Source organism: Stenotrophomonas sp. YJH_SMC_36, from assembly GCF_059369935.1.
In genome coordinates, this window is the sequence record NZ_JCAFTD010000003.1 from 168,125 (window position 1) to 225,075 (window position 56,951).

Below are 56,951 nucleotides of genomic sequence, written 5' to 3' on the forward strand. Positions count from 1 at the left end.
CGTACAGCAGGCCGCCGAGGCCTCCGATGAAGAGCAGATAGCGTACGGGCCAGCGCGGAGCGGTGCTTGCAGTCATCGGCAGTTCCTGTGGTAGCGCCGGACCCTGCCCGGCGGCGGTTCTTCGCAGATTGCGTTCTGTGGCGCCGCGCCATGCGTGGCTCTACGGCAGGGACGTTGCTCAGTGCAGCTCGACCACCCGGCCACCCACCACCACCTGCTGCAGGCGCAGTCCAGCGTCCAGCACCACCAGATCGGCGCGGGCGTCGGGCGCGATGCGACCGCGATCGCCCAGGCCCAGGTAGTCGGCCGGGAACGTGGAAACGCGCTGCGAGGCGTCGGCCAGATCCAGGCCGACACGCACCAGGTTGCGCAGTGCCTGGTCCATGGTCAGCGCGCTGCCGGCCAGCGAACCGGTCGCCAGCCGCACGCAACCGCCACACTTGTGCACGCGCTGTTCGCCCAGCGCGTACTCGCCATCCGGCATGCCGGTGGCGGCCGTAGCGTCGGTCACCGCGTACAGGCGGGGAATCGCGCGCGCGGCCAGGCGGATCACGCCGGGATGGATGTGCTGCAGGTCGGGAATGATCTCGGCGTAACGTGCATGGGCGAGCGCCGCCGCCGCGATGCCCGGGCGATAGTGATCGACGCCGGTCATGCCGTTGAACAGATGGGTGAAGCCGGATGCACCCGCCTGCAGAGCGGCTACACCTTCTTCGTAAGTACCCGCGCTGTGGCCGAGCTGCACACGGATGCCCATCGCCGAAAGCGCAGGAATCAGCGCCGTGTGTTCGCCGATCTCCGGCGCCAGCGTCATCACCCGGATCGGTGCCAGCGCATGCAGCTGCTGCACCAGCGCCAGCGTCGCCTCGATCGTACGGTTGGGCTGTGCGCCCAGGCGCTGAGGGCTGATGAACGGCCCTTCCAGATGCACGCCGGCGATGCATGCGGCCTCGTCGTCCGGTGCTGCCATGGTGGCGGCCACGCCCTGCAGGGCGTACTCGATCTCGTCCAGGCCGGCGGTCATGGTGGTCGCCAGCAGGGTGGTGGTACCAAAGCGCAGGTGGGTGCGGGCGATGGTGCGGGCGACGTCGCCGCCCTGCATCAGGTCCACACCGGCAGCGCCGTGCACATGCAGATCGATGAAACCGGGAAGGATCACCTGCAGCTGCGGGTCATCACCGCCGCTGTGGTCGTCCACCTGCAGCAGGCGCACATGCGAGTCGAAGTGGACATGGCCACGTCGCCACCCCAGCGGGGTGAGGATGCGGCCATGCAGGGAACGGGTGTCGGTCATGCGGGCGGCTCGGCGATGATCACTTCGATGCCCAGCCGCTGCAGGCCCTCGCGGGTTGCGTCGTCGATGCCGGCGTCGGTGATGACGGTATGGATCTGATCCAGGCGGGCGATGCGATGCAGGCTGACACGGCCGAACTTGGAGGCGTCGGTCAGCACGACGATGCGCCGCGCGCGCTCGACCATGCGGTGGTTGAGGCGCGCTTCCGCCTCATCGTGGGTGGTCAGGCCGAACTGCAGGTCCAATCCGTCCACGCCCAGGAACAGGGTGTCGAAGCTGTAGGAATTGAGGCTGGCCTCGGCCTGGCTGCCCTGCAGCGACAGCGACTGCTGACGCAGCAGCCCGCCCGTCAGCAGCACATTGATGCCGGCAGCATTGGCCAGTTCCCACGCGATGTTCAGGCCATTGGTCATCACCGTCACATCGCGGCGGCCACGCAGATGGCGGGCCAGCGTCATGGTGGTCGAACCGGAGTCGATGATGATGTTGTCACCGGCCTGCACCAGGTTCGCCGCGCAGGCGCCGATGGACTCCTTCAGGGGCAGATTCAGCGCATCCTTTTCATGGATGTCCTGCTCCTGCGGAGGCGTGCGCACCAGATTGGCGCCACCGTGGGTGCGGTTGGCCAGGCCCTGCGACTCGAAGTGGGTCAGGTCGGCGCGGATCGTCACCGCGGACACGCCGAAGCGCTCGACCAGATCGGCCACCTGCACCGAGCCGTGCTCGATCAGCAGCTGCAGGATCTGTTGCCGGCGGGAGCGGGTGTTGCGCATGGCGGAGTCTCGGGTCTGCTGTGAGGGGTAGAGATTAGCCGTTCGCAGCAATGCCGGCAGCGGATCGTGTGTCCTGACCGCGTTTGCCTGCCTGGTTGGCGCTGCAGGCGCGGGCATACTCGCCCAGGCACTGGCCGATGCGGTGCTGCACCAGGGCCGTCGGCGTGTTGGCCAGGCGGCCGTCACGCACGGCGCGGTACTGCTCCGGCAGGTACTGGCTCAGCAGCACCAACGGTGGCGTGTGCTGCTCCAGGTTGGAGAACAGCGTCTGCACGGCGCGCAGCAGTGCCGGTTCGCCCCAGTAGTAGCGGCAGCGGTCACTGAAGGAATAACTGCGCAACAGGCGCAGTGTCGCCTGGTCACCCTGGTAGTAGGGTTGCCAGTACTTCGGCTGCGCCACCATCACCTCCTCCAGCACCTGTGGCAGGCGCGAGCACTGCGCAGCCGGCAGCAGCGCCTGTTCGATCGCTGCCAACGCGAACAGCGCCTCACGATAGGCGAAGGTGGCGGCGGGGCCGACCTTGAGGATCGCGAAATGATCGCGGACCAGCGCATGCAGTCCGCTTTCGCGCTGGTAGTCGGTGGAGTGCGCCTCGAACACGATGCGCGGCTGCTGCTCGAGGAAGTCGGCCAGCGCGTTGGCGGCGACCGGGTCGTACTCGTGCACGCTGCTGTGATCGAAATCCACGCCCGGCTGCACCACCATCGCGATGACGCGCTGCCAGGCATCGCGCAGTTCGGGGGTATCGAATGCCTGCTGGTGGATGGCCAGGGTCTGCGCGGCGGCTGCCGGTGTGGTCACCTGCAGGCCGCCGGCCAGCGAGGCTTCGCCGCCGGGAACGGGCACTTCGGTGCCGATCACGTACACCGGCGCCGGCAGGCCGAGCCGGGCAGCCGTGCGCTCGGCGATCGTCGCCAGTTCCGACGAACGCGCGGCCACGGTGGCATCAGGCAGCGGCACCGGATCGTCGGCGCAGGACATGCTGCAGTCCAGATGGATCTTGTGGAAGCCGGCGGCCACGTAGGCTTCGATCAGCACGCGCGCGTGGGCCATCGCCTCGGCGGCGGGGCGCTTCTGCCAGGCGTTCGGACCGAGATGATCGCCGCCCAGGATCAGCCGCGTGCGCGGAAAGCCTTCCTCATCCGCAAGCGTGCCGACATAGTCGCGGTACTGCGGCGGGGTCATGCCGGTGTAGCCGCCGAACTGGTCGACCTGGTTGGAGGTGGCTTCGACCAGCAGCACCGTGTCGTGTGCCAGTGCCACATGCATGGCCGCGCGCAGCACCTGTTCGTTGCTGCAGCAGACGCTGTACAGGCCCACATTGTGGCCGGCGCGGTGGGAGGCAAGCAGGGTCTGCAACGGGGACATGGTCATGCTCCGGACAATCAGGAAAACGAGGGTTGGCAGGCAAGCAGCGCGGCACCGCGCGCGCCACCGGCATCGCCGAAGCGCGGGGGCACGATCGGCGGCACCTGCACGCCGTTGAACAGATGGGCAGCGATTGCCGCCGGCAGCTGCTGGTACAGCGGGGTGTACTGCGAGAGGCCGCCACCGAGCACGATCACATGCGGGTCCAGGGCCAGCACCAGCGCAGCGAGGCTGTGGCCGAGCAGGTCGCGGTGGATGTCCAGCGCGCTGCGTGCACGCGCATCGCCGCCTTCGGCCAGTGCGATCACCGCACTGGCATCGACGGCCGCGCCGCCCAGGTGGCGTTCGATCATCGCCAGGCCGCTGCCGGATACATAGCGCTCAACGCAGCCCTGCAGGCCGCACGCGCAGTCGATCAACGGCAGGCCGTGACGCTGCAGCAGGTGGCCCGGCACGCTCCAGTGGCCCCACTCCCCGGCCAGGCCGTTGAAGCCGGACAGCAGGCGGCCCTGCAGGCAGAAGCCGCCACCGGCGCCGGTGCCGAGGATCGCGCCGAACATGCTGGGGTAGCCGTCGGCTGCGCCGCCATGGGCTTCGGACAAGGCGAAGCACTGCAGGTCGTTGCCGAAATGGAGCGGACGCTGCAGGCGTGCCTGCAGGTCGGCCGCCACACTGTGGCCGGTCAGCGCCGGCACGTTGGCACTCAGCTGGCGGCCCGTGCGGCGGTCACGCACGCCGGGCAGCGCGATGCCGATGGCCGCATCGTTGCGGCCCAGTGCGGCGTCGGCGTCGGCGACCAGCGCCACCACCGACCGCAGAAAGCCATCGTAGTCACCCTGCGGAGTGGCCACCCGGCGGCGCCAGGTGACCTGCATCGCCGCATCGCACGCCACCAGCTCGATCTTGGTGCCGCCGATATCGATGCCGTAGCAGGCATGGGCGATCAACTCAGCCATGGTGGATGGTGACACCCTTGACCACGCGGTTCACCGTGCCGTCGGGGAACGGATTGTCCGGGGTCAGCCCCAGCGCGGCCGATCGCTGCAGTGCGAACAGCTGGCCGAAGGCCAGCCACACCGGCGCCAGCCAGGGATCATCCAGAACCGGCTCCAGGACGGGTACGGCGAGGGTGTAGTCATCGTCGGCACCGATGTCCGAATGCGGGCCGATGGCCAGCACCTGGCCTGCCACACCGTCGCGGCGCAGCTCGTCCAGCAGATCCTGCTCGTAGCGGCGTGCAAGCGGCTGCACGCTGCGCAGCACGATCACCAGGGTGCTGCCATCCAGCGTGGATTTCGGGCCGTGGCGGAAACCGAGCGGCGTGTTGGCCAGCGCCAGCACGCGGCCGGCGGTCAGCTCCAGCACCTTCAGCGCGCACTCGCGCGCCAGCGCTTCCAGCGGACCGCTGCCCAGGTAGATGACGCGGTTGAAGGGGCGCTGTGCCAGCGCGGCCACCGGTGCATCCCACTGCGCCTGGCCTTCGCGGGCCAGCGCAGCGAGCTGCGTCAGGCGCGCCACCCGCGTCTGCCACGGTGAACGGTCGAACACGGTCAGCGCGGCCAGCAGCATGCAGGTCAGGCTGCTGGTCATCGCAAAGGCACGGTCGCAGCTGGCCGACGGCATCAACAGGGTGCAGGTATCGGCACGGCCGGCACCGCGCCGGGCCAGTTCGCCATCAGCGTTGCAGGTGATGTCGAGGAAGCGTGCGTCATCCACGTCGCTGCGCACACGGTCCACCGCTGCCACGCTTTCCGGGCTGGAGCCACTGCGGCCGAACGAAACCAGCAGGGTGGGGCGGTCGCGTTGCAGATACAGCGCCGGATGGGTCAGCAGGCTGGTGGTATGCACCACACGGACGTCAGCGGCCCACTGCGCGTTGATCGCATCGGCCACCATCTCGGCGATGAAGCCGGAACTACCGGCGCCAGTGAACAACACGCGCTGATCGGGATTGTCGAGGCGGTCGCCCAGGAAGGCCTGCAGGCGTTCGCGGGCCTGCAGCAGATCCTGTGCAAGCGCGTCCCACAGTGCTGGCTGCTGGGCGATTTCAGTAGCGGTATCGGCTCCGCCCCGGCGCTGCCAGGCGGACACATCGGAAAGCAGGGTGACGTCCATTCGGAGGTTCCAGTTGGGCCATCGCACGATCTGTGTTTTCTTTCGAAATGTCAAATACCGAAAGCAAAAAGAAAGATAAAGAGCGCTTGGCGTTTCTGACAGACCGCAATCGTCCCAAACGAAAGGAATCGAAAAATGCCGTATCGCACCAAGCTTAACAGGGGAGTGCAAGCGATTACACAAAGTACTGCGCCGCATCACCTTTCGTTTCAGTCGAACTTATCTTACTTTTTGCTTTCCATTTGTTGACATCTTTCGAATCCCTGCCCTAGAGTCGGCCCAACCGCTTTCGAAACGCCCGGTGAACGGGTTGGGAGTCCGCGTGGAAATCTGCATTCGTCGCTCGCCGCTGATGCTGGCCCTGTTGCCGGTGCTGCTGCTGGCGTCCATGTCGGCCCACGCCGAACCCATCGGCAACCTGCGCTCGGTCACCGCCAGCAAGGCGGGCACGCCCGCCTGGGACCTGCAGACCGACACCGGCGCGCGTGTGCGCATCGAACTGCCGGCTGCCGACATTGTCCGTGTACAGGCGGGGCGCAAGGGGGTACTGACCGGAGCCGGCGACAAGGCCGCGCCGATCGTGCTGCCCCAGCCCAGTGCCGACGTGCAGGCACAGCTGGAAGAAGATGCGCAGGAGATCCGTCTGCGCACCGGCGCACTCGTGCTGCACGTACAGCGCCAGCCGCTGCGCCTGCGGTTGGAGCGTCTGGACAATGGCCAGCCCACTGCGTTGTGGCAGGAGCTGCAGCCGCTGGACCTGGATGCTGCACAGAGCGTGCAGGTACTCTCGTCGCAGCCCGACGAAGGATTCTTCGGCGGCGGCCAGCAGAATGGCCGTTACCAGTTCAAGGGACGCGAGCTTGAGGTGTCCTACTCCGGCGGCTGGGAAGAGGGTGATCGACCGAGCCCGGCGCCGATGCTGCTGAGCAGCCGCGGCTGGGGCATGCTGCGCAATACGTGGAGCGACGGCAGCTACGACCTGCGCCAGCCCGATCAGTCCACCCTGCTGCATCGCGAAGATCGTTTCGACGCCTACTACTTCGTCGGTGCCGATCTGCCGGCATTGATCGAGCGCTACACGCAGCTGACCGGCCGCCCCAACATGGTCGCGCGCTGGGCGCTGTCCTATGGCGATGCCGATTGCTACAACGACGGCGACAACGCGAAGAAGCCGGGCACCGTGCCCGAAGGCTGGAGCGATGGCCCGACCGGCACCACGCCTGACGTGGTCGACAGCGTGGCCAAGCAGTACCGGGCACACGACATGCCCGGTGGCTGGATCCTGCCCAACGACGGCTATGGCTGCGGCTACAAGCAGTTGCCCGAGACGGTGAAGGGTCTGGCCGGATACGGCTTCCGCACCGGCCTGTGGACGGAGAACGGTGTCGACAAGATCGCCTGGGAAGTCGGCAAGGCCGGCAGCCGTGTACAGAAGCTGGATGTGGCCTGGACCGGCAAGGGCTATCAGTTCGCGATGGACGCCAACCGCCAGGCGTTCAATGGCATCGTCGACAATTCCGATTCGCGTCCCTTCCTGTGGACGGTGATGGGCTGGGCCGGCATCCAGCGCTACGCGGTTGCCTGGACCGGTGACCAGAGCAGCAGTTGGGATTACATCCGCTGGCACGTGCCGACCCTGGTCGGCTCGGGATTGTCCGGCATGGCCTATGCCAGTGGCGATGTCGATGCGATCTTCGGCGGCAGCGCCGAGACCTACACCCGCGACCTGCAGTGGAAGGCCTTCACTCCGGTACTGATGGGCATGAGTGGCTGGTCGTCGAACGCGCGCAAGCACCCGTGGTGGTACGACGAACCCTACCGCAGCATCAACCGCGACTATCTGAAACTGAAGATGCGGCTGACGCCGTACATGTACGGGCTGGTGCACGACGCCGCGCAGACCGGCGCGCCGCCGGTGCGTGGGTTGATGTGGGATTACCCGCGCGATCCGCATGCGCAGGACGAAACCTACAAGTATCAGTTCCTGCTGGGCCGCGATCTGCTGATCGCACCGGTCTACCGCAGCCAGGCGGCCAGCCGCGGCTGGCGGCGTGACATCCATCTGCCGGCCGGTGGATGGATCGACTACTGGGATGGCCGCCGCGTGCAGGCCGGCGCCGAGGGCCGTCAGCTCGACCGCCAGGTCGACCTTGCCACGCTGCCGGTGTTCGTGCGCGCCGGGGCCATCCTGCCGATGTATCCGTCGATGCTGTTCGATGGCGAGAAGCCACTGGACGAGGTCACCTTCGATCTCTATCCGCAGGGCGATTCGCAGTACACCCTGTACGAAGACGACGGCAACACCCGCCGCTACCAGCAGGGCGAATCGAGCACGCAGCAGATCCGCGTGCAGGCGCCGGCACAGGGCAGTGGCCCGGTCCAGGTGCAGATCGCGGCCGTGCAGGGCACCTACCAGGGCCAGCTGGCGCAGCGTCGCTACGGCCTGCGCGTGTTGAGCCGGCAGGCCCCGCGCGCAGTGCAGGCCGGCGCCCGTGTGCTGCCCGCGCTGGCCGACGCGGCAGCCTTCAACGGTGCCGACGAAGGCTGGTATTTCGATGCCCGTGAGCGTGGCGGCACCGTCCATGTGCGTACCGCCACGCAGGATATCCGCCAGCCGCTGCAGGTGCAGCTGGACTTCGCCGTGACCGCCGCCGCTGCGGACGATGCTTATCCGGCCGCGCCGGTGCTCGGCCGCGAGCTGCCGGCCGACAGCCTGCTGGTGGTCAACCGCCCGGCGGAAGAGCCTGGCCATCCGCTGGAGAACGCGTTCGACGATGACCCGGCCACCTGGTTCCGCAGCGTGCGCAACCAGGCCGTGCGCACCGGCGCCCACGAATGGGTGGTCGGCTTCGGTGAGCGCCGGATGATCGACGGCATCGAGTTGGCGCCACGCAACGACAAGAACTGGAAGCATGGCCAGGTCCGCGACTACGAGGTGTACCTGGGCGACAGCAATGGCGAATGGGGCGAGCCGATCGCCCGGGGCCGGCTGCAGTTGAAGGAAGGGATGCAGCGCATCGACTTCCCCGCACACGCCGGTCGCCTGCTGCGTTTCCGGGTGCTGAGCGTGCAGAACCCCGAAGGTGACGGCGCCAGCAGCACCGACCCGATGGTCACTGCGGCACAGGGCAGCGCCCGCGCGTTCGACGCGTTGCAGCCACGCGATGTCGGCCCGATCGCGCTGTCCACCTTCCACATCCTCGAGCACCAGGAACCGGAGCGACCGGCCCGGCAGCGCTATCTCTCCGAGCTGCCGGTGCCGGCCGCGCTGGCCAGCCAGGTGCGCGCCGACCAGGCGTTCCGTGGCGAGGCCGGCATGCGCATGAACGGCCTGCAGTTCCGCCGTGGCCTGGGAGTGGGCGCGAACAGCCGCATCGACCTGCGTCTGCAGGGCGGCTGGCGCCTGCTGCGTGCGGATCTGGGCATTGATGATGCCTGCCGCAGCGCAGGCGGCCTGCAGTTCCAGGTCTGGGGCGACAACCGCCTGCTCTACGACAGCGGCCTGGTGAAGGCGCCCGGCGTGGTCAAGCCGGAGCTGGACATCCGTGGCCTTACCACCCTGAGCCTGCGCACGCTGGGTGCGCAGGGCAGTCAACCCGCCCAGGTCTGTGCCAACTGGGCCAACGCCGTGCTGATCGGCCAGGAGGGCGACTCCGCCAGCATCGTCGCCCCATGACCCCTTCGTAACACCGCTCCTCCCCCGCCCATACCGACTGCGGCCTGCTGGCCGTGGCCCGGGAGCGTTTTGCCCGCTGATCCACATTCGCGCCGCACCCCTGCCAGGAGAGAACCCCGATGTTGCCCGCACGCTACCGCCGCCCCCCCTGTCGCACGATCGCTCCGCTGACGCTGGCCATTGCCGGCGCGCTGCTGTCGGTCGCCCTGCCTGCCGCTGCGCAGGACAGCAAGGACAACGCCACCGACCTGGCCCGCATCGAGGTCACCGGCTCCAACATCCGCCGTACCGATGTGGAAACCGCCTCGCCGGTCCAGGTCATCAGCAAGCAGGACATCCAGAACATGGGTGCGCGTACGCTGCTGCAGGTGCTCGACAACCTGCCGGCTGCCCGCCCGGCGCAGCAGGATTCGCGCTCGCTGTTCACCGGCTCCGACGGTGCCTCGCAGGCCAATCTGCGTGGGTTGGGCGCACAGGGCACGCTGGTGCTGCTGAACGGTCGTCGCCTGTCGTACTACGGCGCGCCCGCCGGCTTCCAGACCCAGTTCGTCAACATCGATGCGATCCCGGCTGCCGCCATCGAACGCATGGAAGTGCTCACCGATGGTGCTTCGGCGGTGTACGGCACCGACGCCGTGGCCGGTGTGATCAACGTGATCACCAAACGCAACTTCCAGGGCGCGGAGATCAACTTCACCAACGATACGTCATCGCGCATCGACTCCTACGGTGAGCGCCAGGCCAGCATCACCGCCGGCTTCGGCGACCTGGCCGAGAACCGCTTCAACATCTACGGTGCGGTCAACATGTACCGCCGTGACGCGATCCCGTTGCGTGATTTCTACGACAAGCGTCCCGAGCAGTACTACGTCAACAATCCCAATTACCTGACGAACCTGCGCCTGGGCGTGGGCAGCAAGCCGGGTGAGTTCAACCCGGGCAGTTACTTCGCCTTCGATCCGGTCACCGGCCGCCGCGTGCAGGAGGCCGCACCCGGGTGCAAGAACGTGCTGCAGGGCGAGGCCGCCGGTCCGCGTTGTGTCTGGGAGACCTGGATGAACAACGAGATCGACGCCGGCGCCAAGTCCGAGCGCAACACCGCCTACCTCAATGGCACCTTCCTGGTGGGCGACTCGACCGAAATCTTCGCCGAGGCGACCTACACCGACATCGATCTGCGTGCCAATGGCGGTACACCCCGCAGCTATGGCACCACCACCGGTAATCCGACCAGCTGGTTCTCCCGCGATACCGGCACTACGGTCAACCAGTTCCTGTATCCCTACCTGGGGCCGAACAACGAGTACAACCACGCCAGCCCTGAACTGAAGGCGATGATGGGCGGCGTAGTCGGCCTGCAGTACCTGCTGCAGGATGCCGGCGCCAACTACTTCGGCCAGCGCAACACCGACAAGAGCTACCGCGTGCTGACCGGTGCACGTGGCAACATGGGTGACTGGAACTGGGAAACTGCTTTCGCCACCGCCGGCACGCACTCCACCACCTACCAGACCATCAACGTCAACCTGAAGGGCTTCGAGAAGGCCTTCGGCCCCTACTCGGTGGATCCGGGTACCGGGCGGGTGATCATTTCCGACCATCCGGCATACAAGTTCGGTGAGATCAGCGAAGCCAACGCAGCGCTGATCCGCGAGGCGTTCCCGACCTTCGACATCCAGTCCTGGACGCGCCTGCACACCCTGGACGGCAAGATCGAAGGCCCGCTGTTCCAGCTGCCGGCCGGTGAGATGCGCGCCGCGTTCGGCTTCAATGCCAGCCGCGAAACCTTCTACACGCCGGGCAATGCCGACGCAGCCGCCGGCCTGATCACCCAGCAGGGCGGCTCGTGGTTCGACGGTGCGCGCAACACCTATGCACTGTTCGCCGAAACGGTGGCGCCGATCACCGACAAGCTGGAACTGGATGCCGCGGTCCGCGTGGACAAATACCCGAACTTCAGCGCCAACGTCGCACCGAAGATCGGCTTCAAGTACCAGGCATTCGATCAACTGATGCTGCGCGGCACCTATTCGACCGGCTTCCGTGCGCCGAGCCTGGCCGAGTCCGGCAGCGGTGGCGTGTTCGCCCAGCTCGGTGGCTACCGCGATGAGGTGCGCTGCGCCGAGACCAACGCGATCGCCGACCTGTTGCGGCAGTCGCAGCGCGCCGGTGACGTGGACCTGGGCAAGAGCCTGGCCAACGTCGATTGCAGCCGCACCGTGGCCCGCATGACCCAGCCCAACCAGGACCTGAAGCCGGAGAAGGCCAAGATCGCCACCCTGGGCTTCGTCTACGAGCCGGCCAGCTGGCTGTCGGTGTCGGCCGACTACTGGTTCATCTACCGCAACAACGAGATCGTCGCCCCGGATTTCAGCCGTGATACCGACATCATCTCCTCCACCCGTTCGCCGATCACTGATGCCGATCGCGCAAACCTGGCCCAGCTGGCGGCGATGTGCGCCGACCCGGCCAGCGGTGTGAGCTGCCCCTCGGTCCTGCCCGGCTACAGCGTGGGCAACGTGGCCAGCGTGGTCGGCCAGTACAAGAACCGCGGCAAGACCCTGGTCGACGGCTTCGACGTGGACGCACGCAGCCGCTTCTCGCTGGGCGAGTGGGGCGGGCTGAACGTGGGCCTGGCCGCCACCATCGCCAATCGCAACCGCTACTACATGGATGAGGAAAGCGGCTGGTACTACGGCGACGTGGTGGGCTACTACAACAACCCGCGCCTGCGCGCCACGCTCAACGCCGACTGGACCTACAAGCAGGTGACCACCAGCATGTTCGTCAACTATGTGGGCGGTACCAAGTGGGCCCGTGACCGCGTGGATGAAGTGGATAACAACAAGGAGACCTGCACCGCCGGCTACCTGGCGCTGCAGGCCAGCAAGTGCGACGGCGCGCCGTCCTGGTGGACCGCCAACCTGAGCGTCACCTGGCGCCCCGATGACGCCTGGAACCTGAGCTTCACCGTCAAGAACCTGTTCGACCGGCTGCCGTTCTACGATCCGAACAGCTTCCTGGGTGACTCCAGCGACTACGCGACGATCTTCGGCCGTGGTTACAGTGTGACCGTCGGTTATCGATTCAAGTAAGCAGGTTCGAGTGATCCAGCGCGCCGGTTGCGGCCGGCGCGCTTCCAAGAGGAGAGATGTTTGCCATGAAACGCAGGGAGTTCATCGCGGCCAGTGCCGCCGTCGCCGCCAGCAGCCTGTTGCCACAGACCCCGGCCTGGGCGCGCGGGCGCACGCTCCGCCTGGCCATGATCGGTACCGGCATGCGCGGCCAGGTGCTGTTGAAGGAGCTGGTGCGCCGCGACGATGTCGAGGTCATTGCACTGTGCGACATCGAGCCGATCATGCTGGGTCGTGCCGTGGACATGGTGACCAAGGCCGGCAAGCCTGCGCCGAAAACCTATGGCCAGGATCGCGACAGCAACGCCTGGAAGCGCCTTCTGGAACAGAAGGGCATCGATGGCGTGATCATCGCTACGCCGTGGGAATACCACGCGCCGATGGCGATCGCCGCCATGCAGGCGGGCGTGGCCGTAGGCTGCGAGGTGGTGGCCGGCATCACCCTGCAGGACCACTGGGATGTGCTGAAGACCCAGCTCACGACCGGCACGCCGTACATGCTGCTGGAGAACGTCTGCTACCGCCGCGATGTGATGGCCGCCCTGCAGATGGTGCGACAGGGCCTGTTCGGCGAGCTGGTGCATCTGCAGGCCGGCTACCAGCACGACCTGCGCGGGGTGAAGTTCAACTCCGGTGATCCCAGCCAGCCTTACGACAGCGGCGTGGAGTTCGGTCCCAAAGGCTGGAGCGAGGCACGTTGGCGCACCGAGCATTCGGTGGAGCGCAACGGCGAGCTCTACCCCAGCCACAGCATCGGCCCGTGCGCGATGTACACCGGCATCAACCGCGGCAACCGCTTCACCCATATCAACGCTTTCGCGACCAAGGCACGCGGCCTGCACGAGTACACCGTGGCCAAGAGCGGTGGCACCACCCACCCCAGCACCCAAGTGAAGTTCAAGCTGGGTGACATCGTGACCACCACGCTTGCCTGCGAGAACGGTGAGACCATCCTGCTGCAGCACGACACCTCGCTGCCTCGACCGTACTCGATGGGCTTCCGCGTGCAGGGCACCAAGGGTCTGTGGATGGACGTCAACCACTCGATCCACATTGAAGGCCGCAGCCCGCCGCACCAGTGGGAAGAGTTCAAGACCTACCAGGATCAGTACGAGCACCCGCTGTGGAAGCAGCATGCCGACACCGCGGCCAGCGCCGGTCACGGCGGCATGGACTGGTTCGTCATCCATGCGTTCGTCGAGGCACTGAAGGCCAAGGCGCCGATGCCGATCGACATCTACGATGCGGTGACCTGGAGCGCGATCACCCCGCTGTCCGAGCAGTCCATTGCCAATGGCTTCCAGACGCTGGAGTTCCCTGACTTCACCGCTGGCGCGTGGAAGCAGCGCCAGCCGATCTTCGCCTTCGACGGCACGTACTGATCCGTACACCCACGGTAGCGCCGGGCCATGCCCGGCGTTGCTGTGTGGACCGGTGTGCTCGCCCCTGTGGCGCTGGGCCTGCGCTCGGCGGCTGCCGGCTTCCAGTTCTTAGCGTGGAAGATCAGCGGCCTGCTGATTCCGGGGCCGTGCCGGTGGGCCAACAATCGATGGCCTGAGCAGGGAAAGATGGCGCGCCCGGAGGGATTCGAACCCCCGACCAATGGCTTCGGAAGCCACTACTCTATCCGGCTGAGCTACGGGCGCGTTGGCCGCATAGTGTATGCCTACTTTTGCGTTTTCGGAAGTCCAGCAAAGCAGGGGCCGACCCGCCAGGGCTGCGAGGGCGGCACTACCCGGCTTCCCTTGCCCGCAAACGCTGCCTGCTCTTCTCAAGCGCCGACTCGAAGCGCTTCACGCTTCCGCCCAGGAAGAAGAAGTGGTCGGACTGCTTCGCGATGATTGCCTGATAGGCGTTCCTCAGTTCCGGGTCGTTCGACAGGTAGTTCGCCAACAGAGGAAGGCCAGGCAGCGATTCGCTCGGAAGCTGCGGGCCTGCGACCTTCGCTATGGGCCCGCCAGTGCCATCGCGGAGATCGAGAAGGAGCGTACGGGTCAGGCGCGAGAGCGGCGCGACCTGTTCACTGTTCCCCGCGACCTGCTGCATGGCTGCGAGCGGGATGGCCGCAAAGAGATGGTAATGGGTTGCGCGCTTGCCCCGGGCAACCTCGGCAGGGAGCAGGCCCTGCTGGGTCACCTGTGCAAGCCCACGTGAGAGCACCCGCTGGCCGGCTTCTTCAATGGATCGATCCTTCAGCACGGCCGCTGAAAGTACAAGGGAGAGACCGCTCCAGTAATAGTGGTTATCGACTGGCTGGGATTGAAAGAATGCGTTTGATGCATCCGCCGCTTGTTTGATCCACGCCCTGGTCGGTGAATCGAGGACACCCTCCAGCTGTGCTTCATCAAGGCCCAGCAGGTTGGCCAGCACGGCGACCATCAGCCAGTCACGGAAGTATCTGTCTTCCCGGCTGCGCGGTTCTCCCAGATAGTCTGTGCGAGCCATTTCATGGACCAGGTTTGCGATGCACTCTCCGACCTGGGCACGACCCGCAGACTCAGCCTCCGCATACTGGGCCGCCAATCGGTTCAGCGCCACCACGGGCCCGCCGATTCGCGTACGGACCGGCTTCTGCTCCGCCACCGCTTTGGGGTTCATCGTGGAGAACGTCGCGTCAACCGACGGGCCGTAGTAGCGCGAGATGATTCCCATCTCCGGGGACATCTGGGGCATCTTCGGACACGCGGATCCTGCGGCATGTCCCTCGCCCACGCTGGCGAGCAGCAGCAGTGCAAACAGCATTGAACAGAGCCGGGTCCAGAGGGTGTTCGACCTGCGTGCCTTGGCAAGGGCAGGAATGTTGGCGGAAATCATCATCGACGTAACCTCATTCTGAGTTTCTCCAGCAGAGCGCGCATTCCGGCCAGGTCATCACGGTTGATGATCAGGAAGCGGTGAATGGGAACGGAGAAAGCGACCCGGTATACGAGAAGGAAGGAGAGCGTTAGTACAACGTTCGAGATCAACATGGAAATCGCCGCACCGTTCAGGCCATAGGCCTCCGTCAGCGGCTTGGCGGTAACGATGTTGAGCATAACTCCCGGAAGCATCAGCAGGAAAACACGGAATGGGGACAGAACCACCGAGAGACTGGGGAACAGGATGGTCCAGGGTGCACCACTGAGCGTTGCAGCGACCAGGAGCACGAACAGCCAGCCATCTGCGGAGAACTGTGAACCCAGCAGCAGCGGGACCGACACATCCGCCGTTGCGATCATGGCCACGGATACTACGGTGAACAGCAGCATGGAGGTGCGAAGCATGGCTGCGCTGCTGTCGACGGCCTCCTTGGTGCTGGATGAGCGGACGCTGTATGAGAATGCCACTACCGCAATGGCCATGCCCACTTCGGTGATGATCTCGGTCAACCGCTGCAGGGCGAAGAACGTACCTGCATCATCACTTGCGGAGGTGTGGCTGACAACCAGGAACGAGACCCGCTTGGCCGCGTTCATCAGCAGCACTGAGAGCATGAACAGGAAGCCCCGGCTGACCAGTTTCCAAGCCAGCGCGGTCGCAGTGCTCTTGCCGGATGGAACGCGGATTGCTGGCAGCTGCTTTGCGAAGAGATAGAGTGCAGCGGCAACCTGGGATATTGCCAGGGCCCATACTGCGCCAAGGAGCGTGAATGCACCGGGGATGACGAGGAGCAGGACAGTGCCGATCAGCAACGCTATTCTGGATGCCAGCTCCGACCGATTGAACAACTTGATGTCGCCGGTTCCGAGGGGGGTTCCCTGCATCATGCGCAAATAGAGCATGGCCGCCAGAAGGATCGAGAACGGAGCGGCAAGTTGGGCCGGGGCCATCCCCAGATCGGATGCGCGCAGGGTCAGATACGCCGCCGGTACACCCAGCACTGAAAGGACCAGCCACAGGAAGAATCCGCTGCGGGTATAGTCGTGCGTGAGCGCAGGTTCCTTGCCGATGAACACGGCAAGAGAATTGCGGGTGCCCAGGTCGAGAATGGTCGAGTATATGAGCGTCGTCGAGAAAATGAATCCGTAGGCAGCCATCTCCGCCAGGGAGAGCTGCCTGGCGACGATCAGAAAAACCAGAAGATTGACCGATTTCGCTCCAAAACGCGTGACGATCGTCGCAAGTGTATCGAGCGCTCGCTTAGCCATGAGCGCGGGTAATCTGTCGGGTGTCGGCAATCAGGACCTGTCGGAATCCGTCCACGATCCCGTTGAAGGCAATGCGGGTGCCATCGCTGGACCACACCGGATGCGGATCTATACGCCGAGGACCGTTGAGGTTCTTGGTATGAATCCAGCAGAGCGCCTGTTCCTTGTTTGTTTCAAGGTCAATGAGGCGCAGCGGTATATCGTTCTGGGAGTTTCTGAATCCCTCCGACACGTAAGAGTCGGTCACCAGGAACCGCCCGGAAGGGTCCAGGCTTGGGTGCCCGCTGCCCTTGTGGCCCGGTGCGACGGTTTCCAGGCAGGTGCCATCGGCCTTGAAGCGCACGAACGCCATCGGCTTACCTTTCGGGCGAAGGTTCATCAGGATGTGCTCGCCGTCCGGAGTCCAGTTGGGGTGATGGCCCCCGACCCGCCATAGCGCATCCGGCATGGCGAGCTTGATGTTGGAGCCATCCAGATTCATGGTCACCAGCTGAACCGGCGTTCCGCCGCGGAGGCGTACGCCGGTGCAGAAGAGCACGGCAAAGAGTTTCGTGTTGGTGGGATTGACCTTGACGTTAAACACATAGTACGTGCTGCCTGCCAGCTCTGATTGATCCGGCAGGCATTCAACGATGTCCCTCAAGCTCACCAGAAGCTTCCGTTCCCCGGTCACAAGGTCGGTCCGCCAGATGCCTTCCGTCGAACTCAGGGGCGTTGTCTGCCGCTTCTTTCCGGTCAGCGGATCGGCTACGCCATAGCCAGGGATGATCGCGTTCACATATTCGATGTCGGGAGCATAGGAGTACCGTCGGTCTGGGGAGAGACCATAGACGGGTCCATCCAGAGGGACGACCTTCCGTTGGGCGCGTTCGATGCGCACGCCCGTGGCCCGTCCTTCGACGACGTCGTTGCAGTACAGGATGTCATCGCTGCTGCCCCACTGCACGTTCGCGCCGAGCTGCGCCCCCCAGCCCAAGGTCTCGTGCACGACCTCGCACCCGCCTTCGACCAGGTCAATCACGCAAACACGTGCCTTATCGCCCGGAATGGGGATGCGCTCGATGAACGGAACCTGTGTGACGGCAAGGAAGCGGCCGCTCGGAGAGAACGGGTCAACGTCAAAGAAGGTGGTCATGTAGTGACCGGAGCCAGGACTAACCGTCGACACCGGTACCGCACTCTCCTGCGGTCGGTAGGGCCTGGAAGGGCTGTCGACCCTGAGGGGGGCCTTGCTCCAGTCACGCATCGGGCCGCGGGCGTGCGCGAGAGCCTGTCGCGCCAACTCCGGCGCTTCCTTCAGCCTTCGCTTGAGGTACTTCAGGTTGTTAATGAAGATCTGAGTGTTCATCGAATGAGGTCCAGGCCGGTCCGCGCCTATCAATTGCCACGAAGATAGAAGCGCCAGGCTTCCTGCATGAATGAGAGTGGGAAGATGACCGCATCCTTGGCGTAGCGCCGGAAAAGCCGGCGCGGATCCGATGCCAGCCGGTAAAGCCATTCCAGGCCCGACTTCGACATCCATGCTGGCGCCCGTTTCACATTGCCCGCCATGAAGTCGACCGTAGCGCCGGCGCAGATTGCCATGCCCGGGCGCAGCAGGCTGGCATGCCGATGGATCCACTTCTCCTGCTTTGGTGAACCAAGGCCAAGCACGACGAAGTTGGCGCCGGACTCATTGATCATGGCGACGATCCGATCAGATTGCACAGCATCCTTCTCGAATCCAAACGGAGGGCTGTACGCACCTACCACGCTCAAGGTCGGGTAGTTGTGGCGGATATGCTCGGCGGCCCGCTGGGGTACATCGTTCATACCGCCCAGAATGAAAACGGACAGCGGCAGTGCCGCGCTATCTGCGTGGGCCAGGACTGCAGGAACCAGATCGCTGCCGGCGACCCGCTCGGGAACAGGATGGCGGAGCAGACGGCTGGCCATCACCACCGGCCAACCGTCAGCGAGCACGTGGGCTGCTCCTTCGTAGGCGTCGCCGAACTCGTGGTCGGTCCGCAGGATCACGACATGGTCGATGTTCGGGGTTACGACGTACTTCATTTCATCTGTTGACAGGCATTCGGACGCGATCGTCGAAGCCGCCTGCTCCAGGGTCATGAGGTCTATCGGGATGTTGAACACGCGCCGCGGCTTCATTTGGGTATTCACTTCAGAACTGATCTCTCGCGCGAATTGATGGCCATCGAGATCATCAGCGTGACAAGGCAATACAGCGTGACCGGCTTGGACGCGTAGTTGGCGCCGGTAAGACTGCCCAGGACCATGGTGACGACCATGAAGAAAGTGTAGGAGTAGGGACGTACCGGATCCCGGCGACCCGAGACAACCAGATGGCTCAGCGCCAGGAGGATCACGAGTGCCATGCCGATGTATCCGGTTTCAAAGAACGCCTGCAGAAAGCTGTTGTGGGGGTGCGGCGGTCGATAGAAGCCAGGCCACATGTAGTCAAAGGCTGCGTTGTCGAACGAGCCGAAGCCGTAACCCTTCCACGGGGATAGGAGCGCTTCGTTGATGCTCTTCATCCAGATCGTCGTGCGTCCGGTCAGGCTGGTGTCAACGCCGGCATCAGCCAGTGTGGATTCGATGTTCGCCTGGAACGTGAGTGCCAGCGCGATGGCGCCCAGCGCCGTTGCGGTCACCAGCCAGCGCATCGGCTTGCGCATGGAGAAGGACACAGTCAGCAGCAGTGACGCAACGACGAATACGGAATACAGGCGGGCGTACGCGAGGTAGAAGACGCCGAGCATCAGTGGTGCTGCGAGGAACAGCAACCAGCGCTGCGGGAGAACCTTGCGCATATCGCCGTTCAGCCAGGCCAGTACGGCCAGTCCCAGCGCACACCCCATGAACAGGCCCAGGCGGAGTTGGTGCTCGAAAACTCCGCGGAGCTCTGGCCGCTCGCCTGACGTGAATGGCTGGAAGGCGAGGCTACGATCGACGGGGATTATCAGCAGCGATAGAACGGCTGTGATCGAACCGAGCATAACCACGTGACGGACAACGAGTTCAACTGGCGCCGCAGCGATGATGCTAGTCGTGAGGAAGATGATCGAAAGCAGCGTGAGCTGGAAGATCGTATCGGTAGCCGAGGGCGACCATGCAGCACTTGCGGCAACGAGTATGAGATAGACAAGGAGCAGCCGGTTGGATGATCTGATGGACGGACTGGGGATGCGCCAGCCGTTGGCCAGTGCCGTTGCGAAGATCGACAGCCCCATCAGAACAATCATCGCCAGGTTGCCGGTTTTGATGCCCTCGAAACGCGGAAGGTTCAGGTCAAGACACAACGCGCCCAGGACGAAAAAGAACACCGAGATGTTGGGGACCCGTATGTCTGCGGTCGCCCGGAATTGATGCTGAGCGCTATTCATGCGTGCAGTGCGGTTCCGTGGGAAGCCGTCGGCCGGCTCACCCGTTCCAGAAGAAGACGATCAAAGTAGGAATCAAGTCGTTCGCGTTCCGCAAGGCCCTGTGCCCAGGAAAGATCATGCGCGGACTCGATCGTGCCCCCCTGCATGTCGACCACATTGGTTGAAAGGCCAAGGTCGGCAAACAGCGCGCTCACCTTGCCGTGGTTCCCGCCGGGTAGTACCGCGACCGGGCGGGCTCCGGCATTCGCGGCGAGAAGCAGGACGTGCAAGCGATTGGAATAGACACGCTCCGTCATGGAATACCAGTGACAGGCTGTCTCCAGGCTGGAATCGGTTTCGATCAGCGAAATACGCTCTTCGCCGAAGCGCTTGCACAGCCGGGAATGGAGCTCCCGCATGCCGCGCGAGTCACGCCCGACCTGTGAGATCACCGCATGGTGACTGTCCGAGGCGCCTTCGGCGATGATGCGTTCTGCCCACTCCGCAAGCCGTGCAGTGGAAAGGCCGCGATCAGTGCGAAAGCTGAAGGCGCTGGCGATCTGCTTCGAGGTCGCCTCCGTCGCTGGCTGCTGGTAAAGATTGAATGAGAGGTCGGGAACAACGTCGTCAGCTGGAATTCCGATTCGCTCAAGGTAGCGTGCGCTGACCTCATCCCGAACCACGAACGCATGGCAGATCCTGCGCCTCATGCGTGTCACCAGCCGCTCACGCCACGTCATCGGCTCGAACGAGACGCCAACCAGACATACGCGCACGCCAAGACAGCGCAGGGCCAACAGTATGCAGTTGTAGACCAGAGAGGATACGAACGCCCTCGTGTTGTCGCCAACGCCGCCGCCAAGGCCGCCGGGGTTGAGGAAAAAGTAGCACCGATTTCCTGCGATCGCCTGCTTCGCCATGTCCAGCAGCATCCTGCCACGACCAGAAGTGATCAGCCGTGTATTGGAAAGCTGCTCGACGCCCATGGTTGCGTGGAAGCTCTTCGGTGAACGTGTGAGGTCGATCGTCAAGGGCACCCGTGCAGCGACCAGCGCAGCCAGTTCCTTGTTGATCAAGGCATCTCCGAGGTTGTCGAACTGCGTCTTGACGCTCATGAATCCCAAGGTTCTGGGCATCATCGCTGCTCCGCCGGGGATGTCGCCTGCTCAGTCAGGGCATGGATGTACGCATAGTTGTGTGCGTGGCGAGCACCATCGCCGCGCGCGGCGACGGCCAGGGCAGTTTTCTTGAACAGCCACTCCGGGGCTACGGTCCTGTAGATACTCTTGAGTACGGTTTTCGGATGGACCGCGCCGCAGTTGCGGAGAATGATGGAAAGAGCACGTATCTTGCTCCGCTTGGCAACTTCGTGGGACAGCGCATAGAGCACGAAGCCTGAGCGGGCCCTGGGAGTCAGCGGGCACATTGGAGAGCCAAGCCAGGCTCGGATGTTCTCTTCGGCGCTCGAACTGGAGATCCGGGCATCTGCCTGGTCATCGAAGAGCACGGCGAGCGGGCGGTCGATGAACAGCAATGTGCCGGACGCGCGACGCGCGCGAATGAAGAAATCCGGATCCTGCACCTTGCGCAGTGCATCATTCCACTTCGTCGCCAGCGCCACATCGCGTCGCACGACGATGCTGGAGGACTGGATGCGCTCATCGTGAACGAAGTAAAACTCGCTGATCTCTTCGTCATCGCCGGGAGCGCGGCTCGGTCGCAGCTGCATGCGGTCATCGCCACGATATACCAGCAGCCGTGAGGCGATGACGCCGGGCTGGCTGACCGCTATTTGATCTGCGATCGTCTGCAGCTTGTCGGGAAGGAAGATGTCATCGCTGTCCAGATATGCGATGTAACTGCCTTGAGCGAGAGAGCCTCCAAGGTTCCGGGCTGCACATGCTCCCTTCCTGTCGCTGGTCTGCCTGACAAGCTGCAGGCGAACATCGGTGAAGCGCGCTGCCACGGCGGCAATGTCCTCATCGGAATGATCGTCGACGACAATGACCTCGAAGTTGTCGAAGGTCTGATTGCGAAGCGATATCAGAGCACGTGTCAGCAGTTCCGACCGGTTCTTGACCGGAATGACGACCGAGAACAGCGGCGCAGGGGTGTCAGGCTTCATAGGTTTATTTCAGTTGTTACCAGGCAGGTCACGGGTATCGCCTCTTTCAGCATCTTAGAGGACCGTGGTCGATTGGGTCTGCGGCGGGCTCCCCGTGACTGAACGGCTCCGTCATACTTGACCCGCATAGGGGGCCTGAACCTTGGGCGAAGGTTCGATCGATCCGGGGCCCGCCCGATGCAGGGCAGGCGGGTGAGGCTTGTTCTCGGCTGGAATCAGCCCACTGCCAGACTTCAGCGGAGTCGCGGAATGGTTCATGTCTGCATCCTTGCAAGTGTCGAGGGCGATGCCCTTCCAAGGCCCCTTACCAGGGCAACCCAGCATGCTACCCGGAGTTCGTGACCTGATCCAAGGCCTGCGGAGCGCTTGCAGCTGAACAGGAGCCGCTTTCGTCCCTGTCGAGGCACCATGCGGCAGTTTGATGACCGTTTCTGGTATGCTAATCCGCTGTTTGTCAACTTCGCCAATTCAGTTTGTGCGGCAAAAGCTGCACTGGTTTGCGCGATGGCCGGGCGATGGTGCCCGGCGTCTTGACGCCCACAGCCTGTTCTTCGAATTTCACGATGGAAGCGATGAGAAAGCAATCAGAGTCACGAGTGGTCAAGGATGACGAGATCGATCTTCGGGAGATCGTGGGTCTGCTCATCGACCGCAAATGGTGGATTCTGGGGCCTACAGCGCTGTTCCTGGCCATAGGCGTGGCGTGCGCAATGCTTATGGCGCCGGTGTATCAGGCACAGGCGCTGGTGCAGGTCGAGTCAAAGATGCCGACCATTCCCGGACTGTCCGATCTGGCTTCCCTCGGCGGTGGCGGCAGCACTGCGGCGACCACCGAAGTTGCGCTGCTCACCTCCCGGACCGTGATTGGTTCCGCTGTCGATCAGCTGCAGCTGGACATCCAGGTCAAGCCGGTTCGATTCCCGTTGATCGGTGGCTTCATCTCCAGGCGCTTCACCCCGGAGTCGGATGGGCAGGTCGCCTCTCCTTGGCTGGGCATGTCCCGCTACGGATGGGGGGGGGAAAGCCTGGACGTTCATCGCCTGCAGGTTCCCGCTGCTCTTCTGGACACCACGCTGCTTCTGGAGGCTGGGGAGTCGACTGGCAGTTACGCACTGTACGACGAGGACGGCGAGGAACTGCTGAAGGGAGTTGTGGGCAAGCCCGCTTCCGGCAAGGGCATTGAGCTGGAAGTAGCTGCGCTGCATGCCAACCCCGGCATGCGCTTTGAGATCACCAAGCAGCGTAGATTCGATGTCGTCGCCGCATTGCAGGAGGATGTCAGGGCCACTGAGCAGGGCAAGGATTCCGGCATTCTCCAGCTGGTCTATGAGTCCGAAGATCCTCGTGTCGCTGAGAATCTGGTTCAGCAGATCGCCGACGCCTATGTACGTCAGAACGTGGATCGTAGTTCGGCGGAAGCGGCCTCCCAGCTTCAATTCGTGAAAGATCAGCTGCCGACGATCCGCCGCCAGGTGGAGCAGGCGCAGTCGGCGATGAGCGAGTATCAGTCGCGCTCCAATGCGGTCGACATCACCATGCAGACCAAGGGCCTGCTGGAGCAGGAAGTGGCGGTGGAGGCCAGCATCCAGCAGCTTCGTCTGAAGCAGGCCGAGATGGACCGCAGCTTCACGCGCGAGCATCCTGCATATCGCGCGCTGTTGAAGCAGCTTGGAGAACTCGAGGGTCGCAAGTCCGGCTTCCAGCGCCAGGTCGGGCAGTTGCCGGATACGCAGCAGGAGCTGCTGCGGCTTACGCGTGATCTGCAGGTCAGCAACGAGCTTTACACGGCGCTGCTGAACCAAGCGCAGCAGCTGGACGTTGCCCGTGCGGGGGCCGTCGGTAATGTCCGGATCGTGGATCCGGCCGCGGTGGACATCGCTAATCCCGTGAAGCCGCGCAAGGCGCTCATCGTTGCGATCGCCACGCTTCTTGGCGCCTTCCTGGCGACGGCGTTCGTGTTTCTTCAGCGCATGCTGAACCCGGGAATCGAGGATCCCTCCGACATCGAAGCGCTCGGCCTGCCGGTGTACGCAGCCATTCCGCTGAGCGTATCCAGTACGCTGCCGAAGCTTCGCAAGGGCAAGCATGGCACCCGCATGATCGCGGATGGCCGTCAGCACCTGCTTGCGGTGACCGCACCGGCCGACCCCACGGTCGAAGCCCTGCGCAGCCTGCGTACCAGCCTGCACTTTGCAATGCTGGAGGCGAAGAACAACATTCTTGCCATCTCTGGTCCTCGTCCTGGCGTAGGCAAGACCTTTGTGTCAGCCAATCTGGCAGCGGTCATCGCTCAGGCCGGGCAACGCGTGCTCGTGATCGACGCCGACATGCGAAAGGGTACGCTCCACAAGATTCTCGGCGTTTCCCATCAGAAGGGTCTGTCGGACATCCTGGGTGGCAAGCTGGCAGTGGACGAGGCAATTCAGCCAGTTCCGGGCGTGGATTCCATGCACTACATGGTGCGCGGTGATATCCCGCCGAATCCGGCTGAACTGCTTATGCATCCGCGATTCGCGCAGATGCTGAACGATCTGGCGGGCAGGTACGATCTGGTGATCGTCGATACGCCGCCGATTCTCGCCGTAACCGATCCGGCGCTGGTAGCCACCCATGCCGGTTCGAGCCTGCTGGTGACCCGGTTCGGCGTCAACCAGGCGAAGGAGATCGAGCTGACCCTGCAGCGCTTTGAACAGAACGGCGTGCAGATCAAGGGCGCGATCTTCAACGCAGTGGAGAAGCGCGCGACCGGGTACTACAGTTACGGCTATTACGAATACAAGTCGGATGGGAAGGCCTGATCCTTTCCATTCGGGTTGAAGCAAGAAGGCCCGGTACGCGTTGGCGTACCGGGCCTTTTTATTGGCTGTTCCGGCATCACGCCGGATCAGTCGTTTCCGAACAGATCCCGGGTGTAGACCTTGTCGGAGACATCCTCAAGCTCGGCGGACAGCCGGTTGGCCAGAATCAGGTCAGCTTCCGACTTGAATCGCTCCAAGTCGTTGATGACCCGGGAGTTATAGAAGTGCGGGGTCTGTAGTACGGGCTCGTGGACGATGACCTCTATACCCTTGGCCTTGATGCGCTTCATCACGCCCTGGATGGCGGAGGCACGGAAATTATCCGATCCGGATTTCATGACGAGGCGATAGATGCCCACCACCTTCGGTGAGCGCGCGATCACGTCGTCGGCAATGAAGTCCTTGCGGGTACGGTTCGCTTCCACGATGGCGTGGATCAGGTTCTGCGGCACGTTGCTGTAGTTTGCCAGCAGCTGTTTCGTGTCTTTCGGAAGACAGTAGCCGCCGTAGCCGAAGGACGGGTTGTTGTAATGGTTGCCGATACGCGGATCGAGGCTGACGCCGTCGATGATCTGTCGGGTATCGAGTCCATGCACCGCCGCATATGTGTCCAGCTCGTTGAAGTAGGCAACGCGCATGGCCAGGTAGGTGTTGGCGAACAGCTTGATCGCTTCGGCTTCCGTGGAACCTGTGAACACTGTGGGCACGTCCTTGCGGATGGCTCCCTCCCTGAGAAGCTCAGCGAACTCCAACGCACGCTCTGAACGTTCACCCACAATGATGCGGCTGGGATGAAGGTTGTCGTACAGGGCCTTTCCCTCGCGCAGAAACTCCGGAGAGAAAATGACATTCTGTGTACCGAAACGTTCCCTCAGCTGTTCAGTGCAGCCTACCGGGACGGTGGACTTGACCACGACAAGTGCATCCGGATTGATCTGCTGCACATCCCGCAGTACCGATTCAACGGAGCGGGTATTGAAGTAATTGGTGAGGGGGTCATAGTCGGTGGGCGTCGCGATGATGACGAACCGTGCGTCCTCATAGGCCTCCTTGCGATCCAACGTGGCCTTCAGATTCAGGCCGCCCCGCGCAAGAAATGCCTCGATCTCCGCGTCTTCGATTGGCGACTTGCCAGCGTTGATGCGCGCAACGCGATCTGCGTCGATATCCAGCGCGATGACCTCATGGTTCTGTGCCAGCAGAACAGCGTTAGACAGGCCAACGTAACCGGTACCGACCACGGCAATTTTCATGTGGGTTTCCTTTCCTGCATCAGCGGGCAGGTGTGGCCTTGCGCGCAGATGACGTGACATGGGGGTCGCAATGCTACTACATGGATGATGGCCGGGGCCTGACGGCCGGGGTTCGCAACCTTCCCCCACGCCGCGTCGTCGTCCAGGAGTATCCTATCGCCATGGCCGATACCCCCCTTACTTCGCCGCATTCGCCGGCGACGCCGCGCTGGCGGCATTACTGGAGTCTGATGCGCGCGGATCGTCCGATCGGCACGTTGCTGCTGCTGTGGCCCACCTGGTGGGCGCTGTGGCTGGCGGCAGGCGGCATGCCGCCGCTGTGGACCCTGTTCGTGTTCACCGCGGGTGTCTGGCTGACCCGCTCGGCGGGGTGTGTCATCAATGACTACGCCGATCGCTGGCTCGACCCGCATGTGGAGCGCACCAAGGCCCGTCCGCTGGCGACGGGGGCGATCAGTGGCCGTGCCGCGCTGGTGCTGTTCGCGGTACTGATGCTGGTGGCATTCGGACTGGTGCTGACCCTGAACGGGCTGACCATCGGCATGAGCTTCATCGGCGTGTTCCTGGCCGCCAGCTATCCCTACCTGAAGCGCTATACGCACCTGCCGCAGGTCTATCTGGGCATGTCGTTCGGCTGGGGTATTCCCATGGCATTCGCCGCGGTGCAGGGCGAAGTGCCGCTGCTGGGCTGGCTGCTGTACGCCGGCAACATCCTCTGGTCGACCGCGTATGACACCTGGTACGCCATGGTCGACCGCGAGGACGACCTGAAGATGGGCTCGCGCTCCACGGCGATCCTGTTCGGGGACCTGGATCTGGTGATCCAAGGGGGGCTCTACGCCCTGTTCCTGGCGACCATGGCGCTGGTCGGTGTGCGCGCCGGCCTGGGGAGCTGGTACCTGGCCGGCCTGGCGGTGGCTGCGGCGCTGGTGGTGTACGAATTCTGGATCTGCCGCAACCGCGAGCGGGGGCCATGCTTCAAGGCGTTCCTGCACAACAACTGGGTCGGCGCGGCGCTGTTTGCCGGTATCGCGCTGGATCTGGCGCTGCGCTGACAGGGGCTGCCGGGCAGGGGCGCGATGCCGTCCTACGACCAATAGGCGACTGACAGTCCCCGCCGCGAGGCCGAGAATCGAGCCATCGAACCTGGGAGGGTAGGTGATGGCCTCGACGGCAGCAGTACAGGATGGCTGGATGGCGCGCGCAGCGCTGCGCTCGGCCTCCTGGGCGGAAAAGTGGTTCCCTGATGCCTACGTGTTCGCGGTGCTGGGCGTGGTCATCGTCGCCCTGGCAGCCATCGGCTTCGGTTCCACGCCGCAGACCACGGCCAGTGCCTTTGGCGATGGCTTCTGGAGCCTGATTCCGTTCACCATGCAGATGGCCTTCGTGGTGATCGGCGGTTATGCCGTGGCCACTGCGCCTGTGGTGGCGCGCTTCATCGAACTGCTGGCGCGGGTGCCGCGCACGGGGCGCGGTGCGGTGGTCTATGTAGGCCTGGTCAGCATGCTGGCTTCGCTGCTCAGCTGGGGCTTCTCGCTGGTGTTCGGCGGTCTGCTGGTGCGTGCATTGGCGCGCCGGACCGATCTGCGCATGGACTACCGCGCCGCAGGTGCCTCCGCCTACCTCGGCCTGGGCGCGGTCTGGGCGATGGGCCTGAGTTCTTCGGCTGCGCAGCTGCAGGCGAACCCGGCCAGCATGCCGCCGGGGCTGGTGGAGATCACCGGCGTACTGCCCTTCACTGAAACCATCTTCCTGTGGCAGTCGATCGTGCTGACCGCGGCGTTGATCCTGGTGTCACTGCTGATTGCCTGGTTGACCGCGCCGGCGACTGGCAGTGCGCGCACCGCTGAATCGTTTCCCGGTGCGGCGCAGGCCGAGCCTGAGCCGCTGCAGCGCCGCACGCGCCCCGGCGAATGGCTCGAATACAGCCCGCTGCTGACCGTGCTGCTCTCGTTGCTGGCCTTCGGATGGCTGTTCAACGAGTTCGCCAACAAGCCGGTGGTGACCGCGATCGCCAACCTCAATACCTACAACTTCCTGTTCATCTCGCTCGGCCTGCTGCTGCACTGGCGCCCGCGCAGCTTCCTCAACGCGGTGGCCAAGGCGGTGCCCAGCACGACCGGTGTGCTGATCCAGTTCCCGCTGTATGGCGGCATCGCGATGATCCTCACCCACGCGGCCGGCGCCGATGGGCAGACGCTGGCGCACCGGCTGTCCAGTCTGTTCGTGCACATCGCCAGCACCGATACGTTCGCTCTGGTGATGGGCGTGTACTCGGCGGTCCTGGGCTTCTTCGTTCCCTCCGGCGGCGGCAAGTGGATCATCGAAGCACCGTACGTGATGCAGGCGGCGAACGAACTGAAGGCGCACCTGGGCTGGGCCGTGCAGGTGTACAACGCCGCCGAAGCGCTGCCGAACCTGATCAATCCGTTCTGGATGCTGCCGCTGCTGGGCGTGCTGGGCCTGAAAGCCCGCGACATCGTCGGCTTCACCTTCATCCAGCTGCTGGTGCACATCCCGCTGGTGCTGGGCCTGCTGTGGTTGCTGGGCATGACGCTGGATTACGTGCCGCCTGTGATGCCATGAGGTGCTGCGCCCGCTGCGCCCGCTGCGCCCGCTGCGCCCGCTGCGCCCGCTGCGCGGCCGGGCCGGGCGGGCGCCGCTGAATGGGCCACAGCCTCTGCGGGCATGAGCACATGCCGATCCCGAATGAATCCTTCAGCCGCTTGCGGCACAAGGGGTCACGCCGGTTCATTCACGCGCATGCACATTTCTGTAGCTGCGTCACAACGCATGGTTAACCCACCGCTGCAGACGATGGCCGCAACCACCGCATTCCGCGAGTGGCACTGGAGATACCGCAATGGGCCAGCACAATCAGAACCAGCAGAACCAGCAGAACCAGAAGCAGCAGGATCAGCAGGATCAGCAGGGGCGCGGTCGCGATCAGCAGCAGCAACAGCAGCAGGACCAGCAGCAGCGCGGCCAGCGCAACCAGCAGCAGGGCGGGCAGGACGAGGAAGAGTGACCCTCGCGTCCCTGTCCAGCATCGCCTGAAGCCCCGCCTTGTGCGGGGCTTCTCATTCCAGTGTGCCGATCCGCTCCAGCACGGGCGCCGCCGACATGTCGTTGGGATTGGTACCCGGTACGCCCTGCGGTACGTCCATGCCCATGCTGCGGTAGAGGTCGATCCAATGCCGGGCGATCTTCCCGGTCTGCGGATTGCGGAAGTTCATCGGCTGCAGCGCGAATACATGGTGGGCACGGAAGGCACGTTCGATGAAGTCCGAGCAGTAGTAGCTGTCATCGTTCGGCACGTAGGAGGCGTTGTAGGGCCTTCCAAGCAGGGTACGCGCGGTGGCGACGGCGTCGCCGATGGCAGCGTTGTGCGGTGCGCGCAGGCGGTAGACCACGATCTGCCGCAGCCGGGCGCGCGCCTCCTGCTGGAACGTAGCCAACGTCTGCCGGCGCGAGCCCTTCTCGTCCGCATGCAGCACTTCCCAGCCCTGCGTCGTGGCGGCCACCAGACCCACATGATCGAAACCGGGATGAGCCTGCGTACCGGTCGCATCATCGATGGCAGCGCTCAGGCCACTGTCTCCTGCGGTGACGAACAGCAGGTCGCCCTCCTGGAGATCCACGGCCGTCGCCGCGGCAGCGGGCAACAACAGGGCGAACAACAGCAGGATGCGGCGCATGGAGGGTCCGGCAACGGGAGGAAGCGCCATTGTAGGTTCCTGCACGGCACACGGCCCGTTCAGCCCCGCCGATGCGGTACGGCGCGCACCTCCCAGCCCAATTCCGCATCCCGCAGCTCGCCCGCGGGTACATCTCCCATCAGCACCTGCAATCCCCGTGCGTTGGGCAGGTCCTTCTGTTCGGGGAACCAGCGCCGGTCGGCGGCAACGACGATCAGCAGGCCCTCGTCATCGCCCATCGGTGCGAACTGGGCCGAGGGCGCGCTGATCGGTTGCAGGCCGAAGCGCCCGGCGGCCTGCAGGCGCACCGAATCGACATCGTGGCTGGGCAGGCCGACTTCGCTCAGGCAGGTGATCTCACTGCCATGGAAGGCGCCTTCCTGCGGACTGCAGGGAAGCCGGCGCCGGCCGATCAGCTCCAGGATCAGTCCATCCGGGCCGGTGAAGTACACCGACTGCGATTGCCAGCTGCTTTCCAGCGCGAAGTAGTCCAGTCCTGCCGGGTTGCGCTGCAGCGGCGTACGCTCGCGCAGCCAGGTCATGGCGGCCGCGAAACGGTTGTCCGGCACGTTGAAGGCCAGGTGCACGCCGCCAACCGCGACGTCCTCGGCCAGCCGCAGCTCGATCGTGCTCCAGCCGATGTGGATGCGGTTGCCGCTGACCGGCAGCTGCAACACATCGCGGAAATAGGCCGCCACCCCGGTGACGTCGGATACCGGCAGGGTGAGATGCAACAGACGCATGGTCTCTCCGCCTCGAAGCGTGCGCTGACAGTGTAGTGGCACGGGCCTTCGCGCGGCGTCTTCATCCGTGCAACCGGGCGTCGCGAAGCGCTATGGTCGCGGCTTCAGGGCGGCCTCGAAAAACCGCTGCGCCTCCGCCACGGTGCGTGCATGCGTCTGCGCTCTTGGCGTCTGGCTGCTGCACAGGGCGGGCAGTCGCTGCTGGCCCAGCGGCGTGCATTCGGACAGGAAGTCGTAGTGGCCGACACCGGGCAGGACATCCAGTCTCGCCTCCGTGATGGACGCCTTGGCGACCTCCGCGTTGGTGGCTGCAGGAGCGACCGTGTCCGCCGCGCCCTGGATGATCGACACCGGTTGCCGCAGCGCCTGCAACTGCTGGGGCGGGAACGCCTGCATGATCGCCGGTGCCATCAGGAACACGGCGCGCACACCCGGGACCGGGCGGGCATCATCGGCGTGGGCCATCCACGGCGCCAGATCCGCCGCCGCCGCCGCGGCCTTGCGAGCCTCCAGGGTGTGCGACGGCGCCTCGCTCTGTGGCTGGCACACACCGTCATCCGGATGGGCTTCGCAGAAGTCACGCAACCGCCGCAGGTCCGGTCGCGCCCCCGCCGCCAGCAGGGCCGTGTAGCCTCCGGCCGAGAAGCCCATTACACCGATCCGCTGCGCATCCACGTGCGGCCCCAGCCTGGGATCGGCCTGCACGGCGGCCAATGCGGCGCGCAGATCATCCGCACGCAGCCAGCTCAGCATGCTGCCCTGCAGGGTCAATTCATCCACGCCGTTGTTGCCGGGATGGTCGACGGCGATCACCAGATAACCAGCGCGCGCCAACGCGGTGCCCAGCCAGCCCATCATGCGGGCGCTGCCGCCGTTGCCATGCGAGAGCAGCAAGGTCGGCAGGCGGCCACCGGCAATGGCGGCCTCCGGCGCCGCCTGGCCCACCACGAACAACGGTGCATCGGGCGGACCGATACGCAGTGGCACTTCGCTGCTGCCCGCCATAGCCGGATACCAGACGGTGTAGCGAAGCGTATCGCGCTGCTGCGCGTCGCGTACCGCAGCGCTGGCCACGGTGGTCACCGCCTGGTGTTCGCCGGCCAGGCCACTGCCGGGGACGCCGGCGAGCGACGCGGGGGCAATCAGGACCAGGCCCAGCAGCAGGTGCATCAAGCGCATCGCACGACTCCTTTCAGTGTGTTGCATTCATCAGGGGTGGGGGTCCACGGGCAGCCAGATCTCCACACCGCCATTGCCGCTGTGCTCGTCGAAGCGGGCGTCGTAGCGTTCCAGGTCCGGCGCCGCGGCAAGACTCAATCCGGAGGTGGGCAGATAGTGATCCAGCAACCAGAACCAGGTGGCGCGGATGGACGAGATGTGGCTGTCATGCCAGGCCACCAGATAGCGGCGCGCGGGAATCTGCAGGCGCTGCCAATGTGCTGGAATCGAGGTCAGCGCGGCGCTGGGCAATGCGGCCAGGTAGGTGAATCCGCCGTCGTCATCGCTGTCGTGGCATACACCAAAACTGACCGGTGCGGGTTTGGGCCACTCCCGGTTGAGCTGCGCCCATTGGCCAGGGATGGCGCCACTGCTGTGGCGGGTGTGGCGCATGCCGATTCCGGCCACCTGGAACGAAGGCGTGTCGAGCAGGCGCGGTGCCACGCTGCAGGCGGTGGGAATGTCGTCCACGCGCGCAGCCTGCACCAGGACCAGATCCGCAGTGCCGGACTCGCGCACCCGTTCGGGGGTCTGCCCGAACTGCTCGCAGAAGGCACGGGTGAACGCGGCATGCGTGGAATAACCCGCGTCCATCGCTACCGGCAGGATTTCGTCGGCACCGTCGGCCAGCCGCTGCGCCGCCATGCTCAAGCGGCGGCCGCGCAGGTAGCGCATCACCGACGTGCCGGTGCGCGCGTGGAACAGACGCGACAGATGGAAGGGCGACAGGCCAGCGGCTGCCGCGATATCGGCCAACGCCAGCGGACGGCCCGCATGGGTTTCGATGTACCACAACGCCTTGCCTGCCGCGCTCATCCCGCCATCCCCGCTGCACTGTCCGGCACAGTAGCGGATCGGCTGCCGCTGCGCTTAGCAGTTCTTGCGCAGTGGATGGCTGACATGGGGAGAGAACCGGGCCGCCCGTCGACTCCGGCAAAGTCCCCGGCCGGCCGGGAGAGCCGGCCCGCCGGGGATAGCACACAACGCTTTACCGCCTCACTTGGTTTCTTCCCACTGCACGACGTCGGGCTCGGCGGCGCGGATGCCGGCGGTCGACAGCAGTCGTGTGGTCGCGTCCAGTGCGGCGTTCACCGATGGGTACTCGACGATCGCACGGCCGGAGGCCTTGGACACCTTCACCACGGTGCCGCCGGTGGCCGTTGCCGCGCGCTGTGCGGAGGCCGCATCGGTGAAGAAGACCTTTACCCGGGAGGTGGCCACCACCGGCGCGCCGTCGCTGGAAACGGCGGCGGCGAACTTGCCGGCACCAGCATCCAGACGTGCAGCGGCGCTGGTGCTGCTGGCGTCGGTGGAGCGCTTGCTGCGGGTGCCAGTGGCGGGCGCCGGTGCGTCGGTCGAGGGCGTGATGCGGAACTCACCGCCCTTGGCCTGCTGCACGGTGGCCGACGGCGCCAGCTGGAAGCGGGTCGCGCCCACGTTGAACGCGCGGCCCGTGGCCCTGGCCTTCAGTTCCTGTGCGTCCACGGCAGACAGGCTCCGGGCTGTGGGGGCCTGGGTCGAGCTCTGCGCCCAGGCGGTAGAGGAGATCGCCGCGACGGCGAGGGTGGTCAACAGAATGGTCGTCTTCATCATCAGTGCCCCAGAACGCGGATCTTGAAGAATTCGAGGCTGCCGCGCGACGCTGCGTTCGCGGACTGCCCCATGTCGGTCACTTCCAGGGTCCAGGTGCCGTTGCCGGTCTCATCCAGGAAGGCGTTGCTGGACAGCAGGTCCCAACTGGTGAAGTTGCGCTGGATCGCCACGGAACCCGACAGGCCGGAGCCGATCGAGGTGAACGCCGGTTGCACCACGCTGCGCGTACCGCTGGGTGAAACCAGCACGAACTGCAGCTGGCGGGTGTTGCTGTGATTCACCCGGAAGCCCAGCTGCACCGATTCGACGTTGCGTGCGACATTGGCCAGCTGCACCGTCAGCCGCGCTGCCGCAGCGGAGGTGTTGCCGATGGCGACCCGGCGCGTGGTGTTGCGCCATCCGCTGTCCACCAGCGGGCCCAGCGACTGGAAGTTCTCTGCGACCTGCACCGCGCGCGCTGCGTTGACCACGCCGAAGCCGTACCAGTTGCTGTAGGCCCGGTTTGCAGCGTTGACGGTCCAGCCCGGCACCAGCGTGCGTCCATCGGCGAGTGTCACGGCAGGCTGGTTCGGGTGGTTGCGGGTAGCCGTGGTGGCCAGGATGTACTTCACGTCGCGGTACGTCAGGTTGGGATTGGTTTCCAGCACCAGCGCCGCCACGCCCGACACCATCGGCGCCGAGGCCGAGGTGCCATTCATCTTGGCGGTGTAATTGCAGGTGCTGTCGACAGCGGACTGATTGCCGTCCAGTGTGTTGCGCAGGCTCGTGTTCTTGTTGCTGCCCTGCGCGCAGCCGGTGACATCGGTGGTGACGATGGCCGGATCGTAGCGGACGGCAGGCTGGCCCGGGACGACCTGCCGCTGCCAGCCGTACTCGCCACCGAATGCGGACACCCACAGCGCGGCACCGGTGGACGAATAGGACGAACGCACGCCGTCGGCGCGCACCGCACCCACCGTGATCACATTGAACAGATTGTTGCGGGGATCGCGGCCGGCAGGCACGCAGCCGGTGCCGCGGTTCTTGGTGTCGGTGGTGCAGACATCCTGCGTCTGGCTGATCGATGCGTTGTTGAAGTTGTTGCCGGCGGACTTCACGTAGATGCCGCCGCTGCCGCCGCGCGTGCCGGACAGGGCCTGCTCGTACGCGCGGATGTCGTTCTCGCTGAACGCGAACGGCAGGTTCGGGTTGCCCGGGCCTGCGCCCCAGCTGTTGTTGAACACCTGCACGTCGGCGGCCTCGGCGCCGTCCCACCACGAGTACTCGATGTTGGCCGTCTGGCTGCCGCTTGCATCGGAGGCCAGTACGTTGAAGCCCTTCAGCGTGGCCGCCGGGGCCACGCCGCGCACGCCCACGCCGTTGGCGCCCACCGCGCCGGCAATGCCGCCGACCATGGTGCCGTGATTGTCCACATCCGGAGCGGAGGGGGAGGGGTTGTTGGAGTTGTTGGCAAAGTTCTTGCCCGCCACGGCTGCCACATTGGCGGCCAGGTCCGGGTGGGCGATCTGCAGGCCGTCGTCGACGATGCCGATGATCACCCCTTCGCCGCGGATGCCATTGCGGAACAGCCCATCCACGTTCAGATCATTGCCGGCAACCGGGCGCGTGTCGCCCTGTACGGCCTGTCCGGTGTTGAGCAGATGCCACTGGATCCCGGCCAACGGATCGGCCTGCTGGGCCTGGGCGGTCACGGCCAGGCTGCCCAGTACCAGGGCAGTGGCCAGGGCCAGCCGCGCGGAGCGCGGTGGCGCGGAGTGGTGCGTGTGTCGCTTCATACACGAATCCTTCTGTTGTGAATCGGCATGGCAGGACGGCGGGACGGAATTGCCCCATCGCAACGAGCCAAACGCGACACAACTGAGAACCCCCTACCTCTTCGCGGCAGCAATCTGCAGATGTGCCGATTGCGTCACAAACACTCATGCCCCGCGGTAATGACGACTGCGCATTCCTGTTGTAAGGCCGAGCCTGGCCTCGTCGCAGAACCGAAGGCTCATCGCGCGCCTTCACCACCGACTGTGCTACCAAGGCCCCTGCACTTCCCCGCAATGGAGCAGGACGATGGTCAATCCGCTGGCCCAGGCCCATCGTGGCCTTGGCACGACGCTGTTCAGCCTGTTGAACCCGATCCCGTTCGGCTTCTTCGTCGGCGCCCTCATCTTCGATGCCATCTACCTCAACTCTGCCGAGGTGATGTGGGGCAAATCTGCGGCCTGGCTGATCACGTTCGGCCTGCTCATCGCCATCGTGCCGCGACTGATCAACCTGTTCGCCGTCTGGCGCCGGGGCAACACTGCCACGCGCATCGACCGCCTCGATTTCCTGCTCAATCTGGTGGCGGTCGCCCTGGCCATCTGGAACGCCTTCGTGCACAGCCGTGATGCGTATGCGGTGGCCGTTCCCGGCACGATCCTGTCGGCGCTGACCGTTGCACTGATCGGTCTTGGCCATGTCCTGTTGTCACTGCAGCCGCCGGTGCTGCAAGGAGGCCGTCATGGTTGATCGCATCGTGCCTGCTGCAGGCGGGCTGGCCCTGGCCGCAATCCTGTCGGCGTGTGCCGGCAAAGCCGAATATCACCCCAGCGAACAATCCGGTGCGCATCCGCCGCTGCCGGCGCCGGAGAACTACCTGATGCCGCCCATGCAGGTACCGCGCGGGGTGGGCTGGGCCGATGGGCAGGCGCCGTCGGTGGCCGACGGACTGAAGATCGAGCGCATCGCTGCCAACCTGCAGCACCCGCGCCGCCTGCTGACCCTGCCCAATGGCGATGTGCTGGTGGTGGAAGGCAACGGTCCGGGCACCGAGCCGGTCACCACCCCCAAGCAATGGATTGCCGGCAAGGTGAAGGCGCGCTCGGGCAAGGCCGGCAAGGGAGGCAACCGGGTCACGCTGCTGCGGCGCGCGCCCGGCACTGCCACATGGACCCAGCACGTCTACATCGAGGGCCTGCATTCGCCATTCGGCATCGCCCTGATCGGCGACACGCTGTACGTCGCCAACACCGACAACATCATGAAGTACCAGTACGTGCCCGGCGAAACGCGCATGTCCGACAAGGGCAGCGAATTCACCGACCTCCCCAGCACCGTCAACCACCACTGGACCAAGGATCTGCTGGCCAGCCGCGATGGCAGCAAGCTGTACGTGGGCGTGGGCTCCAACAGCAACATCACCGAAAACGGCCTGGCCATCGAGTACCGGCGCGCGGTGGTGCTGGAGGTGGACGTGGCGACCAGCGGCAGCCGCATCTATGCCTCCGGCCTGCGCAACCCCACCGGCCTGGACTGGGAACCCAGCACCGGCAGGCTGTGGGCAGTGGTGAACGAACGTGACGAGATCGGCGCCGACCTGGTGCCGGACTATCTCACCTCGGTACAGGAACATGGTTTCTACGGCTGGCCGTACAGCTACTACGGCCAGCATGTGGACGAGCGTGTGCAGCCGCAGCGGCCGGATCTGGTGGCCAAAGCGATCCGCCCGGACTACGCCATCGGTTCGCACGTGGCACCGTTGGGGCTGCTGTTCTATACCGGCCAGGCACTGCCGGCGAAGTACCACGGCGGCGCCTTCATCGGCGAACATGGCAGCTGGGACCGCTCTCCGCTGAGCGGCTATGAAGTGGTGTATGTGCCGTTCAAGGATGGCAGGCCGACGGGGCGTCCGCAGACCGTGGTCAGTGGCTTTGCCTCGGAGGACGAGAAGACATTGAGGGGCGCACCGGTGGGCATGGCCATCGACAGCGAGGGCGCCCTGCTGGTGGCCGACGACGTCGGCGATGTGGTGTGGCGTGTGTCGGCCAGGTAGCCCTGCAGAGTCCAGCCATGCTCGACTGCTCTGGATCTGGCTTCTGTAGGGCCGAGCCCATGCTCGGCCTACGCGCGCAGCGCTGGGTTTCCGCGTACAGGTCGAAGAGCAGCCGAACGTGGGCTCGGCTCTACAGTTCCGTGGTACCGCTGCGGAACCCGCTGAACACCGATTCGGCCGCAAACCCGACGCCGCCCAGCAGCACGCCGAAGTACGCAACCGTGGCGACCAGGAAGGCATAGCCGGCTGCCACCGCCGCGCCATCACGCTGGATGAAGCCGATGGCGAAGGACATCAGGGCAAGTGCCGGCAGCGTGTTGCTGAAGGGAATCGGCCCGGCCGGCGCCATCAGCAGCAGCGTGGCCACGATCAGGGCCAGGTTGTTCAGGCGCATCATTCTCTTCGAGCGCACCATCACCGCCAGCCGCATCGGTCGCGACAGGCGCTCCATGCGGTGCACCCACTTCAGTGCGCGGCCAAGGTTGGCCTTCAGCTTGTCGGTGGCGATCTCGCGACGGGCCAGCTTCTGGGGCACCCACAGCGGGCGGTTGCGCACCCGGCTCAGGCCGATCAGCAGGATCGAGGCACCGAATACGGTACTCAGCCCGGGAATCGACACCGGAATGATGAAGATGGCCGAGAGCAGGATCACGATCAGCAGCAGGCCTTCATCGCCCAGCGCGCCGAGCAAGGTGCCGACGCTGACCTGGTCACCGGGCAGCTCGTCGATCATCTGCTCGATCTGCTGGGCCAAGGGGGCGCTGTCGTTGGTTTCGGGGGCACGGTAGGTCATGCGTCGCAAGCTTCTCCAGGGAAGGGCGGTCAACGGGCCGTCCTGCGGTGTGGGACGCACAGGCTCTGGCAGTATCCCGGCCAACGTGGGCAAAGAGGTGAACCGGGCATGAGGGGGTAAACTGGCGTGCCCCGCATGAGTTGAACGCAATGGACATGGGCCGCAGGCAATCGACCGTCGAACTGGTCGCCATCGACATGGATGGCACCCTGCTGGATCCCACCCACGCGCTCACCGCACGCGCCAAGCAGGCTATCGCGCAGGCGCGCGCGCTGGGCGTGCACATCGTGCTGACCAGCGGCCGCCCGGTCCCCGGCCTGGCGCCGTTCCTGCACGAACTGGGCATCGATGGCAACGACGACTACTGCATCGCCTGCAACGGCGGCCTAGTGCAGCGCATCGGCACGCGTGAAACGGTGGTCGAGTACCCGCTCAGCTTTGACGATTTCCTGTTCTGCGAGCAGGTGGCGCGCGAACTGGGCGTGCACTTCCAGGCGCTGGACAGCCAGCGCATGTACACGCCCAACCAGGACATCAGCTATTACACGGTGGCCGACTCGCACCTCTCGCGCATGCCGCTGTCGTACCGCCGAGTGGCCGACATGGATCCCACCATGTCCTTCATCAAGCTGATGATGATTGATGAGCCGGAGGTACTGGATGCGGCCATTGCGCGGTTGCCCAGTGAGCTGACCGAGCGTTTCGCGGTGCTGAAGAGCGCACCGTTCTTCTTGGAGGTGTTCGATCATCGTGCAGGCAAGGGCCCCAGCCTGCAGAAACTGGCGGAGCACCTGGGGATCGACCGTGCCAACGTCATGGCCATCGGCGATCAGGAGAACGACCTGACCATGCTGCAGTACGCCGGCACCAGCGTGGCGATGGGCAACGCGATCGATGCGGTGAAGGCCGTGGCGCGCTTCGAGACCACCACCAATGCCGACGAGGGCGTGGCGCGCGCGATCGAGCGCTTCGTGCTGCGGTAGGGTCCGCGGCGGTAGGCCGTCTCCTGCGTCGACGCAAGGTTCACACAATGTTGCCGCGTCATGCTTCCTGGCATGGCCCAGTCCGATTCCGCCCAACCACCGATCCGTCCGGGCGTCCGAGCATGCCCGCGACCCGCGCCCTGCGCTGTGCCCGGGGTCGATCTCGACGCCGAATATCAGTTCTGGCAGGTCTATGAGCGTCTTGTCCGCCCCCTACCCGGCGGGGGCCTGCGGCGGGCCTGGCTGGTTCTGCAGGCGGTCTACCGCACCCGCCTGCGATTTCCTGCGGACACCCAGGAAGTCGCGCTCGCGCGGGTCATGTTCGGCAGCAATACCACCGCCGAGCGTTCGGCCGAACTGCAGGACCTCTACGGTCTCGTCAGTCGCCGTCTGGCAGCCGTCGCTGCCCGGGGCAGAGGTGCCTCGCGCAGCGGGGCAGGCGATCGCGCGAGGAGCGGACCCCGCTGATGGCCCGCGGCATCCGGCGAAGACATCCAGCCCGGCGTGATACTCGGTGGTACTGACCTGGAACAGGCCCAGCAGTGAGTGGAACAGGTTGTCATGGCTGAACACCCGCGTAGCCGCATCGCGGCGCAGGCACGCAGGATCCAGTCCTGCATGGGAGGCGAACTGCGCGGAGAACCACATGATCATGGGCACCTGGGTCTGCTCCTGTGGCGCGATGAGGTAGGGCGTTCCATGCAGGTACAGGCCGTGCTCGCCGAGTGACTCACCGTGGTCGGAAACGTAGATCAGGGCCACATCGCGGTCGTCCGAGTAGGACTGCAGCAGGTCGATCGCACTGCCGAGCATGCGATCGGTATAGACAAGCGTGTTGTCATACGTGTTGACCAGCGCTTCATTGCTGCACTTCTGGATCTGGTTGCTGTCGCAGGTTGGACTGAAGACACGGGCGTCTGCGGGGTATCGCTGGAAGTAGGTGGGGCCATGGCTGCCCAGCGGGTGCAGAACGACGAGGCCGTCGCCCTGCATGGCTTCGATGCGCGATGACAGCCCGTGAAGGAGGATTTCGTCAAGGCACGTGCCATCGTCGTTGGCACACAGGCTGTCGACCTTCATCTGTCCCATGTAATCCGTCGGCACCCGCGCGCATACGCCCTTGCAGCCGCCGTTGTTGTTGTCACGCCAGACCACGTCGACACCGGTCTTCTTCAGGATGTCGAGGACGTTCTCCTGCGACGCGGCCCTCTCCGCATCGAACCGTGTGCGCGGCATGGATGAGAACATGCACGGCAGGGAGATCGCGGTGGCGGTCCCACAGGACGATACGTTCTGGAAGCTGATGACGTTGTCCTTGCGCGACAGCATCGGGTTGGTGGGTCTGTCGTAGCCGTTGAGCTGGAAATTCCGGGATCGGGCGGTCTCCCCTACGACGAGGATCACCAGCCGGGGTCGGGGGCCCTGTGCACGCACGGCGTCGTCGGCCAATGTGCGCAGCGGCTGGAGACGGGCGCGGTGGCTGCTGCCGAGATGGCCATAGGTGTGCCGCACGATGTTCAGTGGCAGTACCTGTTCCCTCAGATAGCGGTTGTTCCGCAGCAGCGATGAATAGTCCTTGTAGAAGCCCAACGCAATGGTGACGAGCACCATCATCGTGGCAAGAACGTTTGCCAGCCACACCAGGGAGGATCGCAGGGGACGGCCGTGATTGCCCGTCCGCATGAGCAGCAGGATGCATGAGGGCAGCACGCCCAGCAGGAGGACGGACAGCACCAGCGGGAGCGAGAAGTAGGAAGCCATCTCGGCCTGATTGGTCTCCAGCACGTTCTGCACCATGCTTCTGTCGATCAGTACGCCGTAATGCAGCATGAAGTAGCTGGCGGCGCTGCTGACGATCAGCAGCAGCGCCAGAAGCGGCTTGCGCAGCAAGGGCAGCATCCCGACGGGTGTCAGCAGGAGGTTGAACAGGCAGAACAGCAGCAATGGCAACGAGCCGATGAACAGTACGCTGCGAAAGCCATGGATCTCCACGATGGACCACAGGCTCTTCCAGAGGGCCATGTTGCCCGCCGTTGCGAAGAACGCGGCCGAGAGCCAGACAAGCGTTACCGGATGTGGCCGATGCCACGTGAAGCAATCGCGCACGTGCAGATCCTGCGGAGCCAGAGAGGCGCGCAGTATCTGGACGCGTTCATCAGGAAGTTGTCAGCTGCGGATGCGGACCCAGCAGGATCACCGCCCATACCAGCGCGACCATCACAAGCACCACGCTCTGCGCAGCGCTGCCCATGTCCTTGGCGTTCTTCGACAGGGGGTGGTACTCGAGCGAGATGCGATCGACCACCGCCTCGATGGCCGAGTTGAGCAGTTCAACCACGAGGCTCAGCAGGCTGACGGCCAGCATCACGGCACGCTCCACCGCGCTGATGTCCAGCACACAGGCGATCGTCATGAGCAGGCCGTGCAGGACAAGCAGTTGGCGGAATGCTGCCTCCCCACGGAATGTGGCGATGAAACCGTCGCGTGAGTGAATCAGTGTGTGCAGGATGCGTCGGAATCCGGTTCTGCCGTGTCGGTACTTGCCGTCACCCTGCGGTGCGTGCTGCTGCTGCATTGTTGACCTGCCTCTCCATGAAAAGGTGGCCAGAATGTGGCTGGCAATGTCAGCAAAGTGTCAGGCACGCGCTTGCGACGAGGACAGGTGAAGCAGGAATCGGCACCCCTGAGCGGATGTCTCCACCTTCATCTGCCACCCAAGGTGCTCTACCACGCGCTGCACGATGGACAGCCCCAGCCCTTCGCCATCCTGGCGTGCGCTGGGAAGGAACCTGCTGAACTGGGCAGGGTCGATGGTCGGGGGCAGGCCCGGACCGGTGTCGGCGATGGCCAGCTCGCCCTCCCGCAGGGTGATGCGGACCTCGCCCCTGTCGGTGTACTGGCAGGCGTTGCGCAGCAGATTCCATACGACGCAATGCGCCAGCTCCGCATGGGTGACCGCAGTGACCTCCTCTGGTGCATCCAGCCGCAGTGTCACGGGCTTCCCTGCGAGCCAGGGTGCGCAGCGTGCCATGCACTCCTGGACGATGGCACGCAACGGGACGTCGGTCAGAGAAAGGCTCGCAGGGGATCTGGAGAGCAGCAGCAGGCAGGTCAGCTGGCGCTGCATCTCCTGTGTGGTCCGCAGGATGCGGTCGGCGCTGGGCAGCAGATGGCTGTCGGGCGGCAACTGGTGAAGCAGTGTCTCGGCCGCGCCAGCGATGATGGCCAAGGGCGTACGCAGCTCGTGGCTGGCGTCTCCGGCAAAGCACCGCTCGCGGTGCAGGAACCGCTCCAGCTCATCGCTATGCTGGGCAAAGGCACGCGCAAGAACGCCGATTTCGTCGCGCGCGTCCTGGTACGGGAACGGCTTGGATGTGTGCTGCACCGCCTCGGAAAGTCGGGTGATCGGAGCGATGACGTGGGCCGACGTCAGTCGCCCGATCCAGTAGGCACACAGTACGCAGGTCAGGATGACCAGTGCAGCGAAGGCATTGATCAGGTGCTCAAGGTAGGCATAGTGCTCGCCGTCCTGGAGCAGGTAGTAGCGCTTGCCCTCGACATCGAACACCCGCAGGTGCCACTCGTTGGGTGCGGGCTCGCCGTGGTAACCGGGACCATACTGGCGCAGCACGGTCGGCACGTTCTCCTCGTCATAGAGCTGACTGTCATGCGTGACCACGCGTGGTGATCCAAGGCGGATCGCATCCTCCAGCCTGCGTACCTCGCCATCCTGCGCCCGTGAGACCGCCGAGGCGCGTACCTCGTCATAGTCGACGAGCTCGACCACGGCGATGAAGCACATGGCTCCGGCCATCAGCAGCACGAAGGAGACCGTGATGCGCGTCCGCAGCGACATCCGTTGATAGATCGACGTCCACGCCGTCGGTCCTGTCGGCATGACCTACTCCGGTTGCCCGGGCGCGGGGTTGGAAAGACGCCAGCCTACGCTGTGTACCGTTGCGATGAGCGGGTAGTCGAAGCGCCGATCCACCTGCAGGCGCAACTCGTGGATATGCGTTCGCAACGCGCCACTGTCAGGCGGCTCGTCACCCCAGATCAGGTACTCCATCTCCTGCTTGCGCACGACGGCCGGCGCCGCCCGCACCAGTGAAACGAGCAGTTTGTGGGCCGTCGGCGTAAGGCTGATCGCCTTGCCGCACCGCCATGCCTGCGGCGAGCGCGTATCCACCTGCAGCTCCTGCCACGCGATCACCGTGTCCACCTGCCGGCCCTGGGCTCGACGTACCAGGGCCTTGATGCGGGCATCCAGCTCGGCCAGTGAGAACGGCTTGACCAGGTAATCATCCGCACCCAGGGCAAGGCCCTGCACCCGGTCGTCCACCTGGTCGCGCGCGGTGAGCATCAGGATCGGTATGGGGTTCTGGAACTCCTGCCGAAGCCTGTGGCACAGCGTCATCCCATCGAGGCGGGGCAGCATCAGGTCCAGCAGAACGGCGTCATAGTCGTTCTCCGTCGCGCGGCGCAGCCCGCTGGCGCCGTCCCGCGCATCGTCCAGCACGTAGCCCAGTGGTTCCAGGAACGCATACAGATTGGCTACCAGCTCGGGATTGTCTTCAATGATGAGCAGGCGTGTCATGGGCCGCGCGCATGAGGAGACATGAAGCCCGAACTTTGGCCGATCCACCGACGTTTGCCAAGCCTCGTCGCCCGTTCCGCCAAGGGCCCGCACGCCGTGACTGCGGCATGAAGCAGCTGCGCATGTTCTTTTTCATCTCTTGAGCTTTCGCCTATCGTGTGCGGTCCAGCGGGCATCGACAGACGGAGGAAATCATGGAGACCAGACGATCGGCGCGCCTGGTGATCGTCGATGAAGACGGAAGGCTTCTGCTGTTCCGGTACCACGACGAACACCACGCGCCCTTCTGGGCGACCCCGGGCGGTGAACTTCTGCCGGGCGAGAGCTATCTGGACGCGGCGCGGCGCGAGCTCCGGGAAGAAACCGGACTGAACCTGCAGATCGGCAGGCTTGTTGAGGAAAGGGACGCCGTCTATGCGGTCGCCCGTTCGACACCCGCGCGATGGCTGGAGACGTATTTTCTGGTTCACGCTCCCGCACAGCAAGCCATTCGACGTGACGGCTGGACAGAAGAGGAGAACGCCACGATCACAGACTGGAAGTGGTGGCGCGCAGAGGAAATGAGAGAGCAGCCTTCCTGCGTGTTCAAGCCGGAATGGCTGCCGGGATTGCTGGAGCGGCTGCGGTCATGACGCAGCATCACTGGCTCGCCTTCCCCCGATCCAGCTGTCGATAGCCAATCGCCTCGGCCAGATGCGCGGTCTGGATGTTCTCGCACCCGGCCAGATCGGCAATCGTGCGTGCCACGCGCAGAATGCGATGCATCGCGCGCGCTGACAGCTGCAGGCGCTCGATGGCGTGTTCCAGAAGATCCTGGTCGGCCTCGCCCAACCGCGTGCACGCGCGCAGCGCAGCGGGCGGCAGATGCGCATTGAGTCCCCCGCGCATCTGCTGCCGCGCATGCGCAGCCTCCACCCGCCCGCGCACCGCATCACTGGGCTCGCCCAGCGGCGTGCTCTCGCGCAGCTCCACCGCATCCATGCGCGTCACCGCGATGTGCAGGTCGATGCGGTCCAGCAACGGGCCGGAGACTCGGGCGCGATAGCGGGTGATCCGCTCATCGGTGCACAGGCAACGGTTGCTGCGGTCGCCGGCCCAACCGCAGGGGCAGGGGTTCATCGCCGCGACCAGCTGGAACCGCGCCGGAAACATCACGCTGCGTGCAGCGCGGGCGATGCGGATGTGGCCCGATTCCAGCGGCTCGCGCAGGGTCTCCAGCGCGCTGCGGTTCCACTCGGGAAGTTCGTCCAGGAACAGCACCCCATGGTGCGCCAGTGATATCTCGCCGGGGCAGGGCGGATTGCCGCCGCCCACCAGTGCCGCAGCACTGGCGCTGTGGTGTGGCGCGCGGAACGGTCGTTGCCGCCATCGCTTCGGGTCCAGCCCTTCGCCGCTGACCGAGGCGATGGCCGCCAGCTGCAAGGCATCGATCTCGGTGGACGCTGGCAGCAGCCCGGGCAGGCGTGAGGCGAGCAGGGTCTTGCCACAACCGGGGCTGCCGATCAGCAGCAGATGGTGCCCGCCGGCCGCAGCCACTTCCAGCGCGCGCCGTGCATGCACCTGCCCGCGCACATCGGCCAGATCCGGCAGCGGCAGGGGCGTGGTGTCCACCCGCTCAACCTGCGGCAGCAGGCGCGGATTGCCCAGCCCGGCGCAGCATTCCAGCAGCGTGCGGGCCACGCGCACGTCGGCGTGCTCGGCCAGCGCCGATTCGGCCGCATTCCCCGGTGGGACCACCAGGATGCGGCCCGCTTCGGCCGCCGCGATGGCGGCGGGCAGCGCGCCTGCAACCGGGCGCAGCTCGCCGGTCAGGCCCAGCTCGCCCAGGAACTCGTACGGCAGCAGCGACTGCGGCGGGATCTGGCCACTGGCGGCAAGAATGCCCAGAGCGATGGCCAGATCGTAGCGCCCACCTTCCTTGGGCAGGTCGGCGGGCGCCAGGTTCAGGGTGATGCGCCGTTGCGGGAAATCAAAGCGCGCGCAGAGCAGCGCCGCACGTACGCGTTCGCGCGACTCGCGCACACTGGTTTCGGCCAGACCGACGATCTGGGTGGCGGGCAGGCCACCGGAAAGATGTACTTCCACCCGCACCAGCGGGGCCTCGACCCCGGCGCGGGCACGGCTGTAGACCAGGGCCAGGCTCATGTGTGCTTCCTGCAGAGAGAGGCTCGATGGTGCGGCCATCACTCTGCCCGTCGCCATCAGGCATTGCTGGCCAGGCGCCTAGGGCTTTCCTGCGTGGCACGAGGAGGGGGGGGGCACCGACGCGCGCGCGGTTCGGTATGACCGTCGGCCAAAAGCAGATAACCACTGAGCATTTCTGCATTGGGGCGCGGGCGGGGTTAATGAATGTGCGATGTCTGGTCCGCCGATTGCGGCTGGCATTGCTTCCCCCACTACCCGTACAGCCCACGATGACGACAGCTCGTTCTTCACTGCGCCCGCGATTGCTGGCGTTGGCGGTGTTGCTTGCCACCGCGTCTCCCACACTTCATGCACAGTCCACCACCGGCGCGATCGCCGGACAGGCGCCGGCCACCGCCCAGCGCATCTTCGTTCGCAGCGATACCGGCCTCACCCGCGAGGTGACGGTCGAGGGGCGAGGCCGCTTTACCGTCGGCCAGCTGCCACTGGGCCGCTACGTGGTGGAAGCACGCGATGCCGAAGGGAACGTGCTGCAGAGCCGCGAGGGCATTTCGCTGACGGTAGGCGCCAGTACCGAGGTGTCCTTCGCTGACGTCACCCGGCTGGACGGTGTGCAGGTCAGCGCCGACCGGGCCGCGGCTGCGATCAATGTCAGCAGCGTGGACTCGCGCACGGTGATCACGGCCGAGCAGCTGCAGCGCCTGCCACTGGGTCGCTCGGCCGAGGCGATCGCGCAGCTTGCGCCCGGGGTCAACGGCAACAGTGGCAATGGCACCTATGCCGGCCCGACCGGTGCACAGCTGGTGAGCTTCGGCGGTTCGTCCGCTGCCGAGAACGCCTACTACATCAATGGCTTCAACAGCACCGATCCACTGCGCGGTCTGGGTGGCCTCACGCTGCCCTACGGCAGCATCGACCAGCAGGAAATCTACACCGGTGGCTACAGCGCCAAGTACGGCCGTTCCGATGGCGGCGTCATCAATGCGGTGGGCAAGCGCGGCACCAATCAGTGGCGATTCGGTGGCCAGGTCACCTGGGAACCAGCGTCCACGCGCTCGGACAAGGACGATGTGCGTTACCCGGGCAATGGCGCGCTGTATTCACCGGAAAGCCAGGACCGCGAGTGGGTGACCACGCAGAGCATCTACGCCGGTGGCCCGCTCCTGGAAGACCGGCTGTTCTTCTTCGGCTCGTACGAGCTCGAGCGCCGTGAGGGCACCGACGTCAAGAATGTGGAGGCGACCAATGCCTACTCCCGCTATGAGTACGACCGCCCGCGCTGGTACGCCAAGCTGGACTGGAACATCACCGACAACCACTTGCTGGAACTGACCGGAGCCTCCAGCCGCAATGTCTTCCGGGGCGATAGCTTCGCTTACGACTACGACACGCTCACCCGCGGTGCGCAGCGTGGCAAGGAAGACACCACCAAGACCGGTGGCGACCTGTGGACGGCCAAGTACACCGGCTACCTGACCGACCGGCTTACCGTCAGCGCGCAGTATGGCGAAATGCGTACCGATGACTACATCGGCAACCCGGCCTACGACGGCAGCCTGACCTACATCAGCAGCGCCACGCTGCAGAATCCGGCGCTGAACGGTGGTACGCCGATCACCAATGCGCAGACCACGTCGCTGCTGGTCAACCCGGATCGCGGCAACCGCACCAACAACCTGCGACTGGATGCGAACTACAGATGGGGCAACCACAGCATCACGGTCGGCATCGACAACCAGAATGCCCGTGCGCTCAACCGTGGCTCGGTGGCCTCCGCCGACGGTTACTACTGGATCTATGGCCAGTCCAACCCGAACGTGCCCCTCAATACCGGCCTGGGCGTGCCGGCCACCGGCGGCATCCGCAATGGTGAGGACGGCTATTACGTGCGCCAGTACATCTACAGCGCACTGGCGTCGGTACGCGCCTCTCAGCGGGCGCAGTACATCGAGGACAACTGGCAGGTGACCGACCGCCTGCTGTTGAACCTGGGCCTGCGCCTGGATCAGTTCACCAACTACAACCGCGATGGCGACGCCTACATCAAGCAGACCAGCGGTCAGTGGGCGCCGCGGCTGGGCTTCAGCTGGGACGTCGACGGCGACGGGCGCTTCAAGGTGTTCGGCAACGCGGGTCGCTACTACCTCGCGCTGCCGCTCAACCCGGCCTTCAACGCGGCGGGCGCGACGCTGGCCACCTCGACGTACTACACCTATGGCGGCATCGACAGCAACGGTTATCCAACCGACCTCACCGCGTTCTCCGGCGCGGTGTCGGCCAACAACTACTACGGCGTGCTGCCCGATCCGAAGACGGTGGCGACCTCCGGCATCGAGCCGTCCTACCAGGACGAGTTCATCCTGGGCTTCAGCAGGGCGCTCGGCCAGAACTGGGTGTACGGCGCGAAGGCGACCTATCGGGTGCTGCGCAGCGGCGTGGATGACTACTGCGATATCGGCGCGGTGCTGGCCAAGGCCGACAGCCTGGGGTATGACGTCACCAAGGACAGCAATCCGGTCAGTTGCTGGTTGATCAATCCTGGCCGTGCGAACACCTTCAATCTGGTCGATACCAGCGGCAACTACGTAAGCGTGCCGCTGACCAATGCCGAGATGGGCTTCCCCAGGTTCAAGCGCAACTACTACGCGGTGAACCTGTCGCTGGAGCACCCGTTTGATGGCCGCTGGTATGGCCGGGCGGACTACACGTGGTCGCGCAGCTATGGCACCACCGAAGGCCAGCTGCTGTCGGGCATCGGCCAGACGGCGGTGTCGACCACGCAGGCCTGGGATTACGCGCAGCTGATGGAACACACCAACGGGCCGCAGAGCAACGACCACACCCACCAGTTCAAGCTGCATGGTTACTACCAGTTGACGCCGGAATGGCTGGTCTCGGCCAACATCAAGGTGATTTCCGGCGCGCCGTTCAGCGCACTGGGTTCGTATGGCCCGAACTTCGAAGACCCTTCCGGCTACGGCATTGCCTACCACTTCTACAACGGCCAGCCCGCGCCTCCGGGCAGCCAGGGGCGGCTGCCCTGGCTGAAACAGCTGGATCTGGGTGTCTCCTACCGGCCTTCGGTGGCGGCTGGGCGACTGGGCTTCAACCTGGATGTGTTCAACGTATTCAACAGCCAGGTGGCGTTGTGGAAATCGCCGTACTCCGAGTTGGATCCGGGGCAGCCGGACCCGCTGTACGGCGCAGCGACGGTACGGCAGGCACCGCGCTCGCTGCGCGTCAGCGTGAGCTACGACTACTGAGGGAATGCGCCGGCACGGGCGGGCATAAGCTGCCACCCGTAGGGGGGCGGACGATGCGTGGCTCGAAAACCGGGTTGTGTTGGGCCGGCGGGCACGAGGCCCCCACGCACCGCCCGCCATGGCCGGCAGGCGGAGACTTCATCACAACGGCGGGTTTTCGAGGCCCGGCCACCGATGCACGGTGGCCGGGCAACAATTACCTGCCGTTGTGGGGAGTGCCAAGGGATCGGGGCCAATGCGGCCAGGCCCGAGACGTTTCTGGCATTGTCGTATAGGGAGGAGTGGCGCGAGAGGCTTGAACGGCGGGGCTTTCGGTACTTCTGCGACGGCCCCGTCAGATTCGTCTGTTGGAGGGAGAAGAGTGCGTTGATTGCGACAGCGTGCGGCGCGCGTCTGCGAAGGTGCGAGTGACTTTCCACCTATTGACCGTCCAGCGCGCCACGCCGAGTCTGACTGCCGCGGCTGGCACGGGGACGTGGCTGCCCGCAGTACGAGAAAGCGGTGGTGTTTGAATGGATTCGCCGCCCCCCCGCAGACCCCGACAAGGATCATTGCAGATGTTGCGCCACAGCCGACCTCTTCTTTTCGCGGGTCTGATACCCCTGCCATGGTTCCTGTTCTGGACCACCGTTGCTGCGATGCTCGCACCCGGTTACAACCCGATTGCACAGCACGCCAGCGAGCTGCTGCAGGCACCCGCGCTCGCAAGCCTGTGCGGACGGATCGCCGCCATCGGCTGCGGGCTGGGGTTCGTACTGTTTGCCATTGCGCTATGGCGGGAATCCGGTCGCCGGATCGCCGTGGGTGCCGCCTGCTGGATGATCTTTGGCGTCTCCATGTTGACCAATGGGCTCTGGCCCATGGGTCATCCGATGCACGGCTTCTACGCCATCGGTATCGCGAACATCATTGCGCCGGCGATGTCGCATATCGAACTGCGGGCCTGGTCGGCCAACCGAAGGGCCTATGCCGTGACTGCCGTTGTGAGCATCGCGGCAGTGGTCTATCTATGGTTGAACCTGGTGGGCGCGGATCCGCAGGGTTTCAGGGGACTCACCCAGCGCCTGTTCTCTTCCATCAACTCCCTGTGGCCCTTCCTGGTCGCGCTGTACCTGCTGCGCAGGGGGCCAAGTGCACTACAGACGCAGCCCGCGTATTGATGGACAGGCGTGCCAGGCACTCGGCAATCGCGCAGGTCCGATCAAGGCTGACATCGACGGGACGCGCATGCTGAAAGACATTCCGAAAAGACGACCCGACTTCAATGGCAGCATTCGATCATTCCCTGGTAACGCTTCGATTTTTCGGCGACGACCTTCTGCCGGATGAGATCAGTGCTCTGCTGGGGGGGGCTCCAACCGCCTCGCATCACAAGGGCCAGGAACTTGCAGGCAGCCACTCGGGCGTCGTGCGTATCGCCAGGACCGGAAGCTGGCGAATGGCCGCGATGCGTCGTGAGCCTGAAGATCTGGAGGCTCAGATTTTTGAGATCCTTGATCAGCTCACCGGAGATCCCGCCATATGGAAGTCGCTGGCACGGTTCCGGCCTGACCTGTTCTGCGGCCTTTTCATGGGCAGCAGCAATGATGGTGTCTCGCTTTCGCCCAAGGTCCTGCTCGCCCTGGGAGAGCGCGGCATCGAGCTCGGCCTTGACATCTACGATGCCGATGAAGATGTGCGCAACGCTCAGCACCAATAGACCATCAGTTGATGATCTCGCCACTCCCCGATGCGACGAATTCCCTCAACTGCCGGATGAAGTCCGCATCGTAGGGTTCCCACTCGGTGATCTCACCGACAATCCGCAACGGCTGTGCACTGCGATACGACCGTGTCGGGTTCCCGGGAAACTTCTTGTTGGTGACGTTCGGATCGTCCTCGAACGGCCCGGTCGGTGCCACCACGTACACACGCGGCGGTCCCTCGCCCCGGGCCATCTCCGCGGCCAGCCCGGCGCCCTTGGCAATCGTGGTGAAGTAGATGTGGTTCATCACCACGCCATCGCGATAGTTGGATCCGTAGCCGGCTACCAGCAGATCGCCCGTGGCCAGGTCGGCCCGGGTGCCGTGATAGAACGGCCCGGCGACCTGATCGCAGGTGTCCTGCGAAACGGGTGTCCATTCGGTGTCCTGCGTCATCGCGATACCCCCAGGTTGTCCTGCCGGATCGACAGGCCGGCGAGTCTAGGGGGCCAGGTGGGCCTTGCTGCAAGGCCCCATCCGGGAAATAATCTGTAAGTGGGAGGCGCAGCGCGCCTCCTTTTTCATTCTGCGGCGCGGCGCCCTTCCAGCTCGCGCACCGCTGTTTCCAGCGCATCCAGCTTCTGGCGGGTCTTCAGCAGCACCGCGCGCTGCACTTCAAATTCCTCGCGCGTGACCAGATCGAGCTTGGCCAGCCCAGCCTGCAGCGCGCTCTTGAAGGTGGCCTGCAGTTCCTCGCGTGATTCGCGCAAGCCCGGCGGCACCAGGTCGCTGAGGCGGCGGGCGAGGTCATCGATTTGGTTCAGGTCGATCATGGGGTGCTCCGTGGGTGGCGCCCGCGCATCAGGCGCGGGCAGGCCGTTCAGCCACAAGGATACTGCCGGCGCGCGCTGCCCGGACAGGCAGCCGCGGCGTCGCACCGGGCGCGTTCAGGCGCTATCCTCCACGCCGGAAGACAGGAGATCGACGATGAAGATGGTCATGGCGGTGATCAAGCCGTTCAAGCTCGACGACGTGCGCGAAGCGATGGCCGAGCGTGGCGTCACCGGCATCACGGTGACGGAGGTCAAGGGCTTCGGCCGCCAGAAGGGGCATACCGAGCTGTACCGTGGCGCCGAGTACGTGGTCGACTTCCTGCCGAAGGTGAAGCTGGAAGTGGCGGTGACCGATGACCAGGTGGAGGCGGTGGTGGAAGCCATCGTCAAGGCGGCCGGTACCGGCAAGATCGGCGACGGCAAGGTATTCGTGTATGACCTGGGCAGCGTGGTGCGTATCCGTACCGGCGAGCTGGACGCAGACGCGCTGTAAGCCGTCCGGCGGGATGTTGTAGAGCCGAGCCGATGCTCGGCTGCCCTTCCGCCGTCATGTAGAGTCGAGCTTGCTCGACTCTACAAAGAGCAGCCGAGCATGGGCTCGGCTCTACAAGGAGCGGTAAAGCGGTGAGCGGAGCGACGCTTACCGGCGCTTCGCCCACTTATAGAACCGCTTCCAGCCCTGGCGCACTGCGGCCACCCAGCCGGGGTCGGCCACCAGGGCGGCCTGGGTGGCGCTGGGCGCCTGCCCGGTCACGCGCTGGCGGATCTTCAGCAGGTTCTTCATGTCGCTGCGGCGCATCTGCCGGGTCAGCGGATTGCGGCGCAGCCAGCGCGGTGCGCGCCAGGCCGAGGTGAAGTCAAGCAGCACCGGTACGCCGCCGCTGACCACCACGTTGGTGCCGTGCAGATCGTTATGGGTGATGCCGGCCGCATGCAGGCGGCTGAGTGCGTGCTGCAGCTGCTCGAACACTTCATTGCCGACTGCCTGGGCGGTGCTGAGGGTCTGGCCGGGAATGAACTCCATGCCCAGTGCCAGGCCTCCCAGTGTTCCCAGCAGCGCCGGCGCGTGCTTCCAGCCGCCCAGGCGCTGCAGCATGCGCGCTTCACGGCGCACCATCAGGCGTGCGACCAGCGACAGCGGCGTGCCGCGATAGCGGGAGTAGTCCTTGATGACGGCCTCGCGGCCATCCAGGCAGGTGCGATAGACATCGGGGGCCAGCAGGCGTTCGCCACGCTTGAGCAGCAGGGGCGTGGTGGCGTCATCGCCGCAGGTCTGGCAGGGGGAGGCAGGAAGGGGCATGGCGGGGTCTCGGACGACCCGGTGGGCGGCGCTGAAGCGTCAAGCGAACCGGTGAGGCGGGGGAAACTGGCTAAACTTTCGTTAAGTCAATTTTAGTACCGGCAAGTTCGCTAATCCACGTTCTGTCGGAGAAATGTCGGGGCCGTGGCTGGAACAGTTCGTCGCGCACGGGCGGACAATTTCGTCTCACTTCTCGGCTTGGGGCATTGAAAATCAATAAGTTGAAGAAGAAATCCACCCGTTCAGCCAAGCGTCGCTGAACATGGCGCACGTGTGGCTTGACCCCGGCGCACGGCCTGCCGACCATAAGCTGTTCATCCGCGACATCGGCGGCCGCCCCGTTCCGGCACGTCCCCGTCCCCTGCCGCGTTGCCACCGATGCCGGCCGCCTGCGCCGTGCATCGCCCCCTGATTCCCGTTCCGGCTGCCGCCGGAGGAAAGTTTTTGATGATCAAGATCGTACTGGCAGTGCTGTTCGTGGCCTGCGTGCTGTACATCCACTTCCGTGGCAGGGTCCGCGCGCGCTGGTCGCGCCAGCTGCTGGACCACTCCAGTTTCATGGCCCCGATCAACGTGGTCATGTACATGTTCTCGAAGGTGCCGACCACGCCGTTTCTGGACCCGGGCAAGGAGTTCCCGCAGCTGGAACCCCTGCGCCAGAACTGGCAGATGATCCGTGACGAGGCGCTGGCGCTGCGCGATGCGCAGAAGATCGCTGCGTCCAGCAGTTTCAACGATGCGGGCTTCAACTCGTTCTTCCGCCGTGGCTGGAAGCGCTTCTACCTGCGCTGGTACGGCCCCTCGCACCCGTCAGCGAAGACGCTGTGCCCGAAGACCGTGGCCCTGATCGAGTCGATTCCGGATGTTCGCGCAGCGATGTTCGCGCAACTGCCGCCGGGCAGCGAGCTGCGTCCGCACCGCGATCCGTTCGCCGGTTCGCTGCGCCTGCACCTGGGCCTGAGCACCCCCAACGATGATGCCTGCTACATCGAAGTGGACGGCATCCGGAAGAGCTGGCGCGACGGCGAGTGGATGATGTTCGACGAAACCTACATCCACCACGCGCATAACGAGACCGAGCAGGACCGAGTGATCCTGTTCTGCGACATCGCGCGCCCGCTGCGCTTCGGCCTGCCGGGCCTGTTCAACCGTGCGGTGGCCGCCACGCTGCTGGCCGGTGGCGCTTCGCCGAACCTGCCAGGTGATCCGACCGGGGGTGTCAACAAGGCATTCGGCAGCCTGTACAAGGTGCGCCTGAAGGCCAAGGCGCTGCGCGAGCGCAGCGTGGTGGCCTACCAGGTCATCAAGTGGGGCCTGGTGGCGGCGGTGATTGCCGGAATCTGGGCGCTGTAAGCGAAACGCCGGGCATCGCCCGGCGTTGCCTGCAAATGAAAAACCCGCGCTGCTGCCAGCGCGGGTTTTTTGTTGGATCAGCTCTTCAGTGCCGCCTGCACGAACGGCGGGGTCACCAGCACGCCGGTGTGCAGCGCGGCGGTGTAGTACAGGGTCGTGAAGGTCTTGGCGGCCGAATCAGCCTGGCGGAAGTCGAAGCTGCTGTCGCCCTTGCGCGCCATGGTCACGCTCCACCAGCCGGTCGGGTAGCACGGCTGCGGGAACGGCAGGGTCTTGAACGAACCGAAGCCGGCCTTGCCCATCTCGGCACGCATCTCGTTGATCAGTTCCAGCTGCATCAGCGGCGATTCGGACTGCTGCACCAGGATGCCATCGTCCTTCAGCGCCTTGAAGCAGCTCTCGTAGAAGGCCTTGTTGAACAGGCCTTCGCCCGGGCCGACCGGGTCGGTGGAGTCCACGATCACCACGTCCACGCTGCCGGCCGGGCAGTTGGCCATGTAGGCCACACCGTCGTCGAACAGCAGTTCGGCGCGCGGATCGTCGTTGGAGTCGCACAGCTCCGGGAAGTGCTTGCGCGCCATCACCGTGACCTGCTCGTCGATGTCGCACTGGGTCACGCTCTCCACGCCCTTGTGCTTGAGCACTTCGCGCAGGGTGCCGCAGTCGCCGCCACCGATGATCACCACGCGCTTGGGGGCGGCGTGGGTGAACAGCACCGGGTGGCTGATCATCTCGTGATAGAAGAAGTTGTCCTTGCTGGTCAGCATGATGGCGCCATCGATGGTCATCAGGTTGCCCCAGTCGGTGGTCTGGAAGATCTCGATCTTCTGGAAGGGCGACTGCACCTCGTCCAGCTTGCCGGTGATGCGGTAGCCGATGGCCGAGCCGGTGCGCTCGAAATGCTCGATGTACCAGTTGTTGCTGTCAGTCATGGGACGTGTCCTTCTGGGGTCCTGTTCGGAGGGGGTAGAGCCGGGTTGGCGGCACGGGGCCGCGTGGCGCAAGCCACATCCGGACGGATCGGCCTGTTCAGGTCCGGCAGGAGCCGGGTCACGGGCGCGGGCGCGCATGATAACGAACCTGTGGGCATATAGGCGTTATCATGCCCCCCCTTTTATTGCCAACAAGGCCGACTGAAATGACCGATTGGTCCCTCGACCAAGCCCGCAAGACCTACTCGATCCCGCATTGGGCGGATGGTTACTTCGACGTGGATCAGGCCGGGCACATGGTGGTGAGACCGACCGGGGCGGACGGCCCGGTGGTGTCGCTGCCCAAGGTGGTGGACGCCGCCCGCGAGGCGGGCGCCAAGCTGCCACTGCTGGTGCGCTTCCCGGACATCCTCGGCCAGCGCCTGGGCAAGCTGCAGGCGGCATTCGCCCAGGCCCAGCAGGACTGGGATTACGCGGGTGGTTACACCGCGGTGTACCCGATCAAGGTCAACCAGCACCGCGGCGTGGCCGGTACCCTGGCCAGCCACCACGGCGAGGGCTTCGGCCTGGAAGCGGGCAGCAAGCCGGAGCTGATGGCGGTGCTGGCACTGTCGCGCCCGGGCGGCCTGATCGTCTGCAACGGCTACAAGGACCGTGAGTACATCCGCCTGGCCCTGATCGGTCGCAAGCTGGGCCTGCAGACCTTCATCGTCATCGAGAAGCCGTCCGAGCTGAAGCTGGTGCTGGAAGAGTCCAAGGCGCTGGACGTGAAGCCCGGCCTGGGCGTGCGCATGCGGCTGGCGTCGCTGGGCGCCGGCAAGTGGCAGAACAGCGGGGGCGACAAGGCCAAGTTCGGCCTGTCCCCGCGCCAGCTGCTGGACCTGTGGAAGTCGCTGCGCGATACCGAGTACGCCGATTGCCTGAGCCTGCTGCACTTCCATATGGGCTCGCAGATCTCCAACGTGCGCGACATCGCCAACGGCATGCGCGAAGCCACCCGCTACTTCGTTGAACTGTCGCAGCTGGGCGCGAAGATCACCCATGTGGACGTGGGCGGCGGCCTGGGCGTTGATTACGAAGGCACCCGTTCGCGCAGCTTCTGCTCGATCAACTACGGCTTGAATTCGTATGCCAGCAACATCGTGCAGCCGCTGGCCAACGCCTGCGAAGAGCACGGCCTGCCCCCCCCGCGCATCGTTACCGAGTGCGGCCGTGCGATGACCGCGCACCATGCAGTGCTGATCGCGAATGTGTCCGAAGTGGAACAGGCGCAGGAAGGCCGCGTGCCGGACCAGCACGATGACGAGCCGGCTTCGATCCGTCATCTGCGCGAGATCCACGAGGAACTGGACGTGCGCCCGGCGGTGGAACTGTTCCAGGAGGCGCAGCACTTCCATGCCGAAGGCCTGTCCAGCTACGCGCTGGGCCAGATCGACCTGCCGCAGCGTGCGCGCATCGACGACCTGTTCTACGCCATCGCCCACGGCGTGCGTGCGCGCCTGAGCTATGACGAGAAGAGCCACCGTCCGGCGCTGGATGAACTGAACGAGCGCCTGGTCGACAAGTACTTCGTCAACTTCAGCGTGTTCGAATCGATTCCCGACGCGTGGGCCATCGACCAGGTGTTCCCGATCGTGCCGATCGAGCGGCTGGACGAAGTGCCGGACCGTCGCGGCATCATTGCCGACATGACCTGCGACTCGGACGGCATGGTCAAGACCTATGTCGAGAACGAGAGCCTGGACAGTTCGCTGCCGCTGCACGCGATCAAGCACGGCGAGAGCTACCGCATCGGCTTCTTCATGGTCGGTGCCTACCAGGAGATCCTGGGCGACATCCACAATCTGTTCGGTGACACCGACGCGGTGGAAGTGGTGGCCGATGCGGACGGCTACGCGATCACCCAGCAGCGTCGTGGCGACACCACCGACGTGATGCTGGACTACGTGGGCTACCGGCTGGACGACCTGCGCGCGGCCTATGCCCA

General features: G+C 64.9%; 47 protein-coding genes and 1 tRNA gene (2 of these 48 running past the window's edge). 17 read left to right on the forward strand and 31 right to left on the reverse strand.

From position 1 onward, the window contains the following. The 6 genes from AC5P76_RS07355 to AC5P76_RS07380 all read right to left on the reverse strand — a co-directional run. Positions 1 to 76: the beginning of an MFS transporter gene (locus AC5P76_RS07355; RefSeq protein WP_164150519.1), read on the reverse strand. It extends 1,703 nt beyond the left edge of the window; the window shows 76 of its 1,779 coding nt (coding positions 1–76); it begins with the start codon at positions 74 to 76; the stop codon falls past the left edge of the window. 102 nt (positions 77 to 178) lie between these two features. Next, entirely contained in the window at positions 179 to 1,294 is a 1,116-nt protein-coding gene (locus AC5P76_RS07360) for an N-acetylglucosamine-6-phosphate deacetylase (RefSeq protein WP_253119158.1), read from the reverse strand. Next, entirely contained in the window at positions 1,291 to 2,184 is an 894-nt protein-coding gene (locus AC5P76_RS07365; RefSeq protein WP_262917953.1) for a DeoR family transcriptional regulator, read from the reverse strand. Before AC5P76_RS07365 ends, AC5P76_RS07360 begins: the two co-directional genes overlap by 4 nt. Beyond that, positions 2,102 to 3,436 carry a D-tagatose-bisphosphate aldolase, class II, non-catalytic subunit gene (locus AC5P76_RS07370; protein ID WP_253119160.1) on the reverse strand — a complete coding sequence of 445 codons (1,335 nt, stop codon included), beginning with the start codon at positions 3,434 to 3,436 and terminating at the stop codon, positions 2,102 to 2,104. Before AC5P76_RS07370 ends, AC5P76_RS07365 begins: the two co-directional genes overlap by 83 nt. A 17-nt stretch (positions 3,437 to 3,453) precedes the next feature. Beyond that, positions 3,454 to 4,392: an ROK family protein gene (locus AC5P76_RS07375; protein ID WP_053518015.1), complete on the reverse strand. Its 939-nt coding sequence runs from the start codon at positions 4,390 to 4,392 to the stop codon at positions 3,454 to 3,456. Next, positions 4,385 to 5,551, reverse strand: a complete 1,167-nt coding sequence (locus tag AC5P76_RS07380) for an SIS domain-containing protein (protein ID WP_128988378.1) — start codon at positions 5,549 to 5,551, stop codon at positions 4,385 to 4,387. Before AC5P76_RS07380 ends, AC5P76_RS07375 begins: the two co-directional genes overlap by 8 nt. 322 nt (positions 5,552 to 5,873) lie before the next feature. On the opposite strand from AC5P76_RS07380, the gene AC5P76_RS07385 reads away from it, so the two are divergent. The 3 genes from AC5P76_RS07385 (at position 5,874) to AC5P76_RS07395 (ending at position 13,743) form a co-directional block, all read left to right on the forward strand. Continuing rightward, positions 5,874 to 9,227 carry a TIM-barrel domain-containing protein gene (locus AC5P76_RS07385; protein WP_111187222.1) on the forward strand — a complete coding sequence of 1,118 codons (3,354 nt, stop codon included), beginning with the start codon at positions 5,874 to 5,876 and terminating at the stop codon, positions 9,225 to 9,227. A 119-nt stretch (positions 9,228 to 9,346) separates the two neighbouring features. Beyond that, positions 9,347 to 12,322 (forward strand): TonB-dependent receptor domain-containing protein, encoded by a 2,976-nt coding sequence (locus AC5P76_RS07390; RefSeq protein ID WP_253119162.1) that lies wholly within the window; start codon positions 9,347 to 9,349, stop codon positions 12,320 to 12,322. Positions 12,323 to 12,387: 65 nt separating this feature from the next. Further along, the gene (locus tag AC5P76_RS07395; protein ID WP_253119163.1) at positions 12,388 to 13,743 is read left to right on the forward strand and encodes a Gfo/Idh/MocA family protein; all 1,356 of its coding nucleotides are present in this window, start codon (positions 12,388 to 12,390) and stop codon (positions 13,741 to 13,743) included. Positions 13,744 to 13,930: 187 nt separating this feature from the next. On the opposite strand, the gene AC5P76_RS07400 is transcribed toward AC5P76_RS07395, so the two are convergent. The 8 genes from AC5P76_RS07400 to AC5P76_RS07435 form a co-directional block, all read right to left on the reverse strand. Further along, positions 13,931 to 14,007 (reverse strand) — tRNA-Arg (locus AC5P76_RS07400). Positions 14,008 to 14,092: 85 nt separating this feature from the next. Beyond that, entirely contained in the window at positions 14,093 to 15,178 is a 1,086-nt protein-coding gene (locus tag AC5P76_RS07405; RefSeq protein ID WP_495222715.1) for an alginate lyase family protein, read from the reverse strand. After that, positions 15,175 to 16,488 carry an MATE family efflux transporter gene (locus tag AC5P76_RS07410; protein ID WP_253119167.1) on the reverse strand — a complete coding sequence of 438 codons (1,314 nt, stop codon included), beginning with the start codon at positions 16,486 to 16,488 and terminating at the stop codon, positions 15,175 to 15,177. Before AC5P76_RS07410 ends, AC5P76_RS07405 begins: the two co-directional genes overlap by 4 nt. Beyond that, positions 16,481 to 17,836, reverse strand: coding sequence for a TolB family protein (locus AC5P76_RS07415; protein WP_253119169.1), 1,356 nt, complete (start codon positions 17,834 to 17,836; stop codon positions 16,481 to 16,483). Before AC5P76_RS07415 ends, AC5P76_RS07410 begins: the two co-directional genes overlap by 8 nt. A gap of 29 nt (positions 17,837 to 17,865) precedes the next feature. After that, the gene (locus AC5P76_RS07420) at positions 17,866 to 18,621 is read right to left on the reverse strand and encodes a WecB/TagA/CpsF family glycosyltransferase (RefSeq protein WP_253161733.1); all 756 of its coding nucleotides are present in this window, start codon (positions 18,619 to 18,621) and stop codon (positions 17,866 to 17,868) included. A 23-nt stretch (positions 18,622 to 18,644) separates the two neighbouring features. Continuing rightward, complete coding sequence (locus tag AC5P76_RS07425; RefSeq protein WP_253119173.1) at positions 18,645 to 19,871, reverse strand: O-antigen ligase family protein; 1,227 nt, start codon at positions 19,869 to 19,871, stop codon at positions 18,645 to 18,647. Next, positions 19,868 to 20,965, reverse strand: a complete 1,098-nt coding sequence (locus tag AC5P76_RS07430) for a polysaccharide pyruvyl transferase family protein (RefSeq protein ID WP_253119175.1) — start codon at positions 20,963 to 20,965, stop codon at positions 19,868 to 19,870. Before AC5P76_RS07430 ends, AC5P76_RS07425 begins: the two co-directional genes overlap by 4 nt. A 20-nt stretch (positions 20,966 to 20,985) precedes the next feature. Continuing rightward, positions 20,986 to 21,975: a glycosyltransferase family 2 protein gene (locus AC5P76_RS07435; protein WP_253119176.1), complete on the reverse strand. Its 990-nt coding sequence runs from the start codon at positions 21,973 to 21,975 to the stop codon at positions 20,986 to 20,988. A gap of 572 nt (positions 21,976 to 22,547) precedes the next feature. On the opposite strand from AC5P76_RS07435, the gene AC5P76_RS07440 reads away from it, so the two are divergent. Further along, a complete protein-coding gene (locus tag AC5P76_RS07440) occupies positions 22,548 to 24,773 on the forward strand; it encodes a polysaccharide biosynthesis tyrosine autokinase (protein WP_253119202.1) in 2,226 nt (741 codons plus the stop codon). Positions 24,774 to 24,859: 86 nt separating this feature from the next. Here the strand turns inward: AC5P76_RS07440 and AC5P76_RS07445 are convergent, their stop codons facing one another. After that, positions 24,860 to 26,026: a nucleotide sugar dehydrogenase gene (locus AC5P76_RS07445; protein ID WP_253119204.1), complete on the reverse strand. Its 1,167-nt coding sequence runs from the start codon at positions 26,024 to 26,026 to the stop codon at positions 24,860 to 24,862. 161 nt (positions 26,027 to 26,187) lie between these two features. On the opposite strand from AC5P76_RS07445, the gene ubiA reads away from it, so the two are divergent. The 3 genes from ubiA (at position 26,188) to AC5P76_RS07460 (ending at position 29,054) form a co-directional block, all read left to right on the forward strand. Further along, positions 26,188 to 27,081: a 4-hydroxybenzoate octaprenyltransferase gene (gene ubiA, locus AC5P76_RS07450; protein WP_253119178.1), complete on the forward strand. Its 894-nt coding sequence runs from the start codon at positions 26,188 to 26,190 to the stop codon at positions 27,079 to 27,081. 106 nt (positions 27,082 to 27,187) lie between these two features. After that, positions 27,188 to 28,612, forward strand: coding sequence for a short-chain fatty acid transporter (locus AC5P76_RS07455; protein WP_180875604.1), 1,425 nt, complete (start codon positions 27,188 to 27,190; stop codon positions 28,610 to 28,612). 277 nt (positions 28,613 to 28,889) lie between these two features. Next, entirely contained in the window at positions 28,890 to 29,054 is a 165-nt protein-coding gene (locus AC5P76_RS07460) for a hypothetical protein (RefSeq protein WP_181452160.1), read from the forward strand. 52 nt (positions 29,055 to 29,106) lie between these two features. On the opposite strand, the gene AC5P76_RS07465 is transcribed toward AC5P76_RS07460, so the two are convergent. The 6 genes from AC5P76_RS07465 to AC5P76_RS07490 form a co-directional block, all read right to left on the reverse strand. Further along, a complete protein-coding gene (locus tag AC5P76_RS07465) occupies positions 29,107 to 29,724 on the reverse strand; it encodes a YiiX/YebB-like N1pC/P60 family cysteine hydrolase (RefSeq protein ID WP_253119206.1) in 618 nt (205 codons plus the stop codon). A gap of 59 nt (positions 29,725 to 29,783) precedes the next feature. Continuing rightward, entirely contained in the window at positions 29,784 to 30,467 is a 684-nt protein-coding gene (locus AC5P76_RS07470; RefSeq protein ID WP_253119180.1) for a VOC family protein, read from the reverse strand. A 90-nt stretch (positions 30,468 to 30,557) separates the two neighbouring features. Continuing rightward, on the reverse strand, positions 30,558 to 31,646 hold the full coding sequence (locus AC5P76_RS07475; RefSeq protein WP_193396037.1) for an alpha/beta hydrolase family protein: 1,089 nt from the start codon (positions 31,644 to 31,646) through the stop codon (positions 30,558 to 30,560). A gap of 30 nt (positions 31,647 to 31,676) precedes the next feature. Beyond that, positions 31,677 to 32,501 (reverse strand): AraC family transcriptional regulator, encoded by an 825-nt coding sequence (locus AC5P76_RS07480; RefSeq protein ID WP_253119182.1) that lies wholly within the window; start codon positions 32,499 to 32,501, stop codon positions 31,677 to 31,679. 180 nt (positions 32,502 to 32,681) lie between these two features. Next, on the reverse strand, positions 32,682 to 33,278 hold the full coding sequence (locus AC5P76_RS07485; RefSeq protein ID WP_317233201.1) for a S8 family serine peptidase: 597 nt from the start codon (positions 33,276 to 33,278) through the stop codon (positions 32,682 to 32,684). After that, positions 33,278 to 35,053 carry a S8 family serine peptidase gene (locus tag AC5P76_RS07490; RefSeq protein ID WP_180875599.1) on the reverse strand — a complete coding sequence of 592 codons (1,776 nt, stop codon included), beginning with the start codon at positions 35,051 to 35,053 and terminating at the stop codon, positions 33,278 to 33,280. Before AC5P76_RS07490 ends, AC5P76_RS07485 begins: the two co-directional genes overlap by 1 nt. Positions 35,054 to 35,339: 286 nt before the next feature. On the opposite strand from AC5P76_RS07490, the gene AC5P76_RS07495 reads away from it, so the two are divergent. Together AC5P76_RS07495 and AC5P76_RS07500 are read left to right on the forward strand one after the other, a co-directional pair. Then, the gene (locus AC5P76_RS07495; RefSeq protein ID WP_053518153.1) at positions 35,340 to 35,780 is read left to right on the forward strand and encodes a DUF2231 domain-containing protein; all 441 of its coding nucleotides are present in this window, start codon (positions 35,340 to 35,342) and stop codon (positions 35,778 to 35,780) included. Then, entirely contained in the window at positions 35,773 to 37,083 is a 1,311-nt protein-coding gene (locus AC5P76_RS07500) for a PQQ-dependent sugar dehydrogenase (RefSeq protein ID WP_164150534.1), read from the forward strand. The genes AC5P76_RS07495 and AC5P76_RS07500 overlap by 8 nt, the downstream gene beginning before the upstream one ends. A 130-nt stretch (positions 37,084 to 37,213) precedes the next feature. Here the strand turns inward: AC5P76_RS07500 and AC5P76_RS07505 are convergent, their stop codons facing one another. Continuing rightward, positions 37,214 to 37,876, reverse strand: coding sequence for an exopolysaccharide biosynthesis protein (locus AC5P76_RS07505; protein ID WP_053518150.1), 663 nt, complete (start codon positions 37,874 to 37,876; stop codon positions 37,214 to 37,216). Between the two features lie 149 nt (positions 37,877 to 38,025). On the opposite strand from AC5P76_RS07505, the gene yidA reads away from it, so the two are divergent. Further along, a complete protein-coding gene (gene yidA, locus AC5P76_RS07510; protein WP_065174342.1) occupies positions 38,026 to 38,859 on the forward strand; it encodes a sugar-phosphatase in 834 nt (277 codons plus the stop codon). A gap of 213 nt (positions 38,860 to 39,072) precedes the next feature. Here yidA and AC5P76_RS07515 read toward each other — a convergent pair whose 3' ends face one another. From AC5P76_RS07515 to AC5P76_RS07530, 4 genes are all read right to left on the reverse strand, one after another. After that, positions 39,073 to 40,965, reverse strand: a complete 1,893-nt coding sequence (locus tag AC5P76_RS07515; protein WP_253119186.1) for a phosphoethanolamine transferase — start codon at positions 40,963 to 40,965, stop codon at positions 39,073 to 39,075. Positions 40,966 to 41,014: 49 nt separating this feature from the next. Beyond that, complete coding sequence (locus tag AC5P76_RS07520) at positions 41,015 to 41,434, reverse strand: diacylglycerol kinase (protein ID WP_253119187.1); 420 nt, start codon at positions 41,432 to 41,434, stop codon at positions 41,015 to 41,017. A 60-nt stretch (positions 41,435 to 41,494) separates the two neighbouring features. Then, positions 41,495 to 42,673, reverse strand: a complete 1,179-nt coding sequence (locus tag AC5P76_RS07525; RefSeq protein ID WP_253161734.1) for a sensor histidine kinase — start codon at positions 42,671 to 42,673, stop codon at positions 41,495 to 41,497. A gap of 87 nt (positions 42,674 to 42,760) precedes the next feature. Beyond that, positions 42,761 to 43,456 (reverse strand): response regulator transcription factor, encoded by a 696-nt coding sequence (locus AC5P76_RS07530; RefSeq protein ID WP_053518144.1) that lies wholly within the window; start codon positions 43,454 to 43,456, stop codon positions 42,761 to 42,763. Between the two features lie 194 nt (positions 43,457 to 43,650). Here AC5P76_RS07530 and AC5P76_RS07535 point away from each other — a divergent pair, with 194 nt between their 5' ends. Beyond that, positions 43,651 to 44,088, forward strand: coding sequence for an NUDIX hydrolase (locus AC5P76_RS07535; RefSeq protein ID WP_253119191.1), 438 nt, complete (start codon positions 43,651 to 43,653; stop codon positions 44,086 to 44,088). Positions 44,089 to 44,095: 7 nt separating this feature from the next. Here AC5P76_RS07535 and AC5P76_RS07540 read toward each other — a convergent pair whose 3' ends face one another. Beyond that, on the reverse strand, positions 44,096 to 45,601 hold the full coding sequence (locus AC5P76_RS07540) for a YifB family Mg chelatase-like AAA ATPase (protein WP_111187240.1): 1,506 nt from the start codon (positions 45,599 to 45,601) through the stop codon (positions 44,096 to 44,098). Between the two features lie 269 nt (positions 45,602 to 45,870). Between AC5P76_RS07540 and AC5P76_RS07545 the strand changes: the two genes are divergently transcribed. From AC5P76_RS07545 to AC5P76_RS07555, 3 genes are all read left to right on the forward strand, one after another. Next, a complete protein-coding gene (locus AC5P76_RS07545; RefSeq protein ID WP_253119193.1) occupies positions 45,871 to 48,864 on the forward strand; it encodes a TonB-dependent receptor in 2,994 nt (997 codons plus the stop codon). A 557-nt stretch (positions 48,865 to 49,421) separates the two neighbouring features. Next, a complete protein-coding gene (locus tag AC5P76_RS07550) occupies positions 49,422 to 50,024 on the forward strand; it encodes a DUF998 domain-containing protein (RefSeq protein ID WP_253119195.1) in 603 nt (200 codons plus the stop codon). Between the two features lie 104 nt (positions 50,025 to 50,128). Further along, complete coding sequence (locus AC5P76_RS07555) at positions 50,129 to 50,563, forward strand: DUF4279 domain-containing protein (RefSeq protein WP_253119197.1); 435 nt, start codon at positions 50,129 to 50,131, stop codon at positions 50,561 to 50,563. 4 nt (positions 50,564 to 50,567) lie between these two features. On the opposite strand, the gene arr is transcribed toward AC5P76_RS07555, so the two are convergent. Together arr and ubiK are read right to left on the reverse strand one after the other, a co-directional pair. Then, positions 50,568 to 51,002: an NAD(+)--rifampin ADP-ribosyltransferase gene (gene arr, locus AC5P76_RS07560; protein WP_065181514.1), complete on the reverse strand. Its 435-nt coding sequence runs from the start codon at positions 51,000 to 51,002 to the stop codon at positions 50,568 to 50,570. A 125-nt stretch (positions 51,003 to 51,127) separates the two neighbouring features. Beyond that, the gene (ubiK, locus tag AC5P76_RS07565) at positions 51,128 to 51,379 is read right to left on the reverse strand and encodes a ubiquinone biosynthesis accessory factor UbiK (RefSeq protein WP_053518135.1); all 252 of its coding nucleotides are present in this window, start codon (positions 51,377 to 51,379) and stop codon (positions 51,128 to 51,130) included. A gap of 154 nt (positions 51,380 to 51,533) precedes the next feature. Between ubiK and AC5P76_RS07570 the strand changes: the two genes are divergently transcribed. Then, a complete protein-coding gene (locus tag AC5P76_RS07570; protein WP_065174353.1) occupies positions 51,534 to 51,872 on the forward strand; it encodes a P-II family nitrogen regulator in 339 nt (112 codons plus the stop codon). Between the two features lie 147 nt (positions 51,873 to 52,019). On the opposite strand, the gene AC5P76_RS07575 is transcribed toward AC5P76_RS07570, so the two are convergent. After that, positions 52,020 to 52,679: an RIO1 family regulatory kinase/ATPase domain-containing protein gene (locus AC5P76_RS07575; RefSeq protein WP_053518133.1), complete on the reverse strand. Its 660-nt coding sequence runs from the start codon at positions 52,677 to 52,679 to the stop codon at positions 52,020 to 52,022. A 447-nt stretch (positions 52,680 to 53,126) separates the two neighbouring features. Between AC5P76_RS07575 and AC5P76_RS07580 the strand changes: the two genes are divergently transcribed. After that, positions 53,127 to 54,032 carry an aspartyl/asparaginyl beta-hydroxylase domain-containing protein gene (locus tag AC5P76_RS07580; protein ID WP_181452161.1) on the forward strand — a complete coding sequence of 302 codons (906 nt, stop codon included), beginning with the start codon at positions 53,127 to 53,129 and terminating at the stop codon, positions 54,030 to 54,032. A gap of 77 nt (positions 54,033 to 54,109) precedes the next feature. Here AC5P76_RS07580 and speE read toward each other — a convergent pair whose 3' ends face one another. Further along, entirely contained in the window at positions 54,110 to 54,964 is an 855-nt protein-coding gene (gene speE / locus AC5P76_RS07585) for a polyamine aminopropyltransferase (protein ID WP_253119198.1), read from the reverse strand. Positions 54,965 to 55,170: 206 nt separating this feature from the next. Here speE and speA point away from each other — a divergent pair, with 206 nt between their 5' ends. Further along, on the forward strand, positions 55,171 to 56,951 hold the 5' portion of the coding sequence (speA, locus tag AC5P76_RS07590) for an arginine decarboxylase (RefSeq protein WP_053520373.1). It continues 109 nt past the right edge of the window; 1,781 of the gene's 1,890 nt are visible here — the first part of the coding sequence; its start codon is at positions 55,171 to 55,173; its stop codon lies beyond the right edge, outside the window.

What these genes read in the sequence shown, in the direction of transcription:
- AC5P76_RS07360 (WP_253119158.1), bottom strand. Translation starts at nt 1,294, where the DNA reads ATGACCGACACCCGTTCCCTGCATGGCCGCATCCTCACCCCGCTGGGG.
- AC5P76_RS07365 (WP_262917953.1), bottom strand. Translation starts at nt 2,184, where the DNA reads ATGCCCGCGCCTGCAGCGCCAACCAGGCAGGCAAACGCGGTCAGGACA.
- AC5P76_RS07370 (WP_253119160.1), bottom strand. Translation starts at nt 3,436, where the DNA reads ATGTCCCCGTTGCAGACCCTGCTTGCCTCCCACCGCGCCGGCCACAAT.
- AC5P76_RS07375 (WP_053518015.1), bottom strand. Translation starts at nt 4,392, where the DNA reads ATGGCTGAGTTGATCGCCCATGCCTGCTACGGCATCGATATCGGCGGC.
- AC5P76_RS07380 (WP_128988378.1), bottom strand. Translation starts at nt 5,551, where the DNA reads ATGGACGTCACCCTGCTTTCCGATGTGTCCGCCTGGCAGCGCCGGGGC.
- AC5P76_RS07390 (WP_253119162.1), top strand. Translation starts at nt 9,347, where the DNA reads ATGTTGCCCGCACGCTACCGCCGCCCCCCCTGTCGCACGATCGCTCCG.
- AC5P76_RS07395 (WP_253119163.1), top strand. Translation starts at nt 12,388, where the DNA reads ATGAAACGCAGGGAGTTCATCGCGGCCAGTGCCGCCGTCGCCGCCAGC.
- AC5P76_RS07405 (WP_495222715.1), bottom strand. Translation starts at nt 15,178, where the DNA reads ATGATGATTTCCGCCAACATTCCTGCCCTTGCCAAGGCACGCAGGTCG.
- AC5P76_RS07410 (WP_253119167.1), bottom strand. Translation starts at nt 16,488, where the DNA reads ATGGCTAAGCGAGCGCTCGATACACTTGCGACGATCGTCACGCGTTTT.
- AC5P76_RS07415 (WP_253119169.1), bottom strand. Translation starts at nt 17,836, where the DNA reads ATGAACACTCAGATCTTCATTAACAACCTGAAGTACCTCAAGCGAAGG.
- AC5P76_RS07425 (WP_253119173.1), bottom strand. Translation starts at nt 19,871, where the DNA reads ATGAATAGCGCTCAGCATCAATTCCGGGCGACCGCAGACATACGGGTC.
- AC5P76_RS07430 (WP_253119175.1), bottom strand. Translation starts at nt 20,965, where the DNA reads ATGAGCGTCAAGACGCAGTTCGACAACCTCGGAGATGCCTTGATCAAC.
- AC5P76_RS07435 (WP_253119176.1), bottom strand. Translation starts at nt 21,975, where the DNA reads ATGAAGCCTGACACCCCTGCGCCGCTGTTCTCGGTCGTCATTCCGGTC.
- AC5P76_RS07440 (WP_253119202.1), top strand. Translation starts at nt 22,548, where the DNA reads ATGAGAAAGCAATCAGAGTCACGAGTGGTCAAGGATGACGAGATCGAT.
- AC5P76_RS07445 (WP_253119204.1), bottom strand. Translation starts at nt 26,026, where the DNA reads ATGAAAATTGCCGTGGTCGGTACCGGTTACGTTGGCCTGTCTAACGCT.
- ubiA (WP_253119178.1), top strand. Translation starts at nt 26,188, where the DNA reads ATGGCCGATACCCCCCTTACTTCGCCGCATTCGCCGGCGACGCCGCGC.
- AC5P76_RS07455 (WP_180875604.1), top strand. Translation starts at nt 27,188, where the DNA reads ATGGCCTCGACGGCAGCAGTACAGGATGGCTGGATGGCGCGCGCAGCG.
- AC5P76_RS07460 (WP_181452160.1), top strand. Translation starts at nt 28,890, where the DNA reads ATGGGCCAGCACAATCAGAACCAGCAGAACCAGCAGAACCAGAAGCAG.
- AC5P76_RS07465 (WP_253119206.1), bottom strand. Translation starts at nt 29,724, where the DNA reads ATGCGCCGCATCCTGCTGTTGTTCGCCCTGTTGTTGCCCGCTGCCGCG.
- AC5P76_RS07470 (WP_253119180.1), bottom strand. Translation starts at nt 30,467, where the DNA reads ATGCGTCTGTTGCATCTCACCCTGCCGGTATCCGACGTCACCGGGGTG.
- AC5P76_RS07475 (WP_193396037.1), bottom strand. Translation starts at nt 31,646, where the DNA reads ATGCGCTTGATGCACCTGCTGCTGGGCCTGGTCCTGATTGCCCCCGCG.
- AC5P76_RS07480 (WP_253119182.1), bottom strand. Translation starts at nt 32,501, where the DNA reads ATGAGCGCGGCAGGCAAGGCGTTGTGGTACATCGAAACCCATGCGGGC.
- AC5P76_RS07485 (WP_317233201.1), bottom strand. Translation starts at nt 33,278, where the DNA reads ATGATGAAGACGACCATTCTGTTGACCACCCTCGCCGTCGCGGCGATC.
- AC5P76_RS07490 (WP_180875599.1), bottom strand. Translation starts at nt 35,053, where the DNA reads ATGAAGCGACACACGCACCACTCCGCGCCACCGCGCTCCGCGCGGCTG.
- AC5P76_RS07495 (WP_053518153.1), top strand. Translation starts at nt 35,340, where the DNA reads ATGGTCAATCCGCTGGCCCAGGCCCATCGTGGCCTTGGCACGACGCTG.
- AC5P76_RS07500 (WP_164150534.1), top strand. Translation starts at nt 35,773, where the DNA reads ATGGTTGATCGCATCGTGCCTGCTGCAGGCGGGCTGGCCCTGGCCGCA.
- AC5P76_RS07505 (WP_053518150.1), bottom strand. Translation starts at nt 37,876, where the DNA reads ATGACCTACCGTGCCCCCGAAACCAACGACAGCGCCCCCTTGGCCCAG.
- yidA (WP_065174342.1), top strand. Translation starts at nt 38,026, where the DNA reads ATGGACATGGGCCGCAGGCAATCGACCGTCGAACTGGTCGCCATCGAC.
- AC5P76_RS07520 (WP_253119187.1), bottom strand. Translation starts at nt 41,434, where the DNA reads ATGCAGCAGCAGCACGCACCGCAGGGTGACGGCAAGTACCGACACGGC.
- AC5P76_RS07525 (WP_253161734.1), bottom strand. Translation starts at nt 42,673, where the DNA reads ATGGCCGGAGCCATGTGCTTCATCGCCGTGGTCGAGCTCGTCGACTAT.
- AC5P76_RS07530 (WP_053518144.1), bottom strand. Translation starts at nt 43,456, where the DNA reads ATGACACGCCTGCTCATCATTGAAGACAATCCCGAGCTGGTAGCCAAT.
- AC5P76_RS07535 (WP_253119191.1), top strand. Translation starts at nt 43,651, where the DNA reads ATGGAGACCAGACGATCGGCGCGCCTGGTGATCGTCGATGAAGACGGA.
- AC5P76_RS07540 (WP_111187240.1), bottom strand. Translation starts at nt 45,601, where the DNA reads ATGAGCCTGGCCCTGGTCTACAGCCGTGCCCGCGCCGGGGTCGAGGCC.
- AC5P76_RS07545 (WP_253119193.1), top strand. Translation starts at nt 45,871, where the DNA reads ATGACGACAGCTCGTTCTTCACTGCGCCCGCGATTGCTGGCGTTGGCG.
- AC5P76_RS07550 (WP_253119195.1), top strand. Translation starts at nt 49,422, where the DNA reads ATGTTGCGCCACAGCCGACCTCTTCTTTTCGCGGGTCTGATACCCCTG.
- AC5P76_RS07555 (WP_253119197.1), top strand. Translation starts at nt 50,129, where the DNA reads ATGGCAGCATTCGATCATTCCCTGGTAACGCTTCGATTTTTCGGCGAC.
- arr (WP_065181514.1), bottom strand. Translation starts at nt 51,002, where the DNA reads ATGACGCAGGACACCGAATGGACACCCGTTTCGCAGGACACCTGCGAT.
- ubiK (WP_053518135.1), bottom strand. Translation starts at nt 51,379, where the DNA reads ATGATCGACCTGAACCAAATCGATGACCTCGCCCGCCGCCTCAGCGAC.
- AC5P76_RS07570 (WP_065174353.1), top strand. Translation starts at nt 51,534, where the DNA reads ATGAAGATGGTCATGGCGGTGATCAAGCCGTTCAAGCTCGACGACGTG.
- AC5P76_RS07575 (WP_053518133.1), bottom strand. Translation starts at nt 52,679, where the DNA reads ATGCCCCTTCCTGCCTCCCCCTGCCAGACCTGCGGCGATGACGCCACC.
- AC5P76_RS07580 (WP_181452161.1), top strand. Translation starts at nt 53,127, where the DNA reads ATGATCAAGATCGTACTGGCAGTGCTGTTCGTGGCCTGCGTGCTGTAC.
- speE (WP_253119198.1), bottom strand. Translation starts at nt 54,964, where the DNA reads ATGACTGACAGCAACAACTGGTACATCGAGCATTTCGAGCGCACCGGC.